Annotated in this window: 33 protein-coding genes (1 of these 33 cut by a window edge); 23 read left to right on the top strand and 10 right to left on the bottom strand. The window is 73.3% G+C overall.

The window, feature by feature from the left end; translation table 11 throughout:
* Nucleotides 1-400, bottom strand: partial view of a GNAT family N-acetyltransferase gene (locus ACFQ7Q_RS01895; RefSeq protein WP_383548434.1) — the 5' portion only. Its footprint begins 107 nt before the window's first position; 400 of the gene's 507 nt are visible here — the first part of the coding sequence; it begins with the start codon at nucleotides 398-400; its stop codon lies off the left edge, out of view.
* 33 nt (nucleotides 401-433) lie between these two features.
* Here ACFQ7Q_RS01895 and thpR point away from each other — a divergent pair, with 33 nt between their 5' ends.
* On the top strand, nucleotides 434-1,003 hold the full coding sequence (gene thpR / locus ACFQ7Q_RS01900; RefSeq protein WP_383548437.1) for an RNA 2',3'-cyclic phosphodiesterase: 570 nt from the start codon (nucleotides 434-436) through the stop codon (nucleotides 1,001-1,003).
* 106 nt (nucleotides 1,004-1,109) lie between these two features.
* On the opposite strand, the gene ACFQ7Q_RS01905 is transcribed toward thpR, so the two are convergent.
* From ACFQ7Q_RS01905 to ACFQ7Q_RS01930, 6 genes are all read right to left on the bottom strand, one after another.
* Nucleotides 1,110-1,883 (bottom strand): 3-oxoacyl-ACP reductase, encoded by a 774-nt coding sequence (locus ACFQ7Q_RS01905; RefSeq protein ID WP_329117638.1) that lies wholly within the window; start codon nucleotides 1,881-1,883, stop codon nucleotides 1,110-1,112.
* A gap of 40 nt (nucleotides 1,884-1,923) precedes the next feature.
* On the bottom strand, nucleotides 1,924-3,291 hold the full coding sequence (locus ACFQ7Q_RS01910) for a glutamine synthetase family protein (RefSeq protein ID WP_383548441.1): 1,368 nt from the start codon (nucleotides 3,289-3,291) through the stop codon (nucleotides 1,924-1,926).
* A 40-nt stretch (nucleotides 3,292-3,331) separates the two neighbouring features.
* The gene (locus tag ACFQ7Q_RS01915; RefSeq protein WP_383548444.1) at nucleotides 3,332-7,093 is read right to left on the bottom strand and encodes an MFS transporter; all 3,762 of its coding nucleotides are present in this window, start codon (nucleotides 7,091-7,093) and stop codon (nucleotides 3,332-3,334) included.
* Between the two features lie 143 nt (nucleotides 7,094-7,236).
* Nucleotides 7,237-10,641, bottom strand: a complete 3,405-nt coding sequence (locus ACFQ7Q_RS01920) for an amino acid adenylation domain-containing protein (protein WP_383548447.1) — start codon at nucleotides 10,639-10,641, stop codon at nucleotides 7,237-7,239.
* Nucleotides 10,642-10,724: 83 nt separating this feature from the next.
* Nucleotides 10,725-11,465, bottom strand: coding sequence for a 2OG-Fe dioxygenase family protein (locus ACFQ7Q_RS01925; RefSeq protein WP_383548450.1), 741 nt, complete (start codon nucleotides 11,463-11,465; stop codon nucleotides 10,725-10,727).
* A 121-nt stretch (nucleotides 11,466-11,586) separates the two neighbouring features.
* On the bottom strand, nucleotides 11,587-12,531 hold the full coding sequence (locus ACFQ7Q_RS01930) for a GNAT family N-acetyltransferase (RefSeq protein ID WP_383548453.1): 945 nt from the start codon (nucleotides 12,529-12,531) through the stop codon (nucleotides 11,587-11,589).
* 150 nt (nucleotides 12,532-12,681) lie between these two features.
* Between ACFQ7Q_RS01930 and ACFQ7Q_RS01935 the strand changes: the two genes are divergently transcribed.
* The 4 genes from ACFQ7Q_RS01935 (at nucleotide 12,682) to ACFQ7Q_RS01950 (ending at nucleotide 18,705) form a co-directional block, all read left to right on the top strand.
* On the top strand, nucleotides 12,682-14,370 hold the full coding sequence (locus ACFQ7Q_RS01935; RefSeq protein WP_383548456.1) for a condensation domain-containing protein: 1,689 nt from the start codon (nucleotides 12,682-12,684) through the stop codon (nucleotides 14,368-14,370).
* Nucleotides 14,371-14,397: 27 nt separating this feature from the next.
* The gene (locus ACFQ7Q_RS01940) at nucleotides 14,398-15,117 is read left to right on the top strand and encodes a thioesterase II family protein (protein ID WP_383548458.1); all 720 of its coding nucleotides are present in this window, start codon (nucleotides 14,398-14,400) and stop codon (nucleotides 15,115-15,117) included.
* A complete protein-coding gene (locus tag ACFQ7Q_RS01945; protein WP_383548461.1) occupies nucleotides 15,114-15,944 on the top strand; it encodes an SDR family oxidoreductase in 831 nt (276 codons plus the stop codon). Before ACFQ7Q_RS01940 ends, ACFQ7Q_RS01945 begins: the two co-directional genes overlap by 4 nt.
* Nucleotides 15,945-16,047: 103 nt before the next feature.
* Complete coding sequence (locus tag ACFQ7Q_RS01950) at nucleotides 16,048-18,705, top strand: non-ribosomal peptide synthetase (protein ID WP_383548464.1); 2,658 nt, start codon at nucleotides 16,048-16,050, stop codon at nucleotides 18,703-18,705.
* A gap of 127 nt (nucleotides 18,706-18,832) precedes the next feature.
* Here ACFQ7Q_RS01950 and ACFQ7Q_RS01955 read toward each other — a convergent pair whose 3' ends face one another.
* The gene (locus ACFQ7Q_RS01955) at nucleotides 18,833-19,495 is read right to left on the bottom strand and encodes a DUF4097 family beta strand repeat-containing protein (RefSeq protein WP_383548466.1); all 663 of its coding nucleotides are present in this window, start codon (nucleotides 19,493-19,495) and stop codon (nucleotides 18,833-18,835) included.
* Between the two features lie 288 nt (nucleotides 19,496-19,783).
* Between ACFQ7Q_RS01955 and ACFQ7Q_RS01960 the strand changes: the two genes are divergently transcribed.
* The 8 genes from ACFQ7Q_RS01960 (at nucleotide 19,784) to gntD (ending at nucleotide 33,927) form a co-directional block, all read left to right on the top strand.
* On the top strand, nucleotides 19,784-21,184 hold the full coding sequence (locus ACFQ7Q_RS01960; RefSeq protein WP_383548469.1) for a condensation domain-containing protein: 1,401 nt from the start codon (nucleotides 19,784-19,786) through the stop codon (nucleotides 21,182-21,184).
* 132 nt (nucleotides 21,185-21,316) lie between these two features.
* On the top strand, nucleotides 21,317-21,901 hold the full coding sequence (locus ACFQ7Q_RS01965; protein ID WP_376433904.1) for an isochorismatase family cysteine hydrolase: 585 nt from the start codon (nucleotides 21,317-21,319) through the stop codon (nucleotides 21,899-21,901).
* Nucleotides 21,902-21,986: 85 nt separating this feature from the next.
* The gene (gene hypE / locus ACFQ7Q_RS01970; protein WP_383548472.1) at nucleotides 21,987-23,012 is read left to right on the top strand and encodes a hydrogenase expression/formation protein HypE; all 1,026 of its coding nucleotides are present in this window, start codon (nucleotides 21,987-21,989) and stop codon (nucleotides 23,010-23,012) included.
* Between the two features lie 13 nt (nucleotides 23,013-23,025).
* The gene (gene hypF, locus ACFQ7Q_RS01975; protein ID WP_383548474.1) at nucleotides 23,026-25,407 is read left to right on the top strand and encodes a carbamoyltransferase HypF; all 2,382 of its coding nucleotides are present in this window, start codon (nucleotides 23,026-23,028) and stop codon (nucleotides 25,405-25,407) included.
* Nucleotides 25,404-26,792 carry a hypothetical protein gene (locus tag ACFQ7Q_RS01980; protein WP_383548477.1) on the top strand — a complete coding sequence of 463 codons (1,389 nt, stop codon included), beginning with the start codon at nucleotides 25,404-25,406 and terminating at the stop codon, nucleotides 26,790-26,792. The genes hypF and ACFQ7Q_RS01980 overlap by 4 nt, the downstream gene beginning before the upstream one ends.
* Complete coding sequence (locus ACFQ7Q_RS01985) at nucleotides 26,789-27,490, top strand: gamma-glutamyl-gamma-aminobutyrate hydrolase family protein (RefSeq protein ID WP_383548479.1); 702 nt, start codon at nucleotides 26,789-26,791, stop codon at nucleotides 27,488-27,490. Before ACFQ7Q_RS01980 ends, ACFQ7Q_RS01985 begins: the two co-directional genes overlap by 4 nt.
* Before the next feature lie 77 nt (nucleotides 27,491-27,567).
* Nucleotides 27,568-32,850: an amino acid adenylation domain-containing protein gene (locus ACFQ7Q_RS01990; RefSeq protein ID WP_383548482.1), complete on the top strand. Its 5,283-nt coding sequence runs from the start codon at nucleotides 27,568-27,570 to the stop codon at nucleotides 32,848-32,850.
* A 63-nt stretch (nucleotides 32,851-32,913) separates the two neighbouring features.
* Entirely contained in the window at nucleotides 32,914-33,927 is a 1,014-nt protein-coding gene (gene gntD / locus ACFQ7Q_RS01995) for a guanitoxin biosynthesis L-enduracididine beta-hydroxylase GntD (RefSeq protein ID WP_383548486.1), read from the top strand.
* Between the two features lie 72 nt (nucleotides 33,928-33,999).
* On the opposite strand, the gene ACFQ7Q_RS02000 is transcribed toward gntD, so the two are convergent.
* A complete protein-coding gene (locus tag ACFQ7Q_RS02000; protein ID WP_383548489.1) occupies nucleotides 34,000-34,956 on the bottom strand; it encodes a LuxR C-terminal-related transcriptional regulator in 957 nt (318 codons plus the stop codon).
* Nucleotides 34,957-35,384: 428 nt separating this feature from the next.
* On the opposite strand from ACFQ7Q_RS02000, the gene ACFQ7Q_RS02005 reads away from it, so the two are divergent.
* The 10 genes from ACFQ7Q_RS02005 to ACFQ7Q_RS02050 all read left to right on the top strand — a co-directional run bounded on the left by ACFQ7Q_RS02005 (nucleotide 35,385) and on the right by ACFQ7Q_RS02050 (nucleotide 47,338).
* Nucleotides 35,385-35,606, top strand: a complete 222-nt coding sequence (locus ACFQ7Q_RS02005; protein ID WP_383548492.1) for a hypothetical protein — start codon at nucleotides 35,385-35,387, stop codon at nucleotides 35,604-35,606.
* Between the two features lie 185 nt (nucleotides 35,607-35,791).
* Nucleotides 35,792-35,968, top strand: a complete 177-nt coding sequence (locus ACFQ7Q_RS02010; RefSeq protein WP_383548495.1) for a hypothetical protein — start codon at nucleotides 35,792-35,794, stop codon at nucleotides 35,966-35,968.
* A gap of 88 nt (nucleotides 35,969-36,056) precedes the next feature.
* Nucleotides 36,057-38,534, top strand: a complete 2,478-nt coding sequence (locus ACFQ7Q_RS02015) for an AAA family ATPase (protein WP_383548498.1) — start codon at nucleotides 36,057-36,059, stop codon at nucleotides 38,532-38,534.
* A 130-nt stretch (nucleotides 38,535-38,664) separates the two neighbouring features.
* A complete protein-coding gene (locus ACFQ7Q_RS02020; protein WP_376433926.1) occupies nucleotides 38,665-38,883 on the top strand; it encodes an MbtH family protein in 219 nt (72 codons plus the stop codon).
* A 132-nt stretch (nucleotides 38,884-39,015) separates the two neighbouring features.
* Nucleotides 39,016-42,327 (top strand): amino acid adenylation domain-containing protein, encoded by a 3,312-nt coding sequence (locus ACFQ7Q_RS02025; protein WP_383548501.1) that lies wholly within the window; start codon nucleotides 39,016-39,018, stop codon nucleotides 42,325-42,327.
* Nucleotides 42,328-42,367: 40 nt separating this feature from the next.
* On the top strand, nucleotides 42,368-43,183 hold the full coding sequence (locus tag ACFQ7Q_RS02030) for a thioesterase II family protein (protein ID WP_383548504.1): 816 nt from the start codon (nucleotides 42,368-42,370) through the stop codon (nucleotides 43,181-43,183).
* Nucleotides 43,167-44,195, top strand: a complete 1,029-nt coding sequence (locus tag ACFQ7Q_RS02035; RefSeq protein WP_383548507.1) for a TauD/TfdA family dioxygenase — start codon at nucleotides 43,167-43,169, stop codon at nucleotides 44,193-44,195. The genes ACFQ7Q_RS02030 and ACFQ7Q_RS02035 overlap by 17 nt, the downstream gene beginning before the upstream one ends.
* A complete protein-coding gene (locus ACFQ7Q_RS02040; RefSeq protein WP_383548510.1) occupies nucleotides 44,192-45,208 on the top strand; it encodes a TauD/TfdA family dioxygenase in 1,017 nt (338 codons plus the stop codon). Before ACFQ7Q_RS02035 ends, ACFQ7Q_RS02040 begins: the two co-directional genes overlap by 4 nt.
* A 25-nt stretch (nucleotides 45,209-45,233) precedes the next feature.
* Nucleotides 45,234-46,013: a 4'-phosphopantetheinyl transferase family protein gene (locus ACFQ7Q_RS02045; protein WP_383548513.1), complete on the top strand. Its 780-nt coding sequence runs from the start codon at nucleotides 45,234-45,236 to the stop codon at nucleotides 46,011-46,013.
* Nucleotides 46,014-46,201: 188 nt separating this feature from the next.
* A complete protein-coding gene (locus ACFQ7Q_RS02050; protein ID WP_383548714.1) occupies nucleotides 46,202-47,338 on the top strand; it encodes a phosphatidylserine/phosphatidylglycerophosphate/cardiolipin synthase family protein in 1,137 nt (378 codons plus the stop codon).
* Between the two features lie 28 nt (nucleotides 47,339-47,366).
* Here the strand turns inward: ACFQ7Q_RS02050 and ACFQ7Q_RS02055 are convergent, their stop codons facing one another.
* Nucleotides 47,367-47,963, bottom strand: a complete 597-nt coding sequence (locus tag ACFQ7Q_RS02055; protein ID WP_383548516.1) for an HD domain-containing protein — start codon at nucleotides 47,961-47,963, stop codon at nucleotides 47,367-47,369.
* Nucleotides 47,964-48,042: the final 79 nt, after the last annotated feature.

Below are 48,042 nucleotides of genomic sequence, written 5' to 3' on the forward strand. Positions count from 1 at the left end.
CCGCGAAGCAGTCCACCCGGAGCAGCGAGAGGCCCTGGCGCCGGGTCTCGTCCACCGCGTGGGCGAGCAGCGCCGCGCCCACGCCCCGGCCGTGGAAGCGCGCGTCCGTCGCCAGGATGTGGACGTAGACCTCGGGCTCGTCCGCAGGCGCCACGTACGACGCCGGGTGCGGGGTCAGCGTGACCGTTCCCGCCGGGAGGCCGTCGATCTCGGCGATCCACGGGGTGCCCTCGGAGACGATCTTCTCGACCAGGCTCACCGCCTTCGCGCGGGTCGACCACGGCTCGGTGCCCCACTGGTCGGTGATCCCCTGGCTGTTGAGCCAGACGACCGCGCTGTCGAGCATCGCGAGTATCGCGGGGACGTCGTCCGCCCCGCCCTTCCTGATGGTGATCTCCATCCGGTCGACGGTAGCCGCTGACACACTCTGCGCATGAGGCTTTTCGCTGCCGTACTGCCGCCCCCGGAGCAGCTGACCGAACTCGCCCACGTCGTGGACCGCCTGTCCCACCTGCCCGACGCCGGGCGCCTGCGCTGGACGACACGGCCCGGCTGGCACTTCACGCTCGCCTTCATGGGCGAGGTCGACGACGAGCTGCTCCCCGAGCTCCACGAGCGGCTCGCCCGCGCCGCCCACCGCACTCCGCCGTTCGCCCTGCGGCTGCACGGCGGCGGACACTTCGGCCGGGCGGTGCTGTGGACGGGGGCCGCCGGGGACCTCGACGAGATGCGCCTGCTCGCCGAGCGCGCCGACGCCGCCGCCCGCCGCGCGGGCGTGCCGATGGACGAGCACCGCCGCTACCAGGCGCACCTGACGCTCGCGCGCTCGCGCGCCGGCCTCGACCTGCGGCCGTTCGTCGACGCGATGGCCCGATTCGAGGGCAGCCGCTGGCAGGTCCCCGAGCTGGCGCTGGTCCGCAGCAACCTTCCGGGCGGCGGTGTGCCGGGGGAGCAGCCGCGGTACGAGACGGTCGGCGCATGGCCGCTGGGACGGGCGGGTTAACCTCGAAGGGTGGATCCCAAAACCCGTAACCGGATCATGGCCGGTGTGCTTGTCCTGATGTTCGCGATGATCGCCGTGGCCTCCGTGGTCGGCCAGTAGCCCCGGATCACTCCGGGGTGACGTACGCCCCCGCGATGCCGCCGTCCACCAGGAAGTCCGAGGCCGTGACGAACGACGAGTCGTCGCTGGCCAGGAACGCGGCCGCGGCGGCGATCTCCTCCGGCTCGGCGAACCGGCCCGTGGGGATGTGGACCAGACGACGGGCGGCGCGTTCCGGGTCCTTGGCGAACAGTTCCCGCAGCAGTGGCGTGTTGACCGGTCCCGGGCAGAGGGCGTTCACACGGATTCCCTCGCGCGCGAACTGGACACCCAGCTCCCGCGTCATCGCGAGGACGCCGCCCTTGGAGGCGGTGTACGAGATCTGCGAGGTCGCCGCGCCCATGCGGGCGACGAACGAGGCCGTGTTGATGATGGAGCCCTTGCCCTGGCGCTGCATGTAGGGGATCACGTACTTGCAGCACAGGAAGACCGACGTGAGGTTGGTCTCCTGGACGCGGCGCCAGGCGTCGAGGCCGGTGGTGAGGATCGAGTCGTCGTCCGGGGGCGAGATGCCCGCGTTGTTGAAGGCGATGTCGATGCGGCCGTACGCCCGGAACGCCTCCTCGTACATGCGCCGCACGTCGGCCTCGTCCGTGACGTCCGTCCTGACGAACAGGCCGCCGGTCTCGTCCGCCGCCGCCTGTCCGGCGGTGGGGTCGACGTCGGCGACGACGATCTTCGCGCCCTCGGCGGCCATGCGGCGCACGGTGGCGAGGCCGATGCCGCTGCCCGCACCGGTCACGACGGCGACCCGGTCCTGGAGCCGGAGATTCATGTTCATGGTGGTGGTGTCCGTTCCTTCGTGTGCGTACGGGTGAGGGTCAGAGGCGTTCGAAGCCGCGGCGCAGTTCCCAGTCGGTGACCGCCCGGTCGTAGGCGGCCAGCTCCTGCCGGGCGTGGTTGGCGTAGTGGGCCACGACGTCCGGTCCGAAGACCCGGGCGGCCAGTGCGCTGTTCTCCCACAGCTCCAGTGCCTCCCTCAGGTCGCGGGGGGCGTGCGGCGCGTCCACGGCGGCGTAGGCGTTGCCTTCGTGGACGGGCTCCAGGGGCAGGGCGCGGTCGATGCCGTCCAGGCCGGCGGCGATGAGGGCGGCCACCGCGAGGTAGGGGTTGACGTCGCCGCCCGGGAGCCGGTTCTCGACCCGCAGCGAGGGGCCGTGGCCGACGAGGCGCAGCGCGCAGGTCCGGTTGTCCACACCCCACTTGACGGTCGTGGGAGCGAAGCTGCCGGGGACGAAGCGCTTGTACGAGTTGATGTTCGGCGCGTAGAAGAGCGTGAGCTCGCGCAGGGCGGCCAGCTGGCCGGCCAGGAAGTGCTCGCCCAGCGGGGAGAGGCCCCCGGGACCGTCGCCGGCCAGGACCGGGGTGCCGTCCTCGGCGCGCACGGAGATGTGGATGTGGCAGGAGTTGCCCTCGCGCTCGTTGGGCTTGGCCATGAACGTGAGGCTGCGGCCCGCCTGTGCGGCGATCTCCTTCGCGCCCGTCTTGTAGACGGCGTGGTTGTCGCAGCTCGTCAGGGCCGTCGCGTAGCGGAAGACGATCTCGTGCTGGCCGAGGTTGCACTCGCCCTTCGCCGACTCCACGTACATGCCGGCCGCCGTCATCGACGTGCGGATGCGGCGCAGCAGCGGTTCGACCCGGGAGGTGCCGAGGACCGAGTAGTCCACGTTGTACTGGTTGGCGGGCGTCAGGTCGCGGTAGTTCTTCCGCCACGCCTCTTCGTAGGTGTCCTCGTACACGACGAACTCGAGCTCCGTGCCCACCATCGCCTGCCAGCCGCGGGCGGCCAGCCGGTCGGTCTGTGCGCGCAGGATCTGACGGGGCGAGGCGGCGACCGGGTCGCCGCCCTCCCACCGGAGGTCGGCGAGGACCAGGGCGGAGCCCTCGTGCCAGGGCAGCAGCCGCAGCGTCGAGAGATCGGGTACGAGGACGAAGTCCCCGTAGCCGCGGTCCCAGGAGGACATGGCGTAGCCGTCGGCGGGGTTCATCTCGACGTCCACGGCCAGCAGGTAGTTGCAGCCCTCCGTGTGCCCCTCGGCGACCTCGTCGAGGAAGTACTCGGCGGACAGCCGCTTGCCCTGGAGGCGGCCCTGCATGTCGGTGAAGGCGAGGACGACCGTGTCGATCTCCCCGGCCGCCACGCGCTCGCGGAGCTCGTCGAGGCCGAGCATCCCTGTGCGCTTCGTCATGATCTACTCCACGGTTCTGCGGTTGCGGTCTGCGGCGGGCTCAGAGGGTGTAGGCACGGGTGGCGAGGGTGATCCCGGACGCCTCGCCGGACCAGGTCACGGTCGCCGGGCGCGGGACGCGCAGGGCCTCGGCGGGCAGGGTCGGGGTCTGGGCCACGACCCGCAGGGGCAGCGGTCCTTCACCCCGTACGCGCAGGGTGACGTCGGTGCCCTGCGTGCCGGGCGCGGCCATGATGAAGCCCCATCCCCACGCTCCGGCCTCGGGGCTGCGATTGCGACCGCCCGGGAGGTCCGTCGCGCCGTGCCGCGCGCCGACGACCTCCGCCCGGTCGGTGTCGGCGTACAGCATCAGCTGGGTGGGCGTGCCGTGCTGTGCGCCGAGGTGCAGGGTGAGGGTGCGGACCCCGTCGGCCCCCTTCCGGTCCTCACGGACATCCAGGGTCGGCAGCGGCACGGCAGCCGCCGGCGCCGGGCCGACCCGCCAGGTGTCGGGTTCGGTCAGGGGCGGGAAGCGGCGTACGAGGCCGGTCGCGTCGGAGGTCACGTACCGGGCGACCCACGGGTCGGGGTTCCCGCCGTCGCTGAGCCATTGGGCCGTGCCGGCATCGGCGTCCACCGCGTACATCAGGCTGACCTGGGCGGGGTGGCGCGCATCGGTCCGGTCGACGACCACTCCGGCGCCGAGCAGGGCGCCGGCGAGGAGCACCGCCGCGCAGAAGCCGGCCAGGACGCGCCGGCCCGGCAGCACCGGGGTGGCCGGTACGACGACGGGAGCGGCCACGAGGACGACGACGGCCAGCGGCACCGAGGCGTACACCAGGCCCACGGTCGTGAAGAGCATGAGCACGATCGGGGTGAGCAGCGCGGCGGCGGGGATCGCTGCGAGCGCCGCGCAGGCACCGCGCCACGGCGAACGGCCGGACATCCGGGCGGAGATGACGAGACCGGTCGCGCCGGCCAGCGCGGGCCACACGAAGAGGTACGAGGCGCCGGGGAAGACGAGCGCGGTGACCAGGGCGAGGAGCGTGAAGAGGGCGGTGACTCCGGCGGCCAGTTCGAGGCCGGTACGGGCGGTGCGGGCCGGGCGGCCGGCACGGTGCCGTCGGACGCGGCGCAGGAACGCGGTCCACGCCCAGGTCAGTGCCACGGCCACGAGGGTCAGACCGAGCGCGGGGAGTTCCGGCCGGTACGGGTCGCCCAGCATGAGGCCCCGGTAGTCCGGGCGGAGCAGGGTGAGCAGCTCCCAGCCGAGCCAACCGGTGGCGGCGGCGCCGAGCAGCGGCAGCGGCAGGCCGCCGACCACCGCCCCGACGGCCCGCAGCCGGATCGCCCCGCGCCGGCGGGCGAACCACAGGGCGGCCGCGAGGCCGAGCACGGCCGTTCCGGCGAGCGGCAGGACCAGCGCGGCCGGGTAGTGCAGCAGCAGGCCGAAGAGGCTGAAGTAGGTGGCGTCGGAGTGCCCGGCGACCTGTCCGAGGTCGCTCGCGGCGAGCGCGCGGGCCGAGGACAAGGCGCTGGAGCCCATGTCCTGGAGGCTGGAGCGGTCGACGTTCGCCAGGTTGTCCTGCGGGGTGTGGTACTTCGCGGAGCCGCCGAGCACCGCGAAGTTGAGGCCGGTCAGGCCGGTGCGGCGAAGCTCGGAGAGGTCGGTGTCCTGCGCCAGCAGACGGTAGATCTCGTACGAGAACGAGGTGGCGACCGGAGGCTCCTCGGCCAGCGTCGGGATCAGGGCGCTGTTGTGCGCGCCGGTCTCGAACATCACCACGCGCCCGGACGTGCCGCGCGCCTCCAGGTTGAGCACCACGGTGCGGTCGGGGTCGGTGACGCCGGCCGCGGTGAACGCCCGGGCGCCCATCAGGCCCGGCTCCTCGCCGTCCGTGAAGAGGAAGGTGATGTCGTTGCGCGGGGCGGGGCCGGAGGTCAGCGCGCGGGCGGACTCCAGGAGGGAGGAGACGCCGAGGCCGTCGTCGGACGCGCCGGGGCCGATCTCGACGGAGTCGTAGTGCGCGACCAGCAGCACGCGGCCGGTCGAGTGGGTGCCCGGCAGGGTGGCGCTGATGTTCTGGACGTGGGCGGAGAGGGCCGCCCCCGAGCCGGTGTCGGTGCTGACCGCGCTGTCGACACGGGGGGTGAGCCCGAGGGAGCGGAGTTCGGCGACGATCCGGTCGCGGACCTTGTGGTGCTCGGCGGTGCCGAGAGGGTGGGGGAGGTCGGAGAGCGAGGCGAGCTTCGCATGGGCGCGCTCGGCCGAGAAGGCGCTCGCGGGGGCGTCGGCGGGGAGCGGGGCCGGTGCGGCGACGGTGGTCCAGGCGCTGACGGCGGCGGCGGTGGCGGCGAGCGCGACCACCAGGGCCTGTGCGCGGCGGCGGGGGCGCGCCGCGACACGGGACGCCTTCGTGGGGGTCTCGGGCACGTTCCGCGCGGCGGGCGCGGCCGGGTCCGTCGCCGGGTCTTCGGCCGTGGGAGCCTCGGTGGGAGTGGTGCCGCCGTCGTGCGTGTCGTCGTCGCTGTCGTCGGCCTTGTCCCGGTGCGGCTCGATGTCGAGGCTGCTCGGCGGCAGCATCACCAGCGCCGTCACCGTCACGGCGGTCATCAGGGCCGCCGACATCAGGAACGGGGCCCGCAGCCCGAAGTGGTCCGCGACCACGCCGCCGATCAGGCCGCCGACGGGGGACACGCCGTTGACGACGAGCCGGTAGGCGCCGTTGACGCGGCCGAACAGCTCCGTGGGGACCAGGACCTGACGCAGCGAGATGGTGACGACGTTGGCGAGCGAGATGGCGGCGCCGACCAGGCTCAGCGTGCCGGCGGCGAGGAAGGGGTCGTTCGTCAGGCCGGGGACCAGAAAGGCCGGCGGGCAGAGCGCGAAAGCCAGTTGGAGGGTGCGGCCACGGCCGATCCGCTTCACCACGAGCGGCGCGACGAGCAGGCCGACGAGTCCGCCCACCGCGACGAGGACCATGAGCAGTCCGTACGCGTTCTCGCCGATGCCCAGGGTCTCCAGGGCGTACAGGACGGCGATGGACAGCACGGCCAGGATCGAGAAGTTCAGCGTCCCGATCAGTACGCAGACGGTGCGCAGCGTGCGGTGGCCGCGCAGCCAGCGGATGCCCTCGGCGGTCTGCTCCCGCAGCCTGCGGAAGGTCATCCGCTCGGCCGGCGCGACCGCCGTGTCCTTCGCGGCCCCGGTGCCCGCCGCGCCCGAACGGCGGATCGAGAGGATCAGGAGCGCCGAGAGTCCGAAGGAGATCGTGTCCAGGGCGAAGGGCAGCGCGTGCGAGGTGGAGAACAGGAACGCTCCGAGGGGCGCTCCGAGGAACTCGGTGGTGACGAACTGTCCTCCCATCAGGCGGCTGTTGGCCGAGTCCAGCGAGGCCCCGCCCGCCACATCGGGCACGACCGCCTGCGACAGGTTCTCCGCGAGCGTCTCGATGGAGCTGAGGACGAACGCGGTGACGGCCAGGACCGTGATGCCCACGCCCCCGGTGAACGCCAGCAGGGCGAACAGCCCGATGACCGCGGCTCGCGCGAGGTCGCAGAGCCACAGCGCCCGCCATCGGTCGACGGAGTCGGCGAGCGTCCCGGCGAAGGGCCCCACGAACAGCCAGGGCAGCCGCGAGGCCACCGTCACCAGCGCCACCAGGAACGGGTCCTCGGTCAGCGCGGCGGCGAAGACCGCGAACGCGGTGATCCGGATGCCGTCGCCGAGCCCGGAGAGCGTGGTGGCGCTCCACAGGCGGCGGAAGCCGCCGGCGAATCCGCCGCGGCTCGCGGCCGCCGGCGCCATGGTCTGCGTCGCCACGGTCTGGCCTTTCTGTCGGGTCGGGTCGGGGTGGGCTGGGGCCGGTGGGACCGGGTCCCGTGCGAGTGGTGGTCGGCCACCGCGTGGGGGCCGGCCGCCGTCGGTCGACGGCGGGCGTACGGGCCCGGGGACGGGCAGGCGGGTCAGGCGCGCAGGCCCGCGTCCACCTCGGCCGCGGACATGCGCTGCACCGTCAGGACCAGCTCGGCGACGCGGTCGATGTCGATTCCGGCCTCCGCGCCCTGCGCGCGGACCAGGTCCGCGAGGGACGCCACGGTCGGCGCCTCGATGAAGAAGTGCAGGGGCAGTTCGATCCGGAACAGCTGCCGGATGTTGGAGACCACGAGGGTCGCGAGCAGCGAGTGGCCGCCCAGGGTGAAGAAGTCGTCGTGCACGCCGATGCCGGGCACGTCGAGCGCCTGCTCCCAGACGCCGGCGAGGACCCGCTGGACGTCGTCCGACGGCGCCACCCGCTCCGCGCCCGTCGCCGGGCCTCCGGCGCCGGGAAGCGGCAGCGCCGCGCGGTCGACCTTGCCGTTCGGGGTCAGCGGGAAGGCGTCGAGGACGGTGTACGAGGACGGGATCATCGGGGTCGGGACGATCCGGCCGAGGTGGCGGCGGAGCGCGTCCGCGCCCGGCACGGTCGCGCCCTCCGCGGCCGTGACGTAGGCGGCCAGGCTCAGGTCGCCCTGGCGGTCGGGCAGGGCGAGGACGGTGGCCTCGGCGACCGACGGGTGGGTGCGCAGCGCGGTCTCCACCTCGGCGGGCTCCACCCGGTAGCCGCGGATCTTGACCTGGTGGTCGAGCCGGCCGAGGAACTCCAGCGTGCCGTCCGCCTTCCAGCGGGCCCGGTCGCCGGTGCGGTACAGCCGCTCGCCGGGCGCGAAGGGGTGGGGCACGTAGCGTTCCGCGGTCTGCCCGGGTCGGTCGAGGTATCCACGGGCCAACTGCACGCCGCCGATGAGGAGTTCTCCGGCCACACCGATCGGCTGGATGCGGCCGAGCTCGTCCAGGACGTACAGCTTCACGCCCGCGATGGGCGAGCCGATCGGCACCGGCTGCGGGACCGGGACGGGCACCCGGTGCATGGCCACGTCGATGGTGGACTCGGTGGGGCCGTAGCAGTTGTAGAGGTCGGCGTGCGGGGCGAGTTCGAGGAACCGGCCGGCGAGTTCGGCGGTCAGCTCCTCACCGCCGCTCTGCGCAATGCGCAGGGTGCGCGCGGCCTCCGCGAAGCCGGGCTCGGAGACCACCGGGCGGAGCGTCGAGGGGACGAAGTCGGTGGCCGTGACCCCGTGGCGGACCAGCACCTCGTGGACGTAGCGGGCGTCGGTGTTCCGGCGCGGCAGGGCCATCACCTGCCGGGCGCCGCTCAGCGGCGGTACCAGGATCTCCCACAGCGAGGGGTCGGCGGTGATCGGGGTCTTGTGCAGGACGGTGTCGTCCGGTCCGAAGCCGATCGAGTCGATCATCTCGCGCACCCGGTTGGAGATCGCGCGGTGCGGTACGACGACACCCTTGGGCTGTCCGGTCGAGCCCGAGGTGTAGAGGACGTAGGCCGCGTTGTCCGGGGTGAGCGCGAGGTCGGGCCGGGTGGCCGGAAGCTCGGCGAGGGCGGCGCCCAGGGTGTCGAGGGCGACGGTCTCCACCGCGCTGTCGCGACCGGGCGGGGTGACGGCCGGGATCCGGTCGGCCAGCTCGGCGAGGGTCAGCACCCGGACCGTACGGGCGTCGCGGATGAGCTGCTCGTGGCGGTCGGCGGGGTGGTCCGGCTCCAGCGGGACGTACACGGCGCCGGCCTTGAACACGCCGAACAGCGCCACCATGAAGTCGAGTCCGCGCGGCAGGCACAGGCCGACCCGGTCCTCGGTGCGCACGCCGGTGTCCCGGAGCCAGTGCGACAGCCGGCTGGACCGCTCGTCCAGCTCGCGGAAGGTCAGGGAGGGGGACGGGACGGTGTCGTCGCCGGAATCGGCGATGACGGCCACCGCGTCGGGGGTGGCGGCGACCTGGTCGGCGAACCAGTCGGTGAGCAGCCGGGGCGGGCCGGCCGCGCCGGCCGGACCGCTCATCGCCAGGAGCCGGTCACGCTGGACGTCGGACATCACCGGCAGCTCGCGGACGTCCGCGGAGCCGTCGGCGGCGACCGCGGCGAGGACCGTCTCGACGGCCTCGCCGAGCCGGGCGGCGGTGTCCGCGTCGTAGAGGTCGAGGGCGTAGCCGAGCCAGCCGGACAGACCGCCGTCGGGGGTCGGCGAGAACTCCAGGGTCAGGTCCAGGTCGGCGCCCGCGCTGGTGGTGTCGGCGATCTCCACCTCGACGCCGGGCAGCCGCAGTTCGCCGAAGGGCACGTTGCGCAGGGCGAGCAGGGTGTGCAGCAGCGCGCCGCCCCGGCCGGCGGCCTGCCCGTCGCCGGTCGCCTGCGCGATCCGCTCGTACGGGACGTCCTGGTGGCTCATGGCGGCCAGCGTCCGTGCGCCAGCCTGGCGCAGCAGCGCGCGGAACGGGGCGGCGCCGTCCACGTCGAGACGGAGCGGCAGGGTGTTGACGAAGAAGCCGACGAGACGCTCCAGTTCGGGGCGCGAGCGGCCCGCGACGGGAGCGCCGACGACCAGGTCCCGCTGGCCGGACCAGCGGTGCAGGACGACCGCGTACGCGGCGAGCAGGACGCTGAACAGGGTGGTCTGCTCGGACTGTCCCAGCGCGGTGAGGCGGGCGGTCAGGTCGGGGGAGAGCCGCAGCGGCACGGCGCCGCCCCGGTACGAGGGCTCGCTGGGGCGGGCCCGGTCGCCGGGCAGGTGCAGCTCGGAGGCGCCCGCCAGGGCCTCGCGCCAGTACGCGAGGTGTTGCCCGGCCTCCTCGCCGTCGGTGCGCTCGCGCTGCCAGGCGGCGAAGTCCGCGTACTGCACCGGCAGTTCGGGCAGGACGGCGGCGCGGCCCTCGGCGGCCGCGGTGTACGCCTCCATCAGCTCGTCGACCAGTACGCCGAGGGACCAGCCGTCGACCGCGATGTGGTGCACGCACAGGGCGAACACCCAGCCGCGGGTCCCCTGGAAGTCCTCGCCGAGCCGCCAGAGCCCCGCGCGCAGCAGGCCGGGCACCGCGAGGTCGAACGGCCGTGTCGTGAGTTCCTCCACCAGGACGTCGACGTCGGTGGCGGCCACGTCCTCGGCGACCAGGTCGACGGTGACCGCGCCCGGGTCGTGGACGACCTGCGTCAGGCCCTGGTCGGGGGTCAGTTCGAAGCCGGTGCGCAGCGCCTCGTGCCGGTCGACCACGGTCCCCAGGGCCGTGCGCAGGGCGTCCTCGTCCAGCGCGCCGCGCAGCCGCAGCACGATGGGCAGCAGGTAGGTGACGGCGTCGGGGGCCAGCTCGTGCTGGAAGTACAGCCGCTCCTGGCCCTGGGAGGCGCGGTGGCGGCTGACGCCGGGCGTGCGCGGCAGCCGGGGCACGGCGTCCTGCCGCGCCCGTCCCCGGGCGAGCCGCAGGCTCAGCAGGGCGCGCCGCTCCGGGGACAGCTCGCTGATCGCGCGGTTCAACTCGGACATCGGTCGGTCACTCCTGGGGCGTCATGGTCGGCGGCGGGCGGCGGGCGGCGGGCGGCGGGGGTGGTGGGGTGCTCGGGCGCGGCTCAGAGCAGGTCGAAGTCGACGATCAGCACGTCGCGGTGGGCCGGCGCCGTGGGGTCGACCGGCTGCAGAGCGGTGACGTCGTGCAGGACGCGGCGGTCGTCCACCAGGAGCTGGTCGCCCGGCTCGGCCAGGGTCACGGCGAACAGCTGCTCACCGTCCTCGCTGTACAGGGAGGACTCGCCGCCGATGATGTTGTGCCGGTTGACCAGCAGCGACGTGACGTACGTCGAGCCGTCGCGGTGCCTGCCCTGCGGGGCGGGCTTGCCGACCTGGCCGGGGCTGGTCACGATGCGGAACGGGTGCAGCTTCACGTCCCACTTCGAGACGCCCTCGGCGGCGGAGAAGATCCGGCCCAGGGTGAGCACCGTCGCCCGCGTCAGCGGATCGGCGAGGAACTCCTCGGTGAGCGGGTCGAAGTGGCGCTGCTGGCCGCCGTTGAGCGGGTTGACGGTGAGGTCCTGCGCGTAGGGGGCGTGCGGCTGGGCGGTCAGCGTCCCGGCTGCGGCGTCGAGGTGGAAGTGACCGTAACGGCGGTAGCGGTAGGTGCCGTTGTCGCGCATGTAGCGGTCGACGGTGAGGTCGTCCCAGTGGCGGGCGAAGCGGGCCCAGTCCTCGGCGCCGGCGCCGACGAGCTCGGACTGCGGGGCGGCGGACAGCAGGTGGTACCCCTGGGCGGACAGTTCGTCCGCCGCGCCGGACTCGGCGGGGGCAAGCGTGGTCGGGGCGAACGCGTCGGACACGGTGGGCTGCCTCTCACTGGATCGGGAGCACGGTCCGTCCGTACCTCCACGCTTCCGATCCTGGCCGCGCCCACCGATCCGCAGCAGTCGGGGGAACCCCTGACAGCGCCGTCCGGACGGGTCAGGCGGCGGGCGCCGCGAGGATCACGCGGATCTCGCTGACGCGGTATCCGCCGCGACGGAAGGCGTTCGCCATCGGGACATTGGTGGAGTCCGTGGTGGCGGTGATCCGCTCGGCGCCCTCACCCGCGTGGAAGCGGGTGATCTCGGCGAGGACGTCGTCGATGTAGCGTCGGCCGCGCAGCTCGGGGACCACGCCGAGGTAGCCGACGTTCGGCCCGTACGGGGTACGGGACGGGATCGCGAAGCCGGCGAGCTGCCCGTCCGGGGTGTGGGCGAGCCGCCACCACTCCCGCTTGCCGGGGCAGCCCGTGTAGAACTCGAGGTCGTCGCGGGCGGCGCCTTCCTCGCCCATGGACGCGACGTTGGCGATGGTCTCGCTGTCCAGGCTGCCGCGCGCGACCTGACGGAACACCTCGACGAACGCCTCGTCGTCGGGCTCGGCGGTGAACACGAGCCGGTCCGAGGGCCCGGGGACACCGGCCTCCGGCGCCCACTCGAACCGCAGCCGCTGGATCCGCTCGCTCAGCCCGGCGCGCCGGGCCGCCTCCTCGCGCCAGGCGGCGGCCGCGGCGCGGCCGGCCTCGTCGCCCTCGTCCTGCGGAAGCATGATGTTGTACGCGGGCGGGGTGGCGGCTCCCTGCCCGGCGAAGACCGCGTGCGCCGCGCCCAGCAGCTCGGCGGCGACGGCGGCCGGATCGGCGACCGACTCGTGGACGGTCAGGCAGTCGAGGGTGATCGGGCGCTCGCTGTCGGAGCGGCCCCACCACAGGGCCCGTGCGAGGATCCGGCCGTCCTCCTCCGCGATCCACGTCCACTCGGGGCGGCACTGCCGGGCCGCGGTCTCCTGGCGGTAGCGGTCGGCGTCGATCCAGGAGACGGGCTCCTTGACGTCCCAGGCGAGGACGGCGTCCAGATCGCTCTCGTTCATCGGGCGGTACTGCATGTGGGGGCCTCCGTGAAGTATGGAGGCAGCAACTCTGGCATCGCGTGACGCGCCCGGTCAGTCAGGGGTCTTCCCGACTCCCGGCGCGGGCACGGGAGCGCACAGGATGCGGTGGACCGGTCCCCGTCCGACCCAGGAGGTCCACCCCCGATGGCTGAGCAGTCGCTGGCGATCACCACGTCGTTCGCCCAGCAGAGCCTCTGGCTGCAGCACCAGATCGACCCCGGCCGCTCGGCCTACCACGTGGTCGCGGGTGTCCGGCTGCGCGGCGCGCTCGACGTACCGGCCCTGACGGCGGCGCTCAACGCGGTGGCCGCGCGCCACGAGACGCTGCGGACGGTCTTCCGGCTCGACGCGGGGGTGCCGGTCCAGGTGATCGGCCCGGTCCCGCCGCTGACCGTGCCGGTGGTCGACGTGACCGCGGAGCAGGTGGACGCGCTCGTCCAGCGTGAGATCGAGGCGCCGTTCGACCTGGCGGCGGGTCCGCTGGTGCGTCTGCGGCTGCTGCGGCTCGCGGCGGACCACCATGTCGTCGTGCTGGTGATGCACCACATCATCACCGACGGCGAGTCCACGGCGATCCTGCTGCGCGAACTGCTGCTGCACTACGCCGCCGAGGTGTCGGGAGAGCCGCTGGAGCTCCCCGAACTTCCCATCCAGTACGCCGACTTCGCGGTCTGGCAGCGTGACCTGCTGAGTGGCGCGCGGCTCGACCGGCTGACCGACTACTGGTCCGGGCGGCTGGCGGGCGCGGCCCCCCTCGCTCTTCCCCGGCCGGCGGAGGGCGCGGAGCCCGGCCCCTCGGCCGGCGGCCTGCACGAGTTCACGGTGCCGGCCCCGCTGCGCGCCCGGCTGGAGGCGGCGGCCCGTGACGGCGACGCGACCCTGTTCATGATCCTGCTCGCCGGCTTCGACGCCCTGCTCGGCCGGTGGTGCGGGCAGGAGGACGTGACGGTTCTCTCCCCCGTCTCCGGACGCTCCCGCCCCGAACTCGAAGAGATCATCGGGTACTTCGTCAATCCTCTGCTGCTGCGGGCCGACCTCTCCGGAGACCCGGACGCCCGCACGGTGCTCGCCCGCGTGCGGGAGACCTGCCTCGGCGCGTACGACCACGAGGAGCTGCCCTACGAGCAGGCCGCGCATCTGATCGGCGTGCCGGGCACCGAGCGCGAACGGACCGCTGACGGCCGGGTCATGATGGTGCTCCAGTCCCCTCGCGAGGAGAACTGGAGCCCGGCGGGCCTGGAGTGGGAACAGATCCCGGTCGGTATCGGCACGGCCAAGGCCCCGCTCGTCCTCGACCTGCGGCCCGGCTCCGAGGCGCTGCACGGAGTGCTGGAGTACGACAGCGCGCTGTTCGACGCGGCCACGGTGGCGGCGCTGGGCGAGGACCTCCTGGCGGCGTGGGAGTGGCTGGCCGACCTCTCGTCGCGGCCCCTGTCGCGGATCCCGGGCCTCAAGGGCCCCGCGGAGCCGGCGCGGTTCGCTCCGGAGGCCTCGTCCCCGGCCCCGGCCGCCGTGTCCCCGCAGGCCGTCGGCGGACCGGCCGCGTATGTGGCGCCGCGCACGCCCCTGGAGGAGGAGGTGGCCCTGATCTGGGGCGAGCTCCTCGGCCGGGAACGCGTCGGGGTGCACGACAACTTCTTCGACCTCGGCGGTCAGTCGCTGGCCGCGGTCCGGCTGACGGCCCGGCTGCGCGAGGAGTTCGGCATCGGGCTCGCGGTCCGCGACCTGTACGCGAACTTCACCGTCGAGGAGGTCGCCTGGCGGCTGCTCGAGGCGCTGGCGGCGGAACAGGCCGACGAGGCCGACGCCAGTACCGGCCCGGCCGCCGTCTGAACCGCCTGAACCGAACCCTGGAGAGACATGTCCACGTCCGTACCCGTTCCCGTGCTGTGCTTCCCCCCTGCCGGGGCCGGCGCCAGCTTCTTCCACCCCTGGCTCGGCCACCGCGACGACCTGCGGGTCGTTCCCGTGCAGCTCCCCGGCCGCGAGCGCCGGCTCATGGAGGAGGAGTGCACCGACCTGGACACCCTCATGGCGCGCATCGTGCCCGAGCTGCTGGCCGAGGTCGACGGCGCCGAGCGCGTGGCCGTCTTCGGCCACAGCTACGGCGCGCTCCTCGCGTACGAGACCGTCCGCAGGCTCTCCGAGAAGGCGCCCGACATCGCGGCGACCCTCGTGGTGAGCGGCTCCAACCGGCCAGGGACCCCGCGGGCCGGGCGGGTCACCGGGCTGTCCGACGACGACTTCGTCGCCGGTGTCGCCGAGATCGCGGGCTACAAGCACCCCGCCCTCGACGAGCCGGAGCTGCGGGAGCTGATCCTGCCCACGCTGCGGACGGATGTGGCGATGCACGAGAACTACGTCCACACCGCCGCCGGTCCGATCGACGTCCCGGTCCTCGCCGTGCGCGGCCGCTCCGACGACCTCGTCTCGGCGGCCGAGCTCGCCGAATGGCGGGAGATCACCTCGGCCGGCTTCGACCAGACGGAGATCGACGGCGGGCACATGTACCTGGTCGACGAGTGGGCCGCGCTGCTCGGCCTCGTCGCGGCGGCCACCGCCGGCGGAGCGGCCTCGTGACCGGCCGGCTGACCGGCAAGTGCGCCGTCGTCACCGGCGCGGGACGCGGCATCGGGCGGGCGTGCGCGCTCGCGCTGGCAGAGGAGCAGGCCGCGCTCGTCCTGGTCGACATCGCGGCCGAGGTGGCCGAGGTGCCGTACCCGATGGCGTCGGCCGCCCAGCTGGAGCACACGGCGCGGCTGTGCCGTGAGCGGGGCGCCGCGGTCCTGACCGTACGCGCCGACGTGCGACGGGAGGAGGAGGCGGAGCGGGTCGTCGCCGAGGCCGAGGCCCGCTTCGGGAAGGTGGACGTCCTCGTCAACAACGCCGGGATCGCCGGGCCTTCGGGGCGCATCGTGCACGAGGTCGGCGAGAGCGACTGGTCCATGATGATGGACACCAACCTCAACGCGCCCTGGCGCCTGATCAAGGCGGTCGGCCCCGGGATGACCCGGCGACGGGCCGGCTCCATCGTCAACATCGCCTCCACCGCGGGTCTTGTCGGCTACCGCAACTTCGCCGGGTACGTCGCCTCCAAGCACGGTCTGATCGGCCTGACCCGGGCTGCGGCGCTGGACTACGCGCCGTACCGGGTACGGGTCAACGCGGTCTGCCCCGGCTCGGTGCGCGACACCGGCCACGGCGAGGGCCGGATGCTCGCGGAGATCGGCCGCAGCATCGGCCTCGACCCGGCCGAGCACGAGGAGGCGTTCATCACCCAGCAACCGACGAACGCCCTCGTGGAGGCCGAGGACGTGGCCGGGGCGGTGGTCTGGCTCGCGACGGACGAGTCCCGGTCGGCGACCGGCAGCGTGGTCACCGTCGACGGCGGCTACAGCATCCGCTGAGCACCGTCGGTCGAAGGCCCCGGCTCTCGGGGCCCCGGGCCCGGTGTCCGGCGCCCGGCCGGATCTGTCCTTCCCCTTTCTTCCAGGATCTTCAGGAGTTGACGTGTCATCGGAGCGTGCCGCAGGCGCCGTCGGGCGCGGGATGTCCCCTCACGGAGCCGTCTACCGGGTGCCCCGTGGCGCCGTCGTCGGTGGACGCGTGGACGGCGTGCGGCTGTGGACCGATCCCGTCGGCGGGCCGTCGGACGGACCCCTCGCCGAGCGGCGGCGCGCCGCCGAGCTGCATGCGCCCCTCGGCGGGGCGGACGCGCGGGCCGTGGTGCTGGAGTACACGGACGGCGTGCGCGAGCTCGTGCTGGCCGGCGACCGGCCGCTCGGTTCGCTCGCCACCGCGCTGGTCGGGGACGGTCCGGCCGAGCCCGCACCGGTCCCCGCCCCCGCGCCCCTCGACGGGGCCCTCGCCGTGCTTCCCGTCGAGATCCCGGACGTCCCGACCGCCGACCTGGTCGCCGCGTTCGGGCTGGTCCTGGCCCGGACCTGTGCCGCGCAGCGGCCGGTCCTCGATGTCCACACGGAGGAGGGGGAGGCGTACACCGCCGCCCTGCCCGACGAGGCCGACGAGGACCGTACGGTCGCGGAGTACCGCGCGCGGGCGGACGACCGGCGTTCCGATGCCGACGGCATCCGCTACGCCGTGCGCGTGGACCCGCACCCGCACCACCTGCCCCCGCTCGACCCCCGGCACGTCCTGACCGTGCACGTCACCCCGCGCTCCGTCACCGCCTGGTACCGGCCGCAGGACGTCCCCGACTGGCGGGCGGGCGTTCTCGTACGTCAACTCGGCGCCGCCGTGGTTGAGTTGACCAACGGCGATCAGGATCGCCGGCTCGCCGAGGCGGAGGTCGTCGACGCCGGCGAACGGCGCCGCATCCTCGACCTGGGCGCCACCCCGCGTCCCGCCGGCCGCCGCGCGGGAACCCTGCACGAGCAGGTGCTGGCCCGCGCCGCGGCCGACCCCCACGCCGTCGCCCTGGTCGACGGAGACACCACGGTGACCTACCGTCAGCTCGCCGGCAGGGCGGGCCGCCTGGCCCACGCCCTGCGGAGCCTCGGGGTCGCCCCGCGCGACCGGGTCGGGGTCTGCCTGGACCGTGGCGCCGATCTGGTCGTCGTCCTGCTCGCCGTCCTGACCGCCGGCGCCGTCTACGTACCCATGGACCCCACCAGTCCGGCCGAACGCCTCGCCTACACCGCGCAGGACGCGGGCCTGAAGGTCGTCCTGGTCGGCATCGCGCAGACGGAGACGACGCCGTTCGCGGCGGGAACGGCCGTTCCCCTGGCCCGTCTGGAGGAGCTGGCCGAGGGTGCGCCCGAGGAGCCGCCGGCCTCCGGCACCGGGCCCGACGACCCCGCCTACGTGATCTACACCTCGGGTTCCACGGGCCGGCCCAAGGGGGTGGTCGTCCCGCACCGCAACGTCTCCGACCTGCTGAGCGCCACCGGTCCCGACTTCGGCCTCGGTCCGGACGACGTCTGGTCCTGGTTCCACTCGGCGGCCTTCGACTTCTCGGTGTGGGAGATCTGGGGGTGCCTGCTCACCGGCGGACGGCTCGTGGTCGTCCCGTACTGGACCTGCCGTTCGCCCGAGGACTTCCGTGAGCTGCTCGCCAAGGAGCGGGTGACCGTCCTCAACCAGACGCCGTCGGCCTTCGGCCGCCTCCTCGAACTGGAGCGCGCGCCGGCGCGGGGTCCGCTGGACCTCCGGCTGGTGATCTTCGGCGGAGAGCCGCTGGACGCCCGGTCGCTGACCCCCTGGTTCGACGCGCACCCGGAGTCGACGTGCCGGGTGGTCAACATGTTCGGCATCACCGAGACGACCGTGCACGTCACCGCGCAGACCGTCACCCGCGCCGAGGCGCTCTCCGGCTCGCGCTCCGTGGGCCGGGCGATCCCGGGCTGGTCCGTGCGGGTCCTGGACGGCCGGGGCAGGCTGCTGCCTCCGGGCTCGCCCGGCGAGATCGCGGTGGCCGGCGACGGGGTGGCCCTGGAGTACCTGAACCAGCCCGAGCTCACCGCCCGCCGTTTCGTCGCCGATCCCGACGGCACCGGCGGTCTCTACCTCAGCGGCGACCTCGGCATGCTTCTCCCGGACGGTCGTCTCGAACACCTGGGCCGTCTCGACGACCAGGTGAAGGTGCGGGGCTACCGCATCGAACTGGGCGAGATCAGGAACGTCCTGCTCGCCCACGAGGCCGTCGTCGCGGCGGCCGTGGTGCTGGGCCGGGACGCGGCCGGGGAGGTGCGGCTGGACGCGTACACGGTCCTCGACGGCGCGGACACGGCGGAGGTGCGGCGGCACGCCGCGCGTGTGCTCCCCGAGTACATGATGCCGACGACCCTGACCCGGGTGGACGCGCTGCCGCTGACCGTCAACGGCAAGGTGGACACGGCCCGTCTCCCGGCGCCCGACACCGCGCCCGACACCGCGCCGCACAAGACCCCGGAGACCGGCCCGGTCGCGGCGCCCACGGCGCCCGCGTCCGCCGGCGCCCCGGCGCTGGACGGTGTGCTCGGCGTCTGGCGGGAGCTGTTCCACGCCGAGGTGGGGCCGGACGACGACTTCTTCGAGCTCGGCGGCAACTCACTCCTCGCGCTGCGGATCGTTCGGCTGCTGAAGGACCGCGACCTCGTCGTCGGTGTCCGTGAGGTGTACCGCCTCCGTACGCCGGCCGGGCTGGCCCGGTTCGCTTCCGGCGAGTGAGGGAGAGCGGTCGTCCCGGGGACCGACGGAACCGCCGTCGGCGAGGGGACGGCCGGGAACGCCGACAGGGCGGCGTACGCCGACCGGAAGTCGGGGTGCGCCGCCCTGGGGCGTGACGGGTCGCGGGTCACAGGCTGCGGGCGGCGATGTCGCCCTGGGACGTGGTCGCGTGGATGTCGAGTTCCGGGGCGCCGTCGTTCCTGAGCCCGTTGCTGATGCGGCCCGACGAGGTGCCGGCGTCCAGGGAGGCCGAGACGCCGGCGGCGGCGCCGACCGCGATGTCGCCCTGCTGGGTGCTCAGTACGACGGTGCCGCGCATCGCCTCGGCGATCCGGATGTCACCCCTCATGGTGCTGATCCGCGCCGGGCCGCTCAGCCGGCCGACCTGGACGTCGCCGTCGACCGCGGTGAGGCGGAGGCTCGCGGCCTCGTCGATCTTGATGTGGTGGTAGGCGCCGTCGAAGGCGATGTCGCCGAGGCGGCCGACGGCCCGGAACTCGGTGCTCGCCGCCTTCCCCTCGACGTGGGAGCCGGCGGGCAGCTGCACGGTGACCTCGATGGATCCGGAAGGGCCGAGGTACTGGTTCTTCGCCGGTACGGCGATCCGCAGGGCTCCGTCGGTGTACTCGACCGTGGTCTGCTCCGCCGCCTTCACGTCGCGGCTCTTCGAGGCGTTGCTGGGCCGGACCTCGACGACGGTGTCCTTGCGGTCGGCGGCGATGATCTGGACGCGGCCGGCCGGGATGTCGAGGACGGTGGAGACGGGGGCGGGGGTGTCGAACTTCTGCATGACTCTTCTCCTGCTTCTACGGCGGGCGTTCTGTCGACCCGCTGTTTCCGATGAGGGAAAAGCTACGTTGCGTTCATTGATCTGGCAACGTCGTCGTTGCGCAATGACTGAATAAGTGCAGGTCAAGGCAGGGAAATCGTTGCAATGCCTTGAGGGATAATGCAATGCTCCTTCGACTGTTCATTGCAATGCGCTACAGGTGAACGCTACGGCGGCGGCGGTCGGGCCCGTGGTCGTCGGGGATCCTCCCGACTGCCCGGAGCGCCGCCGGGTTGATCCCATCGGTGCATGACGCGAGCACAGCTGGACAGGACGGATCAGGCGGCCCGCGCCCGCCTGGAGGCGGCGCTGATGCGTCGCCGAAGGGGGGCCGCCGCCGACGGCATACCGGTACTCCCGCGGACGGCGGGGGAGTCGAGGTTCCGGGCCGCGGTCACGCAGGAGGGCATGTGGGAGGGGCTCGCGGGCAGCGCGGGGCCCGCCCCGGCGATCCTGGCCGCCGTGCGGCTGTACGGCGTGCTGGACGTCCCGCTCCTCGAAGAGGCGTGGAACGCGGTCGTGGCCCGGCACGAGACCCTGCGCAGCTCGCTGCGGGTGGAGGCCGGGGTGCTGACCCAGGTGGTCGCCCCGACCCTGCGGCTGCCGGTCGAGGTGATCGAGACGGCCGCCTCGGAGGACTTCGCGGCGTTCGTGTGGGAGGAGGATGACCGGCCCTTCGACCTGGAGCGCGGGCCGCTCGCCCGGCTGAAGCTGCTCCGGCTCGCCGACGACGACCACATCGTCTTCCTGATGGTGCATCACATCATCGGTGACGCCCGGACGGTGGAGGTCGTCGTGCGCGATCTCGGCGCCCACTACACCGCCGCCCAGGCGGGCGTACCCGCGCCTCTGGAGCCGCTGCGCGTACAGTTCGCCGACTTCGCCGCCTGGCATCGCGAGCGGCTCGACGGGCCCCGTGGCGCCGAGTTGATCGCCTACTGGACGGAGCGGCTCGCGGGAGCCGAACAGGCCGTGCTCCCCACCGACCTGGAGCTGCCCCCGGTTCCCTCGCAGCGGGGCACCGGCGTCGACGTACCGATGCCCGAGGAGCTGTACGCGGCGATCCGCCGGCTCGCGACCGAGCGCGCCACCACGCTGTACACGGTGGGCCTCGCCGCCTTCACGGCGCTGCTCGCCCGGCGCTCGGGCCAGCGGGACATCTGCGTACGGGCGCCGATCTCCTTCCGCGACACCAGTGATGTACGCGATCTCGTCGCGGACTTCTCCAACGACGTGGTCGTCCGCACCGATCTGTCCGCCGATCCGACGCTCGGCGAGCTCCTGGAGCAGATCAAGGCCGGCACGGCCGCCGACTTCGCACACCACGACCTGCCGCCGCACCTGCTGGAGCCGCACCTGCCGGACCCCGGGCTGCTGGCCCGGCTGTTCCACGTGCAGTTCACCGCCGAGGAGGAGTTCGACACCCCGGACACCCTCGGGGACCTGCGGATGGAGCCGCTCATCCCCGAACGGCAGCACGTGCTGCGCCCCCTCAACATCCGGCTGCGCCACGACGCCGAGCGCGCCCACTGCATCGTCCTCTACCGCACCGAGCAGTTCACCGCCGGCCGCATCGAGGAACTGATGCGGGAATACCACGGCCTTCTGGCCGAAATGGCACACACCCCGGAGCACCGCGTCTTCGGGTGATGTCGGGGCCGGGGGTCGGGGGTTTCCCCGACTACTTACGGACCTGGTTTCCGGGAGATTCTTCGGCCCATGGAATGCGTCTCGCGGAGAAGCTCCGCGAGGAATCCACGCTCGCTTTTCGAGGAGATACGAATGAGCAAGATCGCTGTTCTCACCAACGACCTCCAGTACGACATGGTCCACAAGAACCAGGAGCGCATCGACGCCGTCACCGAGGCCACCCCGGCCTTCTCCGGCTTCCTCCACGAGATGCGCAAGCGTGGTCACCACGTCGTCCACCTGCAGCTGATCAACCTGCCCGACGACCCGAACGTGGAGCTCCACAACGGCATCGTCCCCTCGCAGAAGGGCAGCAAGGGCGCGGAGATCCTCCCGGTCTTCCTGGAGGACACCGACATCCTCGTCGAGAAGAACAAGGACAGCGGCTTCTACGAGACCGACCTGCACGAGCGCCTGCAGGCGCTCGGTGTCGACACCGTCCTGGTGACGGGCATGCAGGGCCAGATCTGCGTCCAGACGACCGCCGCCGACGCCTTCTTCCGCGGTTACAACGTCTACGTCCCCAGCGACTGTGTCGTCTCCGCCAAGGAGGCCGACAAGGTCCGCGCCCTGGACTGGCTGGCCGGGTACTGCGCGACGGTCGTGGACTCCGCCGAGATCCTGCGCGTGATCGACAGCGAGGGCGCGCTGCCCCGCAAGGTCGTCCAGACCCCGTGACCCGCAATTCCTGAACAACCGGCAGACGGCAGGGTCCTCCTCCGTCGCGCCATCCACCTACAGCCGAAAGAGACGGCTCGCTGCAATGAGCACGAAGTCCTTGCTGGATCAGAAGATCGTCCTTGACCACGGCACCGGGGCCCGACTCAGTCGGGAGCTGGTCGATTTCGTGGTGGATGTGCTGGGGGACGTCTACACAGGGGAAATGGAAGACAGCGCGATGCTGCCGGTCCCGGCCGGCAACATCGCACTGACCACCGACTCCTTCGTGGTCGACCCGCCGCTTTTCGGAAACGGCGACATCGGAAAGATCGCCGTCTGCGGAACGGTCAACGACCTGGCCGTGGTCGGTGCGAAGCCCGAGTACCTGACGTTGGCGATGATCCTGGAGACCGGCCTGCCGATCTCCACCCTGCACCGCGTCCTGGAGTCGATCCGGGACACCGCCAAGGAGGCCGGCGTCAAGATCGTCGCTGGTGACACCAAGGTCGTCGGCGTGGGCGAGGCGGACCAGATCTTCCTCAACACCACCGGCGTCGGCGTCTTCCACCGTGAGCCGCTGCGCATGACCTCGGTCCGCCCCGGCGACCGGATCATCCTGAGCGGTCCGATCGGCAACCACACCGTCCACCTGCTGTCCGTCCGCGAGGGCCTCGGCTTCGAGACCAACGTCCTCAGCGACTGCGCGCCGCTGAACGGCATGATCGCCGAGCTCGACGGGCTGATCGAGCGCGGTGCGGTGCACTCCATGCGCGACGTGACGCGCGGCGGCCTCAACGCCGTCCTGCACGAGTACTCCTCGGCCGTCGGCCGGGTCGTCTCGGTCCAGGAGGAGGCGCTGCCGATCGAGTTCGCCACCCGCATGGCCTCGGACATGCTCGGCATCAACCCGATCAACGCCGCCAACGAGGGCTGCCTCGCCCTCTTCGTCGCCCCCGAGGCCGTGGACGAGGTCCTGGCCGCCCTGCACGCGCACCCGTACGGCAAGCAGGCCGTGGTCATCGGCGAGATCACCGACCGGGCCGAGGCCGCGGTCGAGATGACGGATGCCGGCGGCAAGGTCACCACGATCGAGGAACTGCAGGGCGCGGAACTCCCGCGTCTCTGCTGAGCGGAGCGGTCCAGTGCAGCAGATCACCGACACCGGGTCCGTGGAGAGCGTCCACGACTCCCGTCCGAGCCAGTGGCTGATCCGGGTCAACGGCGTGGTGCAGGGCGTGGGCTACCGGCCCTTCGTCCACACCCTCGCCCACCGACTCGGACTGACCGGCTGGGTGCTCAACGACAACCACGGTGTGCAGACTCTGGTGTGCGGACCGTCCGACGTGCTCGGCGCCTTCCAGGAGGCGCTGAGCACCCAGGCCCCGCCGCTGGCGCGGGTCAACGAGGTGCGGATCGAGAGCCGCGACGACCTGGCACCGGCCGACGAGTACAGCGGGTTCGAGATCCGCGAGAGCGTACGCGACGGCCGGGCCGGCACCATCGTGGCGCCCGACTCGCACGTGTGCGACGCGTGCCTGGCGGAGGTGCGGGACCCGGCGGACCGCCGGCACCGCTACCCCTTCACCAACTGCACGCACTGCGGGCCCCGTTACTCGCTGATCCGGCACCTGCCGTACGACCGGGAACAGACCACCATGGCGGTCTTCCGGATGTGCGAGCGGTGCCGGACCGAGTACGAGGACCCCGCGGACCGGCGCTACCACGCCCAGCCGAACGCCTGCCCCGACTGCGGGCCCCGGCTGACCCTCTCCTCGCCCGAGGGCGAGATCGCCCAGGAGGACGAGGCGCTGACCGCGACGACGGCGGCCCTGGCCGCCGGCCGGATCGTGGCCGTCAAGAGCGTCGGCGGCTTCCACCTGGTCGCGGACGCGCGCAACGCGGAAGCCGTCGCCCTGCTGCGCCGGCGCAAGCGCCGTGATTCCAAGCCCTTCGCCCTGATGGTGGAGGACATCGCCTCCGCCGCCCGCTTCGTGGAGCTCGACGAGGGCGACGGCGAGCTGCTCGGTTCCCCGGCCCGGCCCGTCGTGCTGCTGCGCAAGGCCGCCGGGCTCGCGCTGCCGGAGTCGATCGCGCCGCGCAACCCCAACCTCGGTGTGATGCTGCCGTCCGCGCCGCTGCACCATCTGCTGCTCGAACGGCCCGGGCTCGACGTCCTGGTGATGACGAGCGGCAACATCTCCGGCAGCCCCATCGCCTACCGCAACGACGAGGCGCTGCGCGACCTCTTCGAGGTGGCCGACCTGGTCCTGCACCACGACCGGGACATCCACATCAGGGTCGACGACTCCGTCGTCCGCCGCTCGGTCCACCCCGAACTCGCCGAGCCGCTCGTCAGCTTCGTCCGGCGGGCCCGCGGCTACGCCCCGTACCCCGTCCCCGTCGCGGGCGACCTGCCGCAGATCCTCGCGTACGGCGCCGAGCTGAAGACCACCGTGGCGCTCGGCTCCGGCGAGGAGGTCTACGTCAGCCAGCACATCGGCGACCTCAAGAACGACGAGACCTTCGCCTCGCACCGGCACACCGCCGCCCATCTGGCCGAGCTGTACGAGCTGGAGCCGGCCGTCGTCGCGGTCGACATGCACCCCTCCTTCCGCTCCCGGGTCCTCGCCGACGACGAGGCGTCGCGCGAGGTGTTCCCGGTCCAGCACCACCACGCCCACATGGCCTCCTGCATGGCGGAGAACCGGATCGACGGCGCCACCCTCGGGGTCGTCTTCGACGGCACCGGCTACGGCGAGGACGGCACCATCTGGGGCGGCGAGTTCCTGCACGGCTCCTTCGCCTCCGTGGACCGCGCCGCCCATCTGCGGCCGATCCCGCTGCTCGGCGGGGACAAGGCCGTCACGGAGCCGATCCGTACCGGCTTCGCCCTCGCCCTCGACGCCTTCGACGACGACCCGGACGCCGCCCACGCGGCCTTCCCCGCCCTGGACGTCCTCGACGAGCAGGCCCGGCACGTCTACACCACGATGGTGCGGCGCTCCATCAACGCCCCGCTCGCCTCCAGCATGGGGCGCCTCTTCGACGGGGTCGCCGCGCTGGTCGGCATCTGCTCCCACGCCGAGCACGAGGCGCAGGGACCGATCGAGCTGGAAGGTCTGCTGGGCCGGGATCTCACCCTGGCCGAGCCGTATGCCTTCGGCCGGACCGAACGGGACGGCGTGGTGGAGATCGACCCGCGCCCGGTCGTCCGCGAGATCGCGGCGGACCTGGCGCGCGGCACCGCCGTGGAGACCGTCAGCCGCCGGTTCCACTCCTCCGTGGTCGCGATGGTGACCGAGCGGTGCGAGGAGATCCGCCGGACGCTCGGCACCACCCAGGTCGCGCTCTCGGGCGGCGTCTTCCTCAACGAGTTCCTGCTCGTCAACTGCCTGGTCGAGCTGCGCAGGGCGGGATTCGAGGCGTACGTCCACCAGCAGGTCCCGACCAACGACGGAGGCATCGCGCTCGGCCAGGTGATGGTCGCCGGCGCCCGCCTGCACGAGAGGACCACCCACCCGTGACCACCGATGGAAAGGACAAGACCATGCCGTACGAGAGCCCGACCCTCGGCGACGTCATGCGGCTGCTCGTGCGCAACGAGGAGCACGCGAACCGCACCCTCAGCATGGTCCCGTCCGAGACGGCCATGTCCGGTATCGCCAAGCTGCCGATGATGCTCGACGCGTACCACCGCTACTTCTTCAACGAGAGCGACAACCCGGACGGCTGGCACTTCCGCGGCGCCCAGCACCTGCGCGACCTGGAGATGGGCCTCACCGTCCCGCTCCTGGAGGAGCTCGGCCGTGCCGACTACGTCACCGTCCGCCCGCTCAGCGGCCTCAACGCCATGACCCTGGCGCTGGCCACGCTCGGCGGCGAGCCCGGCTCCACCGTCGTCACGATCAGCCCGGACCTCGGCGGCCACTACGCGACCCCGCAGGTCGCCGAACGGCTCGGTCTGCGAGTCGAGTTCCTGACCGGCGACGACCCCCACGCGCTCGACCTGGACCACGCCGCCGAGCTCCTCGGCCGGGTGCGCCCGACGCTGCTCTACGTCGACCAGTCGCACTGCCTCTTCCCCCTGGACGTCGCGAGCCTGGTGGCCACGGTCCGCCGGGTGAGCCCCGAGACGCTGGTGCACGTCGACGCCAGCCATTGGCTGGGCCTGGTGCTCGCCGGAGTGTTCCGCAACCCGCTCGACGAGGGCGCGGACAGCTTCGGCGGCTCCACCCACAAGACGTTCCCCGGCCCGCAGAAGGCCGTTCTGCTGACGCGGAACAAGGAGGTCGAGCGGCGCATCCGCGAGACCCAGGACTTCATGATCAGCAACCATCACTTCGCGGCGACGATCAGCCTCGGCATATCCCTGCTCGAGTTCCGTGACTTCGGCGGCTTCGAGTACGCCCGCGCCGTCGTCGCGAACACCCGTCGCTTCGGCGAGCTGCTCACCGAGCGCGGACTCACCGTGGTGGCCGCCGACCGGGGCTACTCCGCGGGACACCAGCTGTGGCTCGACCCCGAGGCGGACGGCGTCCTCGCGAAGGTGGCCAGCGACCGGCTCTTCGCCGCCGGACTGCGCGTCAACTTCATGGCCGGCCTGCCGGGCTTCACCGGCCAGGGCGTCCGCATCGGTCTCAACGAGGCTACCTACCAGGGCCTTTCCGGCGAGGACTTCACCGAACTGGCCGACGTCTTCGTGGCCGCCGTGCGCGACACGGCTCCGGCGGACGAGCTCGCCCGCCGCGTCGCCGCGCTGCGCACCCGCACCCCGTACGGCGCTCCGCTCGCCGGCGACTCCCCGCTGCTCCAGGACGCGCTGGCGCTGTGCGCCTCGTCGCTGCGCACGGTCTCGCCGGACTCCCTGCCCGCCCCGGTCCCCGCCGGCGTCGGAGGCGGTACGCGATGAGCCGCCCCGTCATCGGCATCGCCGCCTACCAGGACCGCGCCCGGTGGGACATCTGGGACACCCAGGCGACGATGATCCAGCAGAGCTATGTGCGGGGGATCGCGGCCAACGGCGGCCGGGCCGTCGTGCTGCCCCCCGACGACCTCGACGACGCGGTCCTCGACCGGCTCGACGGGCTGATGCTGCCCGGCGGCGCCGACATCGACCCCGAGCGCTACGGGCAGCCCCGCCACCCGCGTACCGACCCGCCGGCCCCCGGCAGGGACGCCGGCGAGCTGCTCCTGCTGCGCGGGGCGCTGGAGCGCGACCTCCCGGTCCTCGGCATCTGCCGCGGTCTGCAGCTGCTGACGCTCCTCTACGGTGGCTCGCTCCACCAGCACCTGCCCGACGTGCTCGGTCACACCGGGCACCTCCCCGAGCCCGGTGTGTTCGGCGAGCATCCGGTGCGCTTCACCGAGGGCTCCCTGGCCGCCTCCGTCTACGGCACCGAGGCCGTCGTCAACTCCCACCACCACCAGGGCGTCGCCGACCCCGGTTCCCTGCGGGTCACCGGGCTCAGCGACGACGGCCTCGCCGAGGCGGTCGAGGACCCGGCCAAGCGCTTCGTCCTGGGCGTGCAGTGGCATCCCGAAGTCGCCCACGAAGACCACCTGTTCAGCAGGTTCGTGGCGGCCTGCGCCGCCCCGGCCCTGCTGTGAACCCGGCCTGACCAGCCCCTTTCCCCGACCGGCCCGCTGTCACGGCGTACGGCCGCAGCTACCCCAGGAGCACCACCGTGCACTCAGCGCTCCGTCCCCGCGGCGGGACTTTCGTCGACATCCTGCGCGATCGCGCGGACGGCACACCGGACCGCACGGCCTTCGAGTTCCTCGCCGACACCGGCGAACTCGTACTGAGCTACGCGGACATCGACCGCAGGGCGAGGACGGTGGCCGCCGCGCTCGGTGCGCGCGGACTCGCCGGCGAGCGGGCGGTGCTGCTGTACCCGCCGGGCGTGGACTACGTGGTGGGATTCCTCGGCTGCCTGTACGCGGGGGTGGTCGCCGTCCCCGTCCACCTGCCGGCGGGCCGGCACGGCGTACCGATGGTGCTGGCCGCCGCCACCGACGCCGGAGCGGTGCTCGCGCTCAGCGACCGGGCCACCGCGACCGCCCTCGACGCCCAGTACCCGGAGCTGTCCGCCACCGCGTTCCCCGGCTGGCTCATCACGGACGAGCTGCCCGCCGAACTCGCCGAGACGTGGGACGGGCGGGGTCCCCGGCCGGACGCGCTCGCGTTCCTCCAGTACACCTCCGGTTCGACCGGCCGCCCCAAGGGCGTGATGGTCCGGCACGACAACCTCGTGCACAACTCGGCCACCATCGCGCAGGCCGTCGACTCCGGCCCCGACAGCCGGGGTGTGAGCTGGCTCCCGCCGTACCACGACATGGGTTTGATCGGCGGCATCCTGCAGCCGCTGTACGCCGGCTTCCCCAGCGTCCTGATGGCTCCGATGACGTTCCTGCGCAGGCCCCTGCTCTGGCTGGACGCGATCAGCCGCACCCGGGGCACCGTCTCCGCCGCCCCCGACTTCGCCTACCTCGAATGCGTCCGGCGCATCGGCGAGGAGGACCGGGCGGCGCTCGACCTGTCCAGCTGGCGCCACGCGATGATGGGCGCCGAGCCCGTCCGCCCCTCCACCATGGCCCAGTTCGCCGCCGCGTTCGAGGTCTCCGGGTTCTCCCCGCGCGCCTTCCACCCCTGCTACGGCCTGGCGGAGACGACCCTGTTCGCCACCGGCGGCCCGACCCGCGGGGCAGCACCGCGTGTCCTCGAACTCGACCGTGCCGCGCTCGAACGCGGCAGCGCCGAACCCGCGGGCGAGGACGCCCGCCCCCGTCTCTCGCTGACCGGCTGCGGCACCCCCCAGGGCGTGGACCTGGTCCTCGTCGTCGCCGACGGCCGCCCCTGCGCCGAGGGCGAGGTGGGCGAGGTGTGGATCAGCGGCCCGTCCGTCGCCGCCGGGTACTGGGAGCGCGCGGAGGAGACCGCCCGCACCTTCGAGGCCACGCTCGACGCCCACCCCGGGCGCACGTTCCTGCGCACCGGAGACCTGGCCTTCACGTCCGAGGGCGAGCTGTTCATCACCGGCCGCATCAAGGACCTGATGGTGGTGCGCGGCCGGAACCACTATCCGCAGGACGTCGAGCAGACCGCCGAGCGCGCCCACCCGCTGCTCCAGCCGACCCGCTCCGCCGCCTTCTCCGTCGACGACGGGGGCGAGGAGCAGGTCGTCCTCGTCCACGAGGTGGCCCGCGGGTTCACCCCCGACGACGCCCCCGGCGTCCTGGCCGCCGTGCGCGAGGCCGTGGCCGCGGAGCACGGCCTGGCGCCGCGCGACATCGCGCTCGTGCGCCTCGGCACCATCCCCCGCACCACGAGCGGCAAGATCCGCCGTTCCACCTGCCGCGACCTGTGGGCCTCCGACGGGCTCAAGCGGGTCGCCGCGCCGCGTCCCGCGGCCGGCTCCGAAGCATCCGCCGACACCGCCGGCTCCGCAGCCGCCCCGTCCGTCGTCGCCGAGGGCGTCGCCGTCGTGATCGGCACGCCGGCGGCGGAACTCGACCGGACGATGCCGCTCATCGCCCTCGGCCTGGACTCGCTGCGCGCGGTCCGGCTGGCCGCGGCCCTGCACCGGTCGACCGGCGCCGAAGTACCCGTCGAGCGGCTGCTCGACGGCATCACCACCGCGGAACTGGAGGACCGCCTCGGACAGTGGCGGCCCTCCAAGGACGCCACCGCCTCGGGTGCGGCGCGCGCCGGCGGCGACGTGCCGAACGCCGGCGACGCCCTGACCGACACCGGCGCTCCCGTGCGAGCCGGCCGCGCCCAGGAATGGATGTGGCTCCTCGCGGAGATGGGCGCGGGCAGCGCGTACCACATCGCCGGCGGTGTCCGGCTGCGCGGACCGGTCTCGGCCGAGCTGCTCACCGGCTGCCTCAACGCCCTCGTCGCCCGCCACCCCGCCCTGCGCGCCGCCTTCCACACCGCGCAGGACGGCACCCTGATGGTCTCGGCCCGCCCCGCGGAGCCGCTGGACATCCCGGTCGTGGACGTGTCCGCGGAGCCCGCCGCCGCCTGCGAGGCCGCATGCCGTGCCGCCCTCGACGCCCTCGGCGAGGCCCCCTTCGACCTGGCGTCGGGCTCCCTGCTGCGCGCCACCCTGGTGCGACTCGCCGCCGACGAATGGTGCCTCGGGATCGTCGCGCACCACATCGCGGTCGACGGCTGGTCGCTCGGCGTGCTGCTGCGCGAACTCGGCTCCGCCTACAAGGACGCCCTGGCCGGCCGCCCGCTGCCCGGGCCCCTGCCGACCGTCCGCCCGTACGAGCACGGGGAGGCCGAGCGCGCCGCCGCCGAGGCGTTCTGGACCGGTGCCCTCGACGGCGCCGCCGCGCTGGAACTCCCGCTCGACGTCCCCCAGCCCAGCAGCCAGTCCTGGCGCGGCGCCGCGCTGCCGTTCGAGGTCGGCGCCGAGCAGGCCGAGCGACTGAGGACCTACGGCGCCGCCCGCAACGCGACCCCGTACATGGTGCTGCTCTCCGCCTTCGCGACCGTCCTGTCCCGCTGGACCGGCCAGCACGACGTGGTGGTCGGCACGCCGGCGGCCTGCCGCAACCGCCCCGGCACGGCCGACGCGCTCGGCCTCTTCGTCAACACCCTGCCACTGCGCGTCGACCTGTCCGGGACCCCGACCTTCGGTGAACTGCTCGGCCGCGTCCGTGAGCTGTGCCTGGCGGCCTACCCGCACCAGGACTTCCCCTACGACGAGATGGTGCGCCTGGCCGGAGCCGAGCGGTCCGGTGGCCGGCCGCCGCTGGTGCGCGTCGCGCTCGCGCTCCAGAACACCCCGCTGACCGAGTGGCAGGCCGGCGAGGTCCACGCGGAGCCCTTCGAACTCCCCGCTCCCGGCGCCCAGTTCGAACTCTCCCTGCATCTGACCGAGCAGCCCGACGGGCGGCTCGCCGGCCATGTCGTCTACGCGGCGGACCTGTTCACCGAGGACACCGTCCGCCGGCTCCTCGACGGTTTCGCCACCCTCCTCGACGCCGCTCCCCGCCCGCCGTGCACGCCCGCCGCGGACCTGCCGGTGCTCCCCGAGGCCGACCGCCGGTGGATCGTGGACGAGCTGAGCGGCGCCGACACCACCGAGGCGCCGCCCGAGCTGCTGCACCAGGCGTTCGAGCGGCAGGTCGACCGGGACCCCGCCGCGCTCGCCGTCGTCGCCGACGACGCCCGGCTCACCTACGGGGAACTGGAGGCGCGCGCCAACAGGATCGCCTGGCTGCTGCGCGACCTCGGCACCACACCCGACCAGGCCGTCGCCGTATGCCTGCCGCGCGGCGCCGCGCTGGTCGCCGCCCTGCTCGGCGTCCTCAAGTCCGGCGGCGGCTATCTGCCGCTGGACCCCGGCTACCCCGCGGCCCGGCTCGCCGCGCAGCTGGAGGACGTCCGGCCCGCCGTCCTGCTCACCACCGGTGAGCTGGCCGCCGGCACCCTCGCCGACGCGGTCGCCGCCGACGGCGGACCCGTCGTGATCCGCCTCGACGAGGGCGCGGCCGACGACCGCCCGACGGTCCGCCCCGAGGCCGTGTCGTCCCCGCGGAACATGGCGTACGTCCTGCACACCTCCGGCTCGACCGGGCGCCCCAAGGGCGTGGTGAACGAGCACGCCGGTGTCGTCAACCGGATGGACTGGATGCAGCGCGCCCACCGGCTCGCGCCGGGGGAGACCGTCCTGCAGAAGACCCCCGTGGGCTTCGACGTCTCCGGCTGGGAGCTGTGGTGGCCGCTCAGCGCCGGCGGCACGATGGTGCTCGCCCGCCCGGGAGGCCACCAGGACCCCACGTACCTCGCCGGACTGATCCGGCGGGAATCCGTCGCCACCTGCCACTTCGTGCCGTCGATGCTCCGGACCTTCCTGGAGGAGCCCGCCGCCGCCGACTGCGCGCGCGTGCTGCGCCGGGTCGTGTGCAGCGGCGAGGAGTTGCCGCCCGCGGTCGCCGCGCGGTTCCACGCGCTGCTCCCGGGAGTGGAGCTGCACAACCTGTACGGGCCGACCGAGGCCGCGATCGAGGTGACCGCGTACGAGGTGGAGCCCGGCGGCACGGACCGGGTACGGCTGCCGATCGGCGGACCGGCGCCCGGGGTCCGGCTGTACGTGCTCGACGAGCGCGGCGCGCCGCTGCCCGTCGGAGTGCCGGGGGAGCTGCACATCGGCGGCGTCCAGGTGGCCCGTGGCTACCTCGGCCGGCCGGGGCTGACCGCCGAGCGGTTCGTGCCGGACCCGTTCGTGAGCGGCATGCGGCTCTACCGCACCGGGGACCGGGCACGCTGGTCGCCGGACGGCACCATCGACTTCCTGGGGCGCCTCGACGGGCAGGTGAAGATCCGGGGCCACCGGGTCGAGCCGGCCGAGGTCGAGGCGGTGCTGGGCGGCCATCCGGCGCTCGCCGAAGTCGCCGTGGTGGTGCGCACCGTGGCGGGCGAGCCGGCCCTCGTCGGCTATCTGGTGGCCGCCGGGGACGAGGTCCCGACGGCCGAGCTGCGCGGCCACCTCGCCCAGCGGCTGCCGGCGGCGATGATCCCGTCCGCCTTCGTCTGGCTCGCCGAACTGCCCACCGGGGCCAACGGGAAGCTGGACCGGGGCGGGCTGCCGGAGCCCGGTGTGCGCCGAGAGAGCGCGGCCGTCGCACCGCGAGACCCCTTCGAGCGCGAGGTCGCCCGCATCTGGTGCGAGGTGCTGGGGCTGCCCGAGGTGTCGGTCACCGACGACCTGTTCACGCTCGGCGGTCACTCGCTGCAGGCCACCCGGATCGTGGTGCGGGTCCGTGCCGCCTTCGGTCTGGAACTGCCACTGGCCGGACTGATCAGCGGTGAGCTGACCGTCGAGAGCATCGCCGACGAAGCGCGTGACGGCCGGATCCTGACGGCCGACGACGAGGAGGTCGAGCGGGCGCTGGCGGAGCTGGCCTCGCTGACCGACGCGGAAGTCGCCGCGCTGCTGGCCCAGGGCTGAGCCGTGCCGTCCGGCGCCCCGCCGCGCCCGCCCTTCGTACCTTCGAGATCGAGAGAGAGAACCATGTCGTCCGTCCTCACCTACGACCTGTCCACCGCCGAGATCGACCAGCTGGAAGCGGTCGTCGCCCGGCTCCTGGAGACCGGTCTCGACCCCGCGGAGCCCTCCTTCAGCGACGAGCTGTGGCGGTTTGCGCCGGACGTGCCCGCCGGGCTGCGGGGCTTCCTCCAGGACTTCCGCACCCGGGAGCCCGCCGCCGCATGCATGGTGCGCGGACTGCCGGTGGACGACGGGCGTGTCGGACCGACCCCGTTGCACTGGACGGCGGCCGCGGACAGCACCTCGACCCGCCGCGAGGAGGCGTACCTCGCCCTCCTCACCGTCTGCCTCGGCGAGGTCTTCGGCTGGTCGACGCTCCAGCGGGGGCGGCTCGTGCAGAACGTCCTGCCGATCCCCGGCGAGGAGGGCGAGCAGAGCGGGCACGGCAGCGACGTGCTCCTGGAGTGGCACACGGAGGACGGCTTCCACCCGTACCGCTGTGACTACCTGGGCCTGTTCGGCGTGCGCAACGTCGACGAGGTCCCGACGACCCTGGCGTCCGTCCGGGACATCGAGCTGAGCGAGGAGCACCGGGCCGTGCTCCAGCAGAAGCGGTACTTCATCCTCCCCGACGACGAGCACCTGCGGCAGCTGCGGGCCGTCGACCCGGACGCCCCCTCGCTGGCGAAGCTCCAGCAGATGCGGGACGAACCCGAGGCGGTGGCCGTGCTGTTCGGCGCGCCGGAGGATCCGTACCTGCGCATCGACCCGTTCTTCATGCGCCACACCCCCGGCGACGAGGAGGGGCGCGCCGCTCTCGACGCGCTCGTCGACGCGCTGGACAAGGTGATGCGGGACGTGGTCGTCGGCGCTGGCTCGCTGCTCTTCGTGGACAACTATCTGGCGGTGCACGGCCGGCGCGCGTTCACGTCGCGCTACGACGGTACGGACCGCTGGCTCAAGAAGACGGTCTCGACCCGTGACCTGCGCAAGTCCCGCGACCTGCGCTCCCACGCCCAGGACCGCGTGTTCGCCTGATCCCGGGGAGGCCCCGCCGCCCGCCGCCCGCCGCCCGCCGCCCCGCCCCGCCCCGCCCGGGGCGGGGCGGGGTCAGACGGTGTCTGCGGGGAGCCAGCCGCGGTGGGCCGCCAGGAGGCCCGCCTGGAAGCGGCTCTTGGCGCCGAGGAGTTCCATGACGTCGGCGGCGATCCGGCGCGCGGTGCGCGGCGAGACGCCGAGGCGCTTGGCGATGGCCTCGTCGGTGAGCCCCTGGCTGAGCAGGCGCAGGGCCTCGCGCTCCTGGGCGGTCAGCCCCCGCGCGTCGCGCGTCCGGGCCTTGCCCAGGGGTTCTCCCGACTCCCACACCCGGTCGAACAGTGCGCACAGCGCCGCCAGTGTGCCGTGGCCGCGCAGCACGACGGCGCTCGCGCCGGCGTCCTCGCCGTCCACCGGGATGATGGCGATCGACCGGTCGATGATGATCATCCGGATGGGCAGGGAGGCGACGGTCCTGATCTGCCCGCCCGCCTCGGCGAGCCAGTCCGCGTACGCCACGCTGGGCGGGTTGTTGCGGATGGAGTCCAGATACACCGTGCGCATCCGCACGCCCCGGCCCAGTACCTCCGCGTCCAGCGGCTTCGACGCCTCCAGCGTGTCCGCGTCCTGCGCGCCGTCCGGGGCGAAGGACATCACCTCGGTCGTGATGCCCTTGGTCAGCCGGGCTATCTCCGCGCGTATCTCGTCGATTCCGACGAGGAGTTGCTCACCGGGCCGGGAGGCGATCGGCCGGTTGGCGTACTCGACGATCATCTTCTGCGCGAAGGCCCTGGACTCGGCGATCCGCTGCTGCTGCGCGGCCAGTTCCGCCTGCTGCCGGGCGAGCAGCGCCTCGAAGCTCACCTCGGGGCTGACGACTTGCAGCGCCGAGGGGTCGTCGGACGGCGCCCGCAGCAATCCCAGTGTGCTCAGCTGGTCGAGCTTCGCGCGGAACTCGTCGGCGGTCAGTCCGACGGTCGACGCGATATCCGCGATCTCTCCCTGTGGGTGGAGCAGGAGTGTCCTGTACACCCGTTCCGCTATTTCATCCAGTCCGAACGTCGTCAGCATTCTGGAACCCCCCGCGTGGTTCTGCTCGAAATTCGCGTCACGATAACACTCCCTCGTTCCGGTCCGGTGAACGCCTCGATTGGCCGGAGCGTGTCGGTCATATCGCGCTTATCGGGCATTCCGAATGGCGTCGCCGCGGGTGTGTCTCGCGCGTCCGCGTACCGAATTCCGGCCGGTGGTGGCCGGATATCGGTTATCCGGACATCCGGGCCGGGACGCTTTCTGCCATGGCAGAAAGCGTCCCGGCCGTTTTCGTGGAGAGCGGGTCCACGGCGCGGCACAGTCGGAGGATGTACCTGATTCACGCCCACCTCGAACCGCCGCCGGGGATGGGTATTCCCGAGGACGCCGACGTTCGCGTATGTGCGCTCGGAAGGCCCGAGGAACGTGTGCGCCACGGATCCCTCCATGCCGATGCCCGGCCCCATCCCGTCCTCGGCCTCTTCGTGTCGGCTCCCTCGCTGGCCGTCGCCGAGTCCGTCGCCCGGGAGGTCTGCGAGCGGGCCATCGGCCTCGATCCCGCCCTCCGCGGCGTCCGTCTGCTGCGCTGCGAGGCACCCCTGATGACGCCGTACTACGAGGGTCTGATCGCGCCGCCCGCCCATGAGTAGCCGAGGGGTGGACGCATTATGCAAAGGCCGCTTCGTGCCTCCTCCGACCGCTGACAAGGCCGCCGGGGGGCGGACAGGATGGTGATCACCGGCCGGGACGAGCGCCGGAACGAGCCCCCGGGCCGTTCCGGAGCCCCTGTCCGGATCAGGCCACTTCCACCACCCGTCCACCAAGGAGCCCTGTCATGTCGAAGACCTTCGCCGCCCGCCTCGCCGCCGCCGTCCTCACCGTCCTCGTCTCGTCCGCCGGACTCTCCGCCGTGGCCCAGGACGGTCCCGCCGCCCCGACCGCCGTCGTGGCATCCGAGGCCCCGGCCACGACCACCACGATGACCACCCAGGACACCCTCGGCTGGCAGTAGGAAACAGGCGCGGGAATTCGAGAAGGCCCACGCCGGGGAATTCGGGATCGGCATCCAGAGCCACGCGAGAGACCGAAAGGCGACTGCCTTGTCCGATGTCCGTGCCATCGCATTCGATGCAACCGACCAGAAGAACGACAACACCGAGGAAAAGATGGATCCGGTGACCGCGGAATCCCTTTTCGAGGCATCGGGCGAACCGTCCCCCCGCCTCACCGTGGTGGAGATACCGGGCGAGCGGTGGAGTGGCAAGACCTCCCTCCTGAACCAGCTCACCCGCGACGCGGCCGCCCATGGCTGGCGCACCGCCTCCGGCCACGCGACGACCACCCTCTCCGCCGTCCCGTACGGCATCTTCGTCGACGCCCTGGACGACCTCCTCGTCCGCTTCGACACCGACGCACTGGCAGGGCCCGCCCGCCATCACGTCGCCCGGCTCGCCGGCATCTTCCCGGCGCTCGCCACCGCGGCGCCCCCGCTCACGGACACCCCGTCCGATCGCTATCACGCTCTACGCGCGTTGCACGCGCTGCTGGAGGCGCTGGCCGCCGAGCAGCCCCTCCTCATCACGCTCGACGACGGCCACCGGGCCGACAGCGCCTCGCTCGACCTCCTCTCCCATCTGCTCGGCCATCCGCCCGCCGGGCGGATCGTGCTCGCGATCGCCCACCGCCCCCGCCAGGGCGACGGCATGCTGCGGAGCCTGCTCGCGGAGGCCGCCGCCCACGGGCGCCTGAGGCGCACGCCCGCCGAGCCCCTCAGCGAGGAGCAGGCGCTCTCGCTGCTGCCCGACGACCTCAGCCGGGTCCACTGCGAGACCCTGCTGGCCGAGGCCGGCGGCAACCCCGGACTCCTGCGGGCGTTCGCCGCCCTGCGCGCGGTGCCCGACCACTGCGGCAGCACCGCCTTCCCCCTCCCCATCGAGGTCCTCACCGACTGTCTGCGCGACTTCCGCGGTCTCACGCCCGCGGGCTGGCAGGCGGCCCGCTCCGCCGCCGTACTGGGCGAACCCTTCGACGTGGCCGCCCTCGGCCGGGTCGCCCAGCTGGAAGGCGGCGCCCTGCGCGCCGCGCTGGACGAACTGCTGCGCGAGGACCTGGTCCACGGCACCGCCCTGGCGCGCGGGCTGCGCTTCCGCAACCCGCTGCTGCGCGCCGCCGCCTACCAGTCCGCCGGGTCCGGCTGGCTCCAGGGCGCCCACGAACGGGCCGGCGCCCTGCTCGCCCCGCGCGACAGCGCCTCCGTACCGCTCGCCCGGCACCTGGAGCACAGCGCCGTCGAGGGCGACGCGGCCGGCGCGGGCGTCCTGCTGACCGCCGCCGCCGAGCGACTGTGGCAGGACCCGGTCCAGGCCGCGGCATGGGCCCGTACCGCCATCGACCTGGACGCGGACTCCGGGCGGACCGCGCCCACCCGGCTGCTGCTCGGTCGCGCGCTCGCCCTGACCGGCCGTCTCCGGGAGAGCCTCGCCGCGCTCACCACCTCCGCCGTCCCCGGCACGCCCGCCCTCGGAGCCCCCGACTCCGGAGTCCCCGCCCCCGACACCTCCGCCGCCGCGCACCGCTGCCGCGCGCGCATCTGGCGGCTGCTCGGCGACCACGGCGCGGCCCTCGCGGAACTGGACGCGGCCTCCCGGCTCCCGGGCGCCCGCGAGAAGCGGGCCCGTGCCCGGCTCCTCGGCGAGCGCCTGGCCCACGCCCTGGAGACGGGTGACGGGCCCGGCGTCGCCGACGCCGCGCTCACGGAACCCCCGCTCGGAGACCTGCCCCCCGCCGAACGCGGCCGCCTCCTCGCGCTGCTCGCCGCCGCCGCCGTACGCTCCGGGGAAGGCGACCGGGCCCGGGAGTACGCCGACCGGGCGGCCCCGCTCCTCGACACGCTCCCCGACGGTGTCGCCGTCCGTCACCTCGACGGCCTGTACTGGCTCGCCGCCACCGAGTCCGCGCTCGGCCGGGCCGAGGCGGCCGCCCTGCACTTCGGCCGCAGTCTGCGCATCGCCGAGGCCCGCCGCCTGACCGGTGTCGTCCCGCAACTGGCCATGGCCATGGCCCGCCTCCAGCTCGAAGCCGGCGACCTGGCCGGAGCCGTACGGCACGCCGCGTGCGCCGAGACGAACGCGGCCGCCGTCGACTCCCCGTACCTGCTGGGCCTCGCCCTGGAACTCAAGTCCGAGGTGGCCGCGGCCCTGCGGGGCCCCCGTGCCCCGAGCCCGGCCCCGGTCCTCACACCCGTCGAGTCCGGGCCGGGCCTCGCCGCGCTCAGCAAACGGGAGCTGGAGATCGCCGTGCTCGTCAGTGGCGGGCGCACCAACCAGCAGATCGCGCGCGCCCTGGAACTGAGCCACAAGACGGTGGAGACCCACCTCGGGCGGATCTTCCGGAAGCTCGACGTGTCGTCGAGGGCCGAGGTCGCCGCCGTCGTCGGCCGCTCCGAACGCAAGGGGCAGGGCCCGCACCACGCGACCGCCCGCCCGGCCGCGCATCAGGAGAAGCCCCGACATTACAAAGCGACCGCCCCCGGGTTGACTTACGAGCACCGGAGCCTGCAGCCGCAAGTCGCCTGGTGAACAAGGTGGGGTGCTCCGGAAGGCGCATCGCACCGCCCGACGGAGTTCACCACCCTCGACGGCCCCGGTGTGCGGCGGAGCATCGGCCCGCCCGCGTCAACTGGCCCCAGTCGAGCGAGAGGGAACACCCATGTCCGACGAGCGCAGCGAGCAGCAGCCCGAGTACCGCGTCGTGCTCAACGACGAACTCCAGTACTCCATCTGGCGTGCGGACGCCGAACCGCCCGCCGGCTGGCGGACCGAGGGAACGGCCGGCACCCGCGAGGAGTGCCTGGCGCACATCGACGAGGTGTGGACGGACATGCGTCCGCTGAGCCTGCGCGAGGAGATGGCGGCGTCGGCCGGCTGACCGGCCGGCCCGCCACCGGCCCGGCCGCCGGGAGAGGTCCCGCCCCGCTGCCGGAGCCGTCCGCGCCGCCCGCCGGCGCGGATCCCCCCGCCCCGCCGCCCCGTCGTCATCGTCGTTCCCCGGAGGATTCTCTTGAGCACCCCGTTCTCGCCCGAGCAGCTGCGGCTCCTCGACAAGCTGCTGGATGAAGCCGGCGCCGGCCGGGCCGCGGACCGCATCCCGCGCCGCGGCGGCGACCAGACCCGCGCCGACCTGTCCTTCGGGCAGGAGCGCCTCTATGTCGTCGAGCGGATGCAGCCCGGCTCCGCCATGTACGTCGGCTCCGGTGCGCTGCGGCTGCGCGGCGACCTGGACGCCGAGGCGCTGCGGCGCTCCCTGGAGTTGCTGATCGACCGCCACGAGGTGCTGCGGACGGGCATCGAGGAGCACGGCGACCGGGTCGAGCAGGTCGTCCACCCGGCCGGCGGCTTCCCCGTGGAGCTTCCGGTCCGGGAGGTCACCGGCGACGGCGTGACGGCCGAGGTGACCCGGACCGCCTCCGAGGGCTTCGACCTCGCGAAGCCGCCGCTGCTGCGCGCCGCCCTGCTGAAGGTCACCGACGCCGAGGAGCCCGAGTGGGTCCTCGTCCTGTGCGTGCACCACATCGTCGTCGACGGCTGGTCGATGGGTCTGCTGATGGGCGAACTGGGCGTCGCCTACGCCGCGCTGGCCGGTGGCGAGGAGCCCAAGCTGCCCGAACCGGCCCTCCAATACGCCGACTTCGCCGTGTGGCAGCGGGAGCGAGGGGAGCAGGGAGTCCTCGACGAGCAGCTGGACTTCTGGCGCGGGGAGCTCGCCGACCTGCCCGCCAACGACGTACCGACCGACCGGCCTCGCCCGGCGGACCGCAGCTACGCGGGCGCCACCGCCCCCATCACCCTTCCCCCCGAGCTGGTCGCCCGGCTGCGCGGGCTCACCGACGAGACCCAGGCCACCGTCTTCGCGGCCCTGGTCGCCGCCTGGTCGACGGTGCTCGGCCGCTGGTCGGGCGACGAGGACGTGATCGTCGGCACCCCGATGGCCGGCCGCCGCCGCGCCGAACTCGAGGACGTCGTCGGCTTCTTCGTGAACACCCTGCCGCTGCGCGTCCGACAGGAGCCGGGCGACACGTTCCGCTCCCTGCTGCTGCGCACCCGTGACGTCTGCAACGGGGCGCAGGAGCACCAGGACGTGCCCTTCGAGCGGATCGTCCACGAGCTCAAGGCCGATCGCGACGTCTCGGGCCAGACCGCGCTGGCGCGGCACTGGCTGGCGCTGCACAACACGCCTCCGGTGGCCTTCTCCGCCCCCGGCCTCGACTGCCAGGTCATGCCCGCACTGGTCGGCACCGTGCGCTGCGACCTCTCCGTCCAGCTCGCGCCGGACGGAGACGGCGGCCTCGCGGGCTGGCTGGAGTACTCCACCGAGCTGTACGACCGGGCCACCGCCGGCCGCCTGGCGTCCGCCCTGGAGACCGTCCTCGCCGCCGTCGTGGCTCACCCCGACCGGCCGGTCGACGACCTTCCGGTACTCGGCGCCACCGAACTGGCCCAGGTGATACGGGAGTTCAGCAACGCCGACACCGAGGAGCTGACCGGCCCCGCGCTCCCGCAGTGGTTCGAGGCGCAGGTCGACGCCACCCCCGACGCCGTCGCCGTGGTGATCGACGACACCGGCGAGACCCTCACCTACGCCGAACTGGACCGCCGCGCCAACCAGGTGGCCCACACGCTGGCCGAACGGAGCATCGGGACCGAGGACCGGGTCGCCGTCTGCCTGCACCGCGGTGCCGAACTGCTGCCCGCCGTCCTCGGCGTGCTCAAGGCCGGCGCGGTCTATCTGCCGCTCGACCCCGACTACCCCAAGGCGCGTCTCGACCAGCTCGTCGAGGACGGCACCCCCGCCCTCGTCGTCACCACCGCCGACCTCGTGGGTCACTTCCCGGGGCAGCGCCGCCTGGACATCTCCGGCAGCGAGGTGACTCGCAGGCCCGGTCACCGCCCGGAGCCCGTCCGCACGGCCGCGGACTCCGCCGCGTACGTCCTGTTCACCTCCGGCTCGACCGGCCGGCCCAAGGGTGTCGTGAACACCCACCGGGGCCTGCTCAACCGCCTGCACGGCATGCAGCGCGACTACCGGCTCGCCGCCGGGGACCGGGTGCTGCAGAAGACCCCGCTCGGCTTCGACGTGTCCCTGTGGGAGCTGCTGTGGCCGCTGGTCACCGGCGCCACCGTGGTCAGCGCGCGGCCCGGCGGCCACCGTGACGTCGAGTACCTCCACGAGGTCCTCGACCGGCACCGGATCACCCTGTGCCACTTCGTGCCGTCCATGCTCGCTGCCTTCCTCGACGGCCCGGACGGCGGTCACGACAGCCTTCGCGTGCTGCTCAGCGGTGGCGAGGAGCTGCCGGCCGCCCTCGCCGAGCGGACCCTCGGGCGCTACCCGAACGCCGAACTGCACAACCAGTACGGCCCCACCGAGGCAGTCATCGACGTCACCGCCGGGCGGATCGCCTCCGCACCGGACGGCCGGGTGTCGATCGGCCGCCCCGTCCCGGGCGTGCAGCTGTACGTCCTCGACACCGCCGGCCGCCCCCAGCCGGTCGGCGTACCGGGCCAGCTGTACATCGGCGGCGCCCAGACCGCGCGCGGCTACCTCGGCCGCCCCGGCCAGACCGCGGCGAGCTTCGTCCCCCACCCGTTCGCCGCTGGACAGCGGCTGTACGCCACGGGCGACCTGGTCTGCTGGCGGCCCGACGGAACGATCGAGTTCCGCGGCCGCGCCGACAACCAGGTGAAGATCCGCGGCAACCGCGTCGAGACCGGCGAGATCGAGGCCGTCCTGCGCGCCCACCCGGACCTCACCGGCGCCCTGGTCACCGCCCGCCCCGACGAGGAAGGACAGCCGCAGCTCGTCGGGTACGTCACCGGCGACGCCCGCGTTCCCGCACTCCAGGAGTACCTGCGCGAGCGCCTCCCCGAAGCCATGGTGCCCGCGCACCTGATGGTCCTCGACGGCTGGCCGCTGGGCGACCACGGCAAGCTGGACCTGTCCGCGCTGCCCCTGCCGGACGGCACCCGCCAGGCCGTCGGCCCCGAGCACACCGCGCCCCGCACCCCCACCGAAGAGGCCATCACCGAGATCTGCGCGGAGCTCCTCAAGGTCGAGAAGCTCGGGGTGTACGACTCCTTCTTCGACCTGGGCGGCCACTCCCTGCTGGCGATCCGGGCGATCGCCCGGATCCGCTCCAACCTCGGAGTGGGCCTGCGCATCGGGCAGTTCCTCCAGGCGCCGACGGTCGCCGCGCTCGCCGTCCTCGTGGACGAGCAGCTGCAGGCCCAGCGGGACGGCGACGGGCAGGACGGCGCCACGCCGCCCGCCGCGGCGGCCATCCCGCGCATCGACCGCAGCGCGTACCGAGGCTGACCGCGCCCGCGCCCCCACGATCCGACGGAGCCCGAACCCCATGACGTACCCGATGGCGGACCGCCCCGCCGTTCGCGTCACCTCCCCGCAGGAGCTGTGGCTGCGAGGCTTCCGGCCGGCCGCCGCTTCCGCGGCGGTCCGGCTGGTCTGCCTGCCGCACGCCGGCGGCTGGGCCAGCTTCTTCCGTCCCTGGACGGACCTGCTGCCCACCGCCTACGACCACCGGGTGGTCCAGTACCCCGGCCGCGAGAGCCGGATGGCCGATCCGTACCTCACCGAGCTCCACGAGCTCGCCGACCAGGTCGCCGAGGTGCTGTACCCGCTGCGCGACCTGCCCCTCGTCCTCTTCGGCCACAGCATGGGCGCCACGCTCGCCTACGAGGTGGCCCGGCGTCTGGAGGGGCGGGGCCACCCGCTCCACCACCTCGTCGTCTCCAGCCACGGCGCCCCCGGCACCAGGGAGCCCGGCACCGTGCACACCCTGGACGACGCCGCGTTCCTGGACCGGATCAGGGAACTGGGCGGCATCGACGACGCCGTCCTCGATCACCCCGAGCTCCTCGAACTGGTGCTGGGCCCGCTCCGCAGCGACTACCGGCTGATCGAGACGTACCGCCCCCGCGAACTGCCCGTCCTCTCCTGCCCGATCACGGCGGTACGCGGTGACCGGGAGACCGGGCACACCCCGGACCAGGCCCGCGCCTGGGGCGAGCTGACCGACGGCGACTTCGCCCTGATCACCCGGCCCGGCGGCCACTTCCACCTCAAGGACCGGCCGGCCGAGCTGATCGCGGAACTGCTGCCGCGCCTGGCCCTTCCCACCGATCTGGAGATCTCAGATGACACTCGTGCATGACCCGCAGGCCGCGCCGGCCGCACCCCAGGAATGGGAGGACGGCCGGACGCTGCCGGCGCTCGTCCGCGCGGCCACGCCCGGCACGGACCTCGCCGCGTGGATCCGTGCCAACCGGCCGCTCGTCGACGACCTCGCCGTGCGGGCCGGCGCGGTCCTCTTCCGCGACTTCGCGGTCGGCGGCTCCGCCGAGTTCCGTTCCGTGATGGACGCCCTGTCCGACCGGGTGCTGGAGTACGGCGAGCGTTCCTCGCCCCGCACCGAGGTCTCGGACGGCATCTACACGTCCACCGAGTACCCCGCCGACCAGCACATCCTGCTGCACAACGAGCAGTCGTACACGGACAACTGGCCGATGCGGATCGTCTTCTGCTGCGAGCAGCCCGCCACCCGCGGTGGACGCACCCCGCTCGCGAACTCCCGCCGGGTGCTCGCCGCGCTGCGTCCCGAGACGGTCGAGAAGTTCGAGCGTCTCGGCGTGCAGTACGTACGCAACTACATCCCCGGCATCAGCCTGTCCTGGCAGGAGGCGTTCCAGACGGAGGACCCGGAGCAGGTCGCCGCGTACTGCGCGAGCGCCGGCATCTCCGTCGAGTGGGTGGAAGGCGGCCAGCTCCGCACCCGCCAGACCCGTCCCGCGATCCACACCCACCCGGTGAGCGGCGAGCGGACCTGGTTCAACCACGCGGTCTTCTTCCACATCACCTCGCTGCCCGAGGAGGTCAGCACCGGGCTGCGCGAGGCGCTGGACGAGGAGGACCTGCCGTACAACACGTACTACGGCGACGGCACCCCGATCGAGGACGAGACCCTGGCCGAGCTGCGGGCCGCGTTCACCGCCGAGACCACCGGCTTCGACTGGGAGCAGGGCGACGTCCTGGTCGTCGAGAACATGATCACGGCGCACGCCCGGGAGCCCTTCGAGGGCGCCCGGCGCATCCTCGCCGCGATGTCCGACCCGGTCCGCCCCGACACCCCCGAGGGCGCAGCCGACGAGGCGGAGGCCGTGGCATGACCGACGACAGCCACGACCGTACCGGCGCCGTCGACTTCGTCGAGGGCCGTGTGGCCACCGCCCCCGTGGACCCCGAGCCCTTCCTCCTCAAGATCGAGGCGGCCGAGCCCGGTCTGCGCCTGGACCGCTGGATCTCCGCCAACCACACCAGGCTGACCGACGAGCTGGAGCGCCACGGCGCCCTGCTCTTCCGCGGCTTTGCGCTGGACAGCCCGGAGGACTTCGGCGCCGCGGCCCGCGCGTTCTCGCCCGAGCTGCTCGACTACCTGGAGCGGGCGGCGCCCCGCACCGAGATCGCCGACAAGGTCTTCACCTCGACCGAACTCAGCGAGGACCAGTGGATCGCCTTCCACCACGAGATGTCGTACTCGCACAACTGGCCCGGCCGGCTGTACTTCTACGGCGACCGGCCCTCGAAGACGGGCGGCGCCACCCCCGTCGCCAGTGAGCGCGCCGTCTACGCGAAGATCCCCGCCGAGCTGCGCGAGCGGTTCCGGCGCCACGGCGTCAGCTACGTGCGCAACTACAGTCCCGACCTCGACATCCCCTGGCAGGTCGTCTTCCAGACCGAGGACCGGGCCGAGGTCGAGGCGTACTGCCGCGAATCCCGTACCGAGTTCGAGTGGATCGGCCGCGACGGACTGCGCACCCGGGCGGTCCGCCAGGCCGTCAGCCGGCACCCGGGCACCGGTGAGACCGTGTGGTTCAACCACGCCCACCTCTGGCACATCTCCACCCTGCCCGCCGAGGTGGCGGAGTACCTCCTCGACGAGTACGGGCCCGAGGGCGTCCCGCGCAACGCGTTCTACGGCGACGGGTCGCCCATCGAGGACGACGCGGTGGAACTCATCGGCGAGCTGTACAAGGAGGCGGCGGTCTCCCTGCCCTGGGAGCGCGGGGACGTGCTCGTGGTCGACAACTTCCTCGCCACCCACGCCCGCGAGCCGTTCCACGGTGACCGGCGCATCCTCGTCGCCATGTCCGACCTGCATGTGAACCAGGACATCCGGTGACCGGCCCCGGGGGGTGCGCGACCCCATGACGACCCTGGCGCACGTCCTCCCGGCGGATTGGCCCACCTCGCTGCCCGCGCCCGCTGACGGCGCGGCGGATCTGTGGCTCCTGCGCGTCCCCGAGGACACGCCGGCGGCGCTGGACCTGTCGGTCCTCGACGAGCACGAGCGACGCCGGGCGTCCTCCTTCGTCAAGGACCGGGACCGGCACCGCTACACGATGGCGCACCTCACGCTCCGGAGGCTCCTCGGCGCCTATCTGGGGGTGCCCGCGGAGGCGGTGCGCTTCCATTCGGAGCCCTGCCCCTGCTGCGGAGGCCCGCACGGCCGCCCGGCGGTGGCGGGGGCCCGCACCCCGCTGCACTTCTCGCTGTCGCACGGCGGCGATCTGGTGCTGGTGGGGGTGGCGTCGGTGCCGATCGGCGTCGACGTGGAGGCGCTCCCCGAACTGGAGGTCGTCGCCGAGCTCGGCGCCGCACTGCACCACGCGGAGACGCGTGAGGTGGAGGCGGCGTCGCCGGAGGAGAGCCGCTCGGTCTTCGCCCGCCTCTGGGTCCGCAAGGAGGCCTATCTGAAGGGCATCGGCACCGGTCTCGGACGGGACCTCGACCTGGACTACCTGGGCGAGGACCCCGCGGCGGGCGCACCCCCGCCGGGGTGGCGGATCGTCAACCTCCTCGACCTGCCCGACCACGCGGCCGCCGCCGCACTCCACACCCGGCGCCCCGTCCCGCCCAGCATCCGCTGGCTGGACCCCTCGTCCCTCGGGTCGGCGGCGGAACCCCGCCCCGGACCCCCGCATTGAACCGCCGCGGCCCCCACCCGGGGCCGCGGCGCCGCATCGCCCAGGAGAAGCCCATGTCGACGGCCCAGGACCTGCCCGCGGTGTGCGCCGGATCAGGTGCCGGAACCGGCACCGCGTCCGGTGGCGCGGCCCGCGCCGCGTCCGGTGCGCACCGGGACGTGCCGCCTGTGGGCGAGCGCGCGGCGCGGATGCGGCGTCGCCTGGAGCGGCTCATCGGTACCCCGGCCACCGAGCTCAACGAGCTGCTGCCGCTGCGCAACGGCGACGCGATCTTCTCGGCGATGCTGGCGAGCATCCGCTCGGCCCGCCGGACCGTCGACATGATGACCTTCGTGTACTGGCGGGGCGAGATCGCCCGTGAGTTCGCGGCCGCGCTCGCGGACCGCGCCCGGGCCGGCGTCCGGGTACGACTGCTGCTCGACGGCTTCGGCAGCCGCCTCATCGAACAGGACCTGCTGGACGCGATGGCCCGGGCCGGGGTCCATGTGGCCTGGTTCCGCCGGCCGTTGTGGCTGTCCCCGTTCAAGCAGAACCACCGTTGTCACCGCAAGGTGCTCGTCGTGGACGAGACGACCGCGTTCACCGGTGGGGTGGGCATCGCCGAGGAGTGGTCCGGCGACGCGCGCCACGAGGCCGAGTGGCGCGAGACGCACTTCCGGGTGCGCGGGCCCGCCGTCGACGGCATAGCGGCCGCGTTCGTCCAGAACTGGGCCGAGTGCCACGACACCCTCTTCGACGACCGGGACCGGTTCGTCGAACACCGGCCGCAGGGACGGGCCGTCGTCCAGGTGGTCCGGGGCTCGGCGAGCGTCGGCTGGCAGGACGTCCGTACGCTGCTGCGGGTGGTCCTCGAATCGGCGGAGACCAGGATCCGGCTGACCACGGCCTACTTCGCCCCCGACGCGTACTTCGCCGAACTGCTCAAGGCGGCCGCCCGGCGCGGTGTCGAGGTGGAGATCCTCGTCCCCGGCCGGCACACCGACAAGCCCGTGTGCCGGCTGGCCGGGCAGCGCCTCTACGCGGGCCTGCTCGACGCCGGGGTGCGGATCTGGGAGTACGGGCCGTCGATGATGCACGCCAAGGTGCTCACCATGGACGGCACGCTCTCCCTCGTCGGCTCGGCCAACTTCAACCGGCGCTCCCTCGACCACGACGAGGAGGTCGTGCTCGCGGTCCTGGACGAGGAGCTGACCGACACTCTGGACGGCCACTTCGACCAGGACCGCTCGCTCAGCGAGCGTGTCGACGCCACCGCGTGGTCCGCGCGTTCCCCGCTCCAGCGGCTGGCGGAGCAGTCGGTGGTCCCCATCCGCCGCTTCCTCTAGCCGCCGTCGCCTCCCGACGATCCGGGACTCAGGCGTCGAGCCCGTTCGTGAGGATCCGCTGGGCGATGTCGTTGCGGATCGCCGCCGCGGCGGAGCTCTCCGGCTTGCGCTCCGCCTGGTCGCGGAAGCAGCCGAGGAACTCCTCGGCGATGCCGAGTCGGGGGTAGACCTCCAGCACCTCCGCCTTGAACGCGTCCGAGAAGTCGTCCATGTAGCGACCCGAGATGTCCAGGCTGGTGGAGCGCTCCAGCAGGAAGCCCTCCGGGTCGGCCGTCACGTCGACCTCGTCGAGCATGTGGGCGACCACCGCCTCCACCAGGCGCTGCCGCCGCGCCGCCGGCCAGCCCGCCCCGGCGGCGAAGACCCACGCCACGTGCCCGCTGGCGTCGTCGAAGCCCACGGTGTGGCTGTCGAACTCCGGCATCAGGGCGATGTCGTGGAACATCGCCGCGACGTACAGCAGCTCGGGATCGAAGTCGATGCCCTGCTCCGTGCCGTACGCGGCAGCCCACACATAGGCCCTGATCGAGTGGTTCAGCAGCGCCGGGGAACAGTAGGCGGTGGCCACTTCCAGGGCCGTCGCGCAGGCAGGGGTGTCGGGCATCTTGATCGCGTCGAATGTCATGGACGCGAGTATCGCCTGAGTCGGGGGGGGGGCCCGGGGGGGGGGGGCGGCGGGAAAACCCCGGGGGGGGGGGGAGGGC

The sequence above is a fragment of the Streptomyces sp. NPDC056527 genome, from assembly GCF_042794475.1.
In the GTDB taxonomy this organism is placed as follows: domain Bacteria; phylum Actinomycetota; class Actinomycetes; order Streptomycetales; family Streptomycetaceae; genus Streptomyces.

Excerpts from the sequence above, each read along its gene's own strand:
- ACFQ7Q_RS02010 (WP_383548495.1), top strand. The coding sequence starts at position 35,792 with ATGTCGAAGACCTTCGCCGCCCGCCTCGCCGCCGCCGTCCTCACCGTC.
- ACFQ7Q_RS01905 (WP_329117638.1), bottom strand. The coding sequence starts at position 1,883 with ATGAACATGAATCTCCGGCTCCAGGACCGGGTCGCCGTCGTGACCGGT.
- ACFQ7Q_RS02050 (WP_383548714.1), top strand. The coding sequence starts at position 46,202 with ATGCGGCGTCGCCTGGAGCGGCTCATCGGTACCCCGGCCACCGAGCTC.
- hypE (WP_383548472.1), top strand. The coding sequence starts at position 21,987 with ATGAGCACGAAGTCCTTGCTGGATCAGAAGATCGTCCTTGACCACGGC.
- ACFQ7Q_RS02030 (WP_383548504.1), top strand. The coding sequence starts at position 42,368 with ATGACGTACCCGATGGCGGACCGCCCCGCCGTTCGCGTCACCTCCCCG.
- ACFQ7Q_RS01910 (WP_383548441.1), bottom strand. The coding sequence starts at position 3,291 with ATGACGAAGCGCACAGGGATGCTCGGCCTCGACGAGCTCCGCGAGCGC.
- gntD (WP_383548486.1), top strand. The coding sequence starts at position 32,914 with ATGTCGTCCGTCCTCACCTACGACCTGTCCACCGCCGAGATCGACCAG.
- ACFQ7Q_RS01940 (WP_383548458.1), top strand. The coding sequence starts at position 14,398 with ATGTCCACGTCCGTACCCGTTCCCGTGCTGTGCTTCCCCCCTGCCGGG.
- ACFQ7Q_RS01960 (WP_383548469.1), top strand. The coding sequence starts at position 19,784 with ATGACGCGAGCACAGCTGGACAGGACGGATCAGGCGGCCCGCGCCCGC.
- ACFQ7Q_RS02045 (WP_383548513.1), top strand. The coding sequence starts at position 45,234 with ATGACGACCCTGGCGCACGTCCTCCCGGCGGATTGGCCCACCTCGCTG.
- ACFQ7Q_RS01920 (WP_383548447.1), bottom strand. The coding sequence starts at position 10,641 with ATGTCCGAGTTGAACCGCGCGATCAGCGAGCTGTCCCCGGAGCGGCGC.
- ACFQ7Q_RS01930 (WP_383548453.1), bottom strand. The coding sequence starts at position 12,531 with ATGCAGTACCGCCCGATGAACGAGAGCGATCTGGACGCCGTCCTCGCC.
- ACFQ7Q_RS01955 (WP_383548466.1), bottom strand. The coding sequence starts at position 19,495 with ATGCAGAAGTTCGACACCCCCGCCCCCGTCTCCACCGTCCTCGACATC.
- ACFQ7Q_RS02035 (WP_383548507.1), top strand. The coding sequence starts at position 43,167 with ATGACACTCGTGCATGACCCGCAGGCCGCGCCGGCCGCACCCCAGGAA.
- ACFQ7Q_RS01935 (WP_383548456.1), top strand. The coding sequence starts at position 12,682 with ATGGCTGAGCAGTCGCTGGCGATCACCACGTCGTTCGCCCAGCAGAGC.
- ACFQ7Q_RS02040 (WP_383548510.1), top strand. The coding sequence starts at position 44,192 with ATGACCGACGACAGCCACGACCGTACCGGCGCCGTCGACTTCGTCGAG.
- thpR (WP_383548437.1), top strand. The coding sequence starts at position 434 with ATGAGGCTTTTCGCTGCCGTACTGCCGCCCCCGGAGCAGCTGACCGAA.
- ACFQ7Q_RS02055 (WP_383548516.1), bottom strand. The coding sequence starts at position 47,963 with ATGACATTCGACGCGATCAAGATGCCCGACACCCCTGCCTGCGCGACG.
- ACFQ7Q_RS01965 (WP_376433904.1), top strand. The coding sequence starts at position 21,317 with ATGAGCAAGATCGCTGTTCTCACCAACGACCTCCAGTACGACATGGTC.
- ACFQ7Q_RS02020 (WP_376433926.1), top strand. The coding sequence starts at position 38,665 with ATGTCCGACGAGCGCAGCGAGCAGCAGCCCGAGTACCGCGTCGTGCTC.
- ACFQ7Q_RS01985 (WP_383548479.1), top strand. The coding sequence starts at position 26,789 with ATGAGCCGCCCCGTCATCGGCATCGCCGCCTACCAGGACCGCGCCCGG.